Genomic DNA, 41,430 nt, shown 5'->3' on the forward strand with positions numbered 1-41,430 from the left:
CCGCGGCCGCCAGGCCGAGGACGACGGACAACGCCAGCAGCGCCACGGCGACCAGGCCCACCACCACGACGGTCACCGACCCCCGATCCCCGTCCCGCCCACACGGGAACTGACGAAGCATCACCGGACGGCCCCCTCCGCGTCCGGCTCGACCCGAGCCACCGCCGTGGCGCCGACGCCGACCGACAGGGCCCGGCCGAACCCGCCCGGACCCGCGCTGCGGGCCGTCACCGCGACCCGCACCAGGTCACCGGACCAGCTGACCACCACCCGCGCGCCGGGCGGCGCCGCCGCCCGAACGGCAGCCTGGACCGCCGGCTCGGGGTCGCCGCGGGCCGCCGCACGCGCGCCCTCGCGGGCGGCGTCGACACAGCGCAGCTGCGCCGCCCCGGCCACCGCGCCCCATAGCAGCACGCCCAGCAGGAGCACCAACGCGGGGAGGACGACGGCGAGTTCGGCGGTGGCGTACCCCGCGTCGCCGCCCAGGCGCCCGGACCTCCGGCCCCGGCGGCAGTGGAGTCCGGCAGGAGGCCGGGGCCAGGACCGCCGCCGGGGCAGGCACCTGCGCCGTTCACACCGCACTGAGGGCCTTCTTGATGATGCCGGTGAGCAGCGCGGACACCGCGCCGCCCGTGAGCAGCTTGTACAGCAGCGCTGCGAACCCGCAGGCGGCCACCGTTCCGACGGCGTACTCGGCCGTGGTCATCCCGGAGTCCGCGCGGCAGCGCCGGAGCCGGGCCCGGAGCAGGCTCGCCAGGTGCCAGGCCCAGGCCTGGACGACGACCATCACGAGCACCGAACTGTGGCGCAACCGGCGGACGCAGAGCGCAGCGACGGGCACCGACCTGGGCGGCGACACCGACGCGTACGACACCGACGCGCCCGACACCGACGGGTGCGACACCGAGGGGTGCGACTTCGACGCCGACCCCGGCGAGGACGACCTCGGGGCGGCGAGGACAGGCGCGGAGGCGAGTGCGGACATGCGGACCAACTCCTCTGAGAGCGAAGGCGGATCAGAACCGGGAGAGGAACCCCCCGGTCAGGCCGGTGACCACCGGCACGACTCCCACCAGCACGAAGGCCGGCAGGAAGCAGAGGCCCAGCGGGGCCGTGGCCAGGACGCCCGCACGGCGGACGCGGGCCTGGGCGGCGGAGGCCGCCGTGCGGCGGGCGGTCTCCGCGAGCCGGACGAGCGCGGACGCGGGCGGCGCTCCACTGGCGTCGGCGCGGAGCAGACAGCGGGCGAGCCCGGCGAGTTCCGGCTCCTCGCCCAGTCGCGCCCACGCCCCTTCGGGGGGCGTGCCGACGGCCAACTCGGCCGCCACCAGGCGGAGCCGTCCGGCCATCGGCTCTGGTAGCACCGACGCCACCGCGGCCGCCGCCTGGGCGGGGGCACCCCACGACGCCAGACAGGCAGCCAACAGGTCGGCAGCGAGCGGAAGTTGTCTCCGCAGGGCCGCCGACCGCTGTTCGGCCTCCCGCTCGCCGGGCGTGGCCGGACTGGGCAGCAGGCGCCAGCAGGCGCTGCCCACGACGGCGCCGACCAGCACTCCGGCAGGGCCGCCCAGCAGTACGGCGATCCCACCGCCGGCGAGGACGGCCGCCGCTCGCGGTACCGCCCTGCCCGAGGGCAGTCTGGGTCTTCGCCGCTCGGCCCGGGCCACGGTGAGTTCAAGACCGGCGGCGGACGCCCGGCGTAGTGCCCGCCGCCGAACCAGTGCCCAAGCCCCCACCGCCCCCAGCCCGCCGAGGACCACCGCGATCGCCAACCACAGCTCCACCGCTGCCTCCTCCCGCTCAGACCTGTCGCATGCCGCCCGCTCGGGCCCGAGGCCGAGCGGGCGTAACCCGGACGCACGCCCACCGAGGAGCCGCGCCCGGCGCCGCCTGGCGGCATCTGCCCCCCGGCCAGGCACCCGGGCCGCCGGCAATCCGCCGTCGCCGGGCGTCGTCGAACCGGCCGGCCAAGGGCAACGCAGGCAGTCCGGGCCGGGCCGGGCGTCAGCATGCAGCGCGGGCAGACCTGGCGAGGCGTTCGGTCCACCACAGCCCGGCCGTTTCGAGCAGGAGGCCGAAGGCCAAGCAGCCGAGGCCCGCGGGGGTGTGCAGCAGCACGTCGAGGGGGCGTGCGCCGAGCGCCCCGCCGAGCGTCAGGCCGAACAGCGGGAGCCCCGCCAGCAGCCAGGCCGTGGACCTCGCCCCGGCGAGCTCCGCCGCCACGGACGCGGCCAACTCCTGCTCACCGCGCAGCGCTTCCGCAACCCGGTCCACAGCACCGGCCAGGCCGGCGCCGCCCGCCGCCGCCAACTCCCAGCAGGCGGCCACCGCGTGGGCCCCTTCCGCGCCCGGCTCGCGGGCCAGGGCTCGGAACGCGTCCGGCACGCTGCCGCCGAAGCGGGCGGCGGCCAGCAGGCCGGAACGGTCGAGCACCGACGGCTCGACGACCGCCATCTCCACCGCCTGGTGCGGCGTCGCCCCGGCCCGCAACTCCGCCGAGAGCGCCACGCACAGCTCGGTGACCGCCGCCTGCCGCGCCTGCCTGGCCCGCTCGTCGGCCCGACGTCGCCGCAGGCGTATCAGCGGCACCACACTCCCCGCCCCCAGCAGCATCGGCACCACCGACCAGGTGGCCACCGCCGACGCCAAACCGACGGGAACCAGGGCGAGTTCGGGATGGCGCAGCAGCGGACCGGTGCGCACCCGCACCGCCCACGCCCGGGCCAGGCGCCCGAAGGGCACGTCCTCGTCCGGCCCCAGGCCCTCACCCTCTCTGCCGCCGCTGCCGCCCGGTCCCAGGGCGCGTCTGCGCCGCTGCACCGTCTCCCGGCGCGAGTAGCGCCAAGCACCCCAGCCGATCAGGCACAGCGCCAGCCCGGTCCCCGCCGCCTGCACCATCTGCCAGGTCATGCCGCCACCGTCCGTCCGCCTGCCGGGGCCGACCGCTCCTCCACGGCGGTGCCGCCCCGCTCCTCGACGGCGGTGCCGCCCCGCTCGTCCTCGTCCAGCCGCTCCAACTCGTCCCCGCACCAGTGCTCCAGCTGCGCCCAGCCGGGCCCCAACTCCGGCGCTCCGTCGGCCTCGGCGAAGCGAACGGCCGGGACGGCGACGACCAGGCCGTCCTGACCCCGCGTCAGCACTCGTACCTCGGTGACCCGGCGCCGCCCGTCCACCCGGGCCCGGCCCACGTGCACGACCACCTGGAGGGCAGCAGCCAGCTGACCGTGCAGGGCCTCCCGGCCCAGACCCGCTGAGGAGGCCAGCGCCTCCAGCCGGGCCGGGACATCCTCCGCCGCGTTGGCGTGGACAGTCCCGCAGCCGCCCTCATGACCGGTGTTCAGGGCGGCCAGCAGATCGACGACCTCGGCACCGCGGACCTCGCCGACGACCAGCCGGTCGGGGCGCATCCGCAGCGCCTGCCGGACGAGGTCGCGCAGTGCCACCTCGCCGACGCCCTCCTGGTTGGGTGGACGGCTCTCCAGCCGGACCACATGGGGATGGTCGGGGCGCAGCTCCGCCGAGTCCTCCACGATGAGCAGCCGTTCCCGCGGGCCGACCAGGCCCAGCAGGGCAGCGAGCAGGGTGGTCTTGCCGGAGCCGGTGCCGCCGGAGATGACGAAGGCGAGGCGTGAACGGACCACCGCCCGCAGCAGCCAGGCGCCCCAGGCCGTCAGGGCACCCGCCCGAACCAGCTCGGTCAGGGTGAACGGCCGGCTGCGGCTGACCCGGAGCGAGAGCGCCGTGCCGCCGACGGCGACCGGCGGTAGCACCGCGTGCAGCCGTACGCCGTCCGGCAGCCGGGCGTCGGCCCAGGGCCGGGCGTCGTCCAGGCGGCGCCCGGCCGTCTGCGCCAGCCGCTGGGCGAGCCGGCGGACCGCCCGCTCGTCGGCGAAGCGCACCCCGCGGGCGCGCTCCAGACCCTGCCCCCGGTCGACCCACACCTCGCGGGGCCCGTTGACCAGCACGTCGGTGACCGCGGGATCGGCGAGCAGCGCGTCGAGCGGCCCCGCGCCGACCATCTCGGAGCGCAACTCCCGGACGATGTCCAGCACTTCGGAGTCCCCGTAGGGGCGGCCCTCGGCCCGCAGGGCCGCCGCGACGCGCGCGGTGCTCGGCTCGGCGCCCGCCTCGGCGAGGCGCAGCCGCACCGAGTCCAGCAGGTCCTGGTGTCCGCCCCGCGCGGTGAAGCTGATGCTCCCGCCCATGCCGCCGCTCATGCCGCCATCCCCGATCCGTCGAGCGGGCCCGCGAATCCGCCCAGGCCGGGGCGTCCACTGCCGGCCAGAGCCTCCGTCAGAAAGGCTGCGCAGAACCGCCCGAGCGGGCCTCGCGGCCGGGAGCCGGGCGGCCGCCCGTGCTCCAGGTCGGCCGCCAGCCCCGGCTCGGCGGCCAGCTCACCCGCCAGCGGCAGCCGTACCCCTCGGGCCACCTCCGCTCCGGTGAGGCCGCTGGGCGCCGGGCCCCGGACCACCGCCCGCAGATCCGCGAGGCGCATCCGCACCAGCGAGGCGACCCGGCCGGAGGCCGTCATGGCCCGCAGCTCGGCGGGGACCACCAGCAGCCCCAGATCCGCCTGGGCCAGCGCCTCGGCCGCCGCCTCGTCCACCCGGCGCGGCAGATCGACCACGACGACGCCGCCACGGCGGCGGGCCGCACCCAGCACCGTCCGCATCGCCTCGCCCGGGATGCCGAGCACATCCCCACGGTCCCAACTCAGCGCCAGCAGCCGGTGGATGCGGGGCAGCGCCCGCTCCAGCTCCAGCGCGTTGACCCTTCCGCGCGAGGCCGCGAGATCGGGCCAGCGCAGCCCGGCCGCCTCCTCGCCGCCGAGCAGGACGTCCAGCCCGCCGCCGAGCGGATCCCCGTCGACCAGGACGCTGCGCTGTCCCTCGCGGGCGGCGGTGACGGCCAGGGCGCAGGCGAGCGTCGACGCCCCCGCGCCGCCGCGCCCGCCGACGACCGCGACCGTCAGCGCCTGGGCGCCGACGCCCTCGGCGGGGTCGGGCACCCGGTCCAGCAGCCAGTCCTCCGCGTCGGGAAGGAAGACGACGTGCTCGGCGCCGATGCCGACGGCTCGCTGCCAGACCCCGACGTCGTCGAGATCCCGGCCGACCAGCACCACGCCGCGCCGCCGGGACAGCCCGACCATCCGCTCCGCGACGTCGTCCCCGACGACCACGAGCGGGGCGGCGCCCCAGGCCTGGCGCGGCGGGGGCGCACCGCAGACCAGGTGCGGATCCGCCCCGGCCGCGGCGCAGATCCTCAGCAGCGACTCGATGAGCGCGTCGTCCTCGGTGACGACGAGCGGGCAGTGGTACGGCCCGGGCACTTCCCCGGGTGTTGCGGACGGCGCTCCTGGCGTCCCGGGCATGGCAGCCTCCCCCGTGTGAACGGTGGCTCGCACGGTGCTCCGTGCGATACGGGAATCACGGTGCCGCCAAATGCAGAAGATGCTCCGTCCGGGCCGAAATCCGTGGATAACTCACGTCCTGTGGAAAACCCGCTCACCCTTACGAATCACTTATGCGGCAGAAGGTTGACGCGGACTCGTACAGATGACGGATCCGGAGATAGCGTGACGCTCGGAAGAGCCGACGAGAACCCCTGCGGCCTGCGCAAACGGGCCCGGACATGCGACGACCCCCGCCGGGGGGGAGAGCGGGGGTCGTCCTCCGCAGCCCGACTCGGGGGGGGAGGAGCCGGACTGGGTTAGCACGGTCGCGAACGATCCGTGACTTCCATGGTGTACCCGAACGCCTTCTCAAGCAAACCCACGCGCCGGGTCTTGGGCCGAATGAGGGGCGCATATCCTCGTCCCCGTGGAAAACCACTCGTCGGCAAGCCCGGGCCGCACCGCGGCCTTCTTCGACCTCGACAAGACAGTGATCGCCAAGTCCAGCGCGCTCGCCTTCAGCGGCCCCCTGTACCGGGGCGGTCTGATCAACCGGCGGGCGGTGCTGAAGAGCGCCTACGCCCAGTTCGTCTTCCTGGCGGGCGGCGCCGACCACGACCAGATGGAGAAGATGCGCCAGTACCTCTCCTCCCTGGCCCGCGGCTGGAACGTCGCCCAGGTCCGCGAGATCGTCGCGGAGACCCTGCACGACCTGATCGACCCGCTCATCTACGACGAGGCCGCCGAGCTCATCGAGGCGCACCACCTGGCCGGCCGGGACGTCGTGATCGTCAGCAGCTCGGGCTCCGAACTCGTCGAGCCCATCGGGGAGATGCTCGGTGTCGACCACGTCATCGCGACCCGGATGGCCGAGGCCGAGGGCCGGTACACGGGCGAGATCGAGTACTACGCCTACGGCCCGACCAAGGCCGAGGCGATCCGGGAGCTGGCCCGGCAGCAGGGCTACGACCTCGCCGAGAGCTTCGCGTACAGCGATTCGGTGACCGACCTGCCGCTGCTGGAGTCCGTCGGCCATCCGCACGCCGTCAACCCGGACCGCGGGCTGCGCAGGGAGGCCGCCGCGCGCGGCTGGCCGGTGCTGGTGTTCACCCGTCCGGTCCAACTGCGCCAGCGGACCCGGGCCTTGGCCGTGCCGAGCCGCGGTGTGCTGCTCGCCGCGGCGCTCGCCGCCGGGCTGACCGCGGCCGGCCTGGTCTGGTACGCGGCCTCGCGCCGCCGGGGCGGACCGGCCTGACGCGGCGTCGGACCGGTCCGCCGGACGCGGCTCCGGATGCCGGGCCGGAAGCGGCAGGGTAAAGAAGCGAGCGCCTGGGTTCCGCTTTCCCGCGAACGGAGTTACAAAGGAGGTACGGCCCGCGAGACCAGGCGGCATCCCCAGTTCGCGAAGGAGCCCGCTGAAGCGTCAGGCCCCACGGACCGCGCACAACCCCCGGGCACCCACGCGCCGCCCAGCCCGCGGTAGGGCAGCGTCACCCGGCGAACGGGGCTGGATCCCCCGCCGGATGCGCAACTGGAGATGGCAGCACGCACTGGTCACCCGGCCGTTGTGCCAGCGGGGGGTCCCCCGCAGGGGAGCCGCNNCCGCCGCAACCCTGTCCGGAGCCCGACGGGCCGGAGGCACAGGGGCCACCGGGGCGCACAAAGGTCACCGGGGCGAACAAGCATCACCGGGGTACAGGCATCACCGGGGTACAGGCATCACCCGACACCCGTCGGCGGAGCGCCCGGGCTCAGACCATGCCCCGCTGCATCGCCTCGCAGACTGCCGTGGTCTCCCGCACACCCAGGCGCAGCGCCCGCGACAGGTGGCCGATCCAGGCCGCCATCCCCTCCGGCGTCCCGGAGGCGTAACCCGCGAGCGCGGCGCGGTAGTCGGCGGTGCCGAGCTCCACCAGGCCGACCTCGCTCGGACAGATCGCCTTCGGGTCCAGTCCCTCCGCGAGCAGCACCAGTCGCTGCGCCGCGCGGGCCACCAGTCCGTTGTGGGAGGGGAACGGACGGAGCGTCAGCAGCTCCCCGTGGACGACGGCGGCGACGACCAGGGCCGGGGCCGTGTCGGTGTTGGGCCGCTTGGGCGCATCGGCGCGGGCGGCGAGCAGCTGGGCCAGGCCGTCGAGGCGGGCCGCGACCTCGTCCGCCGCGGGGGTGGCGACGGCGGGGAACTCCGGCAGCGGGGCCGCGTCCGCGAACTTCTCCGTCGCGGCCAGCTCGGCGGGCAGCGCCTCGGGGGCCGGCTCACCGGCGACCCGCGGGCGGCCGCCCTCGCCGGCGGCGAGCAGGTGCAGCCGGGCCAGCACCTGCAGCGGGGAGTGGCGCCAGACCCCGACCAGCTGGCCGATCTCGACATTGAGCCGCAACGCGCCGCCGACCGTGCGGGCCTCATCGTCCTGGCCGTAGTCGGTACGGCGGCGGACCTCCTCGAGCGGCCAGTCGGCGCCCTCCAGGGCGGCCGACGCGCGGGCGCCGCGCAGGGCGGACTCGGAGGTGACCTCCTCGGCACGACGGCGCATCACCCGGTGGCCGTAGACGCGGTCCACGGCCCGGCGGGCCTCGGCGACGGCCTCCGGAACCCCCGGGAGGTGTCCGAGCGGGGCCAGCGGGTCGGTGTAGGGAGTGCTCACGGAGCGAGCCTACGGAACCGCCGGGCCGGGCTCCGCCCCGGACGGAGTGGGGTGTGTCACCCGGATCACACGAACGAGTCAAGGATCTGTGAAAGCGCGGCTCCCGGTGGCTACGCATCGCTACGATGAACACAGTCGGTGACGATAACGATTCCCAATAAGCCGGGACGCCCACCCCGGCCCCAGTACCGGAGTTCACCTCAATGAAGATCGCGTTCGTCGGCAAGGGCGGCAGCGGCAAGACCACGCTCTCCTCCCTCTTCGTCCGCCGCCTCGCCACCGCGGGCCACCCGGTCCTCGCGGTGGACGCCGACATCAACCAACATCTGGGCGCCGCCCTCGGGTTGACGGACGATCAGGCCGCTGCCGTGCCGGCCATGGGCGCGCATCTGGACGAGATCAAGGACTACCTGCGCGGCAGCAACCCGCGGATCGCGGACGCCGCTTCGATGATCAAGACGACCCCGCCGGGGCGCGGCTCCCGGCTGCTGCGGATCGTCGAGGACAACCCGGTGTGGCGGCGCTGCGCCCGGCCGGTGACGGTGGACGGGGCCTCGCTGCGCCTGCTGGCCACCGGCGCGTTCACCGAGGAGGACCTCGGCGTCGCCTGCTTCCACTCCAAGGTCGGCGCGGTGGAGCTGTGCCTGAACCACCTGGTGGACGGTCAGGGCGAGTACGTGGTCGTCGACATGACGGCGGGTTCGGACTCCTTCGCCTCCGGGCTGTTCACCCGCTTCGATCTGACCGTGCTGGTGGTGGAGCCGACGCGGAAGGGCGTCTCGGTATACCGGCAGTACCGGGACTACGCGGCCGACTTCGACGTCCACCTGAAGGTCGTGGGCAACAAGGTGCAGCACGAGGACGACGCGGCGTTCCTGCGGGAGGAGGTCGGGCCGGACCTGCTGGCCGTGTTCGGCCAGTCGGCCTGGGTGCGGCGCACCGAGCAGGGGCGGACGCCGGCGTTCGAGGAGCTGGAGCCCGCGAATGCGTCGGTGCTCCAGACCCTGCACGCCGCCGCCGACGCGTCGTACGAACTCCGGGACCCGGAGCGGTACATGAGGCAGATGGTCGACTTCCACCTGCGCAACGCGGCGAGCTGGGGCAACGCCAAGACGGGCGTCGACCTGGCCGCCCAGGTGGATCCGGGCTTCGTCCTCGGCGGGGATCCGTTGCACGTGTGAGCGGCGGCCGCGAAAGGGCCCGCTCCCCCAACGGGTGAATCCACTTCCCAGATCACCAAGACTCGGCAAAGCTCTCATTACTGTTCATTTACCGAATGGTGCCGCACCAAGCCGCCGCCGAGCCCTGGCCTCGCCCCTGGCCTGATGGAGACACCCCATGAAGAGCATCACCGCCGCCGTCGAGCTCACCGGGATCCGGGACTTCCAGACGTTCACCGCCCCGTCCCTGCGCCCCGAACTCGCCCGCCTGGCCCGCGAGGGCCAGGCGCCCAGCCAGCTGTTCATCACCTGCGCCGACTCGCGCATGGTCCCCAACGTGATCACCAGCAGCGGGCCGGGTGAGCTGTTCACCGTCCGCAACATCGGCAACCTCGTGCCCCCGCCCGACGCCGCCGAGGACTCCGTCTCCGCCGCCATCGAGTACGCCGTCGACGTGCTGGGGGTACGGGTGATCACGGTCTGCGGGCACTCGGGCTGCGGTGCCATGCAGAGCCTGCTGCACGGCGCGCACCGCCGGGACGGCGGCGCCCGGACGCCGCTGACTCGCTGGCTCCGGCTGGGCCAGGACTCGCTGCAGCGGGTCCGCCACATGCCGCCCCGGCTGCTCGGGCAGGCGCCCTCGCACGACCCCCTGGAGCGGCTCTGCCTCACCAACGTCGTCCAGCAGGTGGAGAACCTGCGCGCCCACCCCAGCGTCCACCGGCGGGTGAAATCGGGGGAGTTGAGGTTGACCGGGCTGTACTTCGACATCGCGGCGGCGCAGACCTTCGTGCTCTCCCGCAGCGGACGCGCCTTCGTCCCGGTGCGCCCGGACGTCGGGACCGCGGCCTGACCCGGCGACGGGACCCGCTCGTGCCCGCCTCCCAGCAGAGGTCTACACCAATTTTTCCGGATGCTCTTGTCAGGCCCCCCTGCAGCCTGGTGAGCTAGGTCACGCACTGAACCTGGACACTCTGAGGAGCGCGCGTTGAGCAGCAACGAGAGCCTGGCGAACCTGCTGAAGGAGGAGCGGCGCTTCGCCCCGCCCGGGGAGCTCGCCGCCGCCGCGAACGTCACCGCCGAGGCCTACGGGCGGGCCAAGGCGGACCGCCTGGCCTTCTGGGCGGAGCAGGCACGGCGTCTGACGTGGGCTCAGGAGCCCACCCAGACCCTCGACTGGAGCAACCCGCCCTTCGCGAAGTGGTTCGCGGACGGCAAGCTCAACGTCGCCTACAACTGCGTGGACCGCCACGTGGAGGCCGGCCTCGGCGACCGGGTCGCGATCCACTTCGAGGGCGAGCCGGGCGACTCCCGCGCCATCACCTACGCCGAGCTCAAGGACGAGGTCGCCAAGGCCGCCAACGCCCTGCTGGAGCTGGGCATCCGCAAGGGCGACCGGGTCGCGGTCTACCTGCCGATGATCCCCGAGGCCGTCGTGGCGATGCTGGCCTGCGCCCGGATCGGCGCGCCGCACTCCGTCGTCTTCGGCGGCTTCTCCGCCGACGCCGTGGCTTCCCGGATCCAGGACGCCGACGCCAAGCTGGTGATCACCGCGGACGGCGGGTACCGCCGCGGCAAGCCGTCCGCGCTCAAGCCGGCCATCGACACCGCCCTGGAGTCCTGCCCGCAGGTCGAGCACGTCCTGGTGGTCCGCCGGACCGGACAGGAGACCGCCTGGACCGAGGGCCGCGACGTCTGGTGGGACGAGATCACGGCCCGTCAGTCCACCGCGCACACCCCCGAGGCGCACGACGCCGAGCACCCGCTGTTCATCCTCTACACCTCGGGCACCACCGGTAAGCCGAAGGGCATCCTGCACACCACCGGCGGCTACCTGACCCAGACCGCCTTCACCCACCACGCCGTCTTCGACCTCAAGCCGGAGACCGACGTCTACTGGTGCACCGCCGACATCGGCTGGGTCACCGGCCACTCGTACATCGTCTACGGGCCGCTGGCCAACGGCGCGACGCAGGTGATGTACGAGGGCACCCCGGACACCCCGCACCAGGGCCGGATCTTCGAGATCGTGCAGAAGTACGGCGTCACCATCCTCTACACCGCGCCGACGCTGATCCGCACGTGGATGAAGTGGGGCGACGCCATCCCCGCCAAGTTCGACCTGTCCTCGCTGCGCCTCCTCGGCAGCGTCGGCGAGCCGATCAACCCCGAGGCGTGGATCTGGTACCGCGAGCACATCGGCGGCGGCCGCTGCCCGATCGTGGACACGTGGTGGCAGACCGAGACCGGCTCCATCATGATCTCCCCGCTGCCCGGCGTCACCGAGGCCAAGCCCGGCTCCGCCCAGGTCCCGCTGCCCGGCATCTCGGCGACCGTGGTGGACGACGAGGCCCACGAGGTCCCCGACGGCAGCGGCGGCTACCTGGTGCTGACCGAGCCCTGGCCGTCGATGCTGCGCACGATCTGGGGCGACGACCAGCGCTACGTCGACACCTACTGGTCCCGTTTCGAGGGCCGCTACTTCGCCGGCGACGGCGCGAAGAAGGACGAGGACGGCGACATCTGGCTGCTCGGCCGGGTGGACGACGTGATGCTGGTCTCCGGCCACAACATCTCCACCACGGAGGTCGAGTCCGCCCTGGTCAGCCACCCGCAGGTGGCCGAGGCGGCGGTGGTCGGCGCGACCGACGCGACCACCGGCCAGGCCATCGTGGCCTTCGTCATCCTGCGCGGCACCGCGACCGACAGCGAGGAGCTCGTGGCCGAACTCCGCGACCACGTCGGCAAGGTGCTGGGCCCGATCGCCAAGCCCAAGCGGATCCTGACGGTCAGTGAGCTCCCGAAGACCCGCTCCGGCAAGATCATGCGCCGCCTGCTGCGGGATGTCGCGGAGAACCGCGCCGTCGGCGACGTGACCACGCTGGCGGACTCGACGGTCATGGACCTCATCCAGAGCAAGATGCCCACCGCCCCCTCCGAGGACTGACACCGCGCCAGGCGGCGCAGCCGCCTTCAGGGGCGCGAGGAACTGCGCGACCAGCCCACCCTGGGAGGTTCGTCCCCATGGAACGGGTCGGACCTCCGCGAGTGCTGGGTTGCTCGCGGAGTTCCTCGCGCCCCTGGGGGTGAGCGGCTGACCGATGAGTTCCAGGGTGCGGCTTCGTCCAACCTGCTGAGCGGCTCCGACGGAGGGGCCGATGGGCGCAGGAGGACAGCATGAGCAGCACGCACGCCGTGACGGACGGTCAGGTCGTCTCGCGGGACGGGACGGTGATCGCCTACAGCCGACGGGGTCAGGGCCGGCCCGTCGTGCTCGTGGACGGCGCCCTGTGCCACCGGGGCTTCGGGCCGGCCACCGAGCTCGCGGAGGCGCTCGCCGCGCGGTTCACCGTCTTCACCTACGACCGCCGCGGACGCGGCGCCAGCGGGGACAACCGGGCCCCGGACACACCCTTCACCCTGGACCTGGAGGTGGACGACCTCGCCGCGCTGCTCGACGCGGCCGGGGGCAGTGCCATGGTCTACGGCATCTCCTCGGGCGCGGCGCTCGCGCTCGCCGCCGCCGACCGGCTGCCGGGGATCACTCGACTGGCCCTCTACGAGGCCCCGTTCGTCGTCGACGACGGGTGGCAGCCGCTGACCGACGACTTCCGGTCCCGCGTTTCCGCCGCCGTCGAGGCGGGACGCCCCGGGGACGCGGTGAAGCTCTTCATGAGGTACGTGGGCACCCCCGCCCCCGCCGTCGTGGCGATGCGGCTGATGCCGGTGTGGAAGAAGCTCTCCGCCGTCGGTCGCACGCTGCCGCACGACCTCGCGATCGTCGCGCAGCATCCGAGCGGCAAGCCCTTCGGCGCCGCGCCCTGGCCCGGGATCTCCGCGCCGGCGCTGGTCATGGACGGGGGCAGGAGCCCCGCCTGGATGCGCACCGGGACGCGCGCGCTGGCCGAGGCGGTCCCCGGCTCGGCGTACCGGACGCTGCCGGGGCAGACGCACATGCTCAAGACGGAGGCGATCGCGCCGGTGCTCACCGAGTTCTTCGGCGGATGAGGGCGACGCCTCACGGGACGGCATATGTTTGTGGGGATTTGTCCCCGCCGACCCTGCGCCCCGGGAGGATCCGTGCCGCCGACGCCTCGTCAGTTCCTGGGCAGGCTGCCCCTTCCGGAACGGAGGTTCCTGGCGGACGCCCTGCGCGCCGAGACGGTGGGCGGCATCCTGCTGCTCGCCGCCGCGGTCGTCGCACTCGTCTGGGCCAACGTCTGGCCCGGGTCGTACACGCAGGTGAGCGGGTTCCACATCGGCTTCGACACGCCGCTGCACCTGGACCTCACCGTCGAAAGCTGGGCTCAGGACGGGCTGTTGGCGGTCTTCTTCTTCGTGGCGGGCATCGAGCTCAAGCGCGAGCTGGTCTCCGGTGAACTGCGCGACCCGCGGGCGGCCGCGCTGCCGGTCATCGCCGCGGTGTGTGGCGTCGCCCTGCCCGCCGTCGTCTACACCGTCGTCAACTCCGGCCCGGGCGGACACCCGGCCGGATGGGCGGTGCCCACCGCCACCGACATCGCCTTCGCCCTTGGGGTGCTGGCCGTCGTCGGCACCCATCTCCCGTCCTCGCTACGGGCGTTCCTGCTCACCCTGGCCGTCGTGGACGACCTGATCGCCATCCTGATCATCGCGGTGTTCTACAGCTCCGGGATCAAGGGCTGGGCCCTCGGCGCGGCCGCCGCCGGGCTCGTCCTCTTCCACCTGCTGCAGCGGTTCCGGGTACGCGGCTGGTACCTGTACGTGCCGCTGGGGCTGGTGGTCTGGGCGCTGACGCACGAGGCCGGCGTGCACGCCACGGTGGCCGGCGTCGCCATGGGGCTGCTGCTGCGCTGCGACCGCGAGCCGGGGGCCGAGCACTCGCTCGCGGAACAGGTGGAGCACCAGGTCCGCCCGTTCTCGGCAGGCTTCTGCGTCCCGGTCTTCGCCCTCTTCGCCGCCGGGGTGCCGGTCAACGCGCACGCGCTGGCGCAGGTGTTCACCCACGCCACCCCGATCGGCGTGATGCTGGGCCTGCTGCTGGGCAAGAGCCTCGGCGTCTTCGGCGGCTCCTGGCTGACGGCGCGGTTCACCCGGGCCGAGCTCAATCCGGAGCTGACCTGGTCGGACCTGTTCTCGGTCTCGGTGCTGTCGGGCATCGGCTTCACGGTCTCGCTGCTGATCAGCGAACTCGCCTTCGCGCCCGATCACGCGCTGGTCGAGCAGAGCAAGGAAGCGGTGCTGGTGGGTTCACTCGTCTGCGCCGTGCTGGCGACCCTGCTGCTGCGGCGGCGGAACCGCGTCTACCGGGCCCTGAGTGACCAAGAAGACGCATCGACCGCGTAGTGTCCGGTGGTAGGGGTACCGGTACTGACGGCATCATCTGAGTAGTCGTCAACTGCGAGAAGGAGAGCGCGATGCCCGAGCCGACGAGCGAGCGGACCGTCGGACAGCTGTTCGCCGCTGCCACCGCGGACCTGTCCGCGCTGGTGCACGACGAGATCGCGCTGGCCAAGCAGGAGATCCGCAAGGACGTCATCAAGGGCGCCACGGGCGGCGGCGCGTTCGGTGTCGCCGCGGTGATCGGGCTCGCCTCCATCCCCATGTTCAGCTTCGCGGCGGCCTACGGCATCCACTCGTCCGGACTCGGGCTCGTGTGGTGCTTCCTGATCGTCGGCGGCGCGTTCGTCGTGCTGGCGGCGATCGCGGCGCTGCTGGCGGTGCGGGCCTTCAAGAAGATCACGCCGCCGGACCGGACGATCGCCTCGACCAAGGCCACCGTGGACGTCCTGAAGAACGCCAAGCCCCATCCGGCCGTGCCGTCCGCCGACGGCAGCGCCCCCGCGCTGACCCGCTGACCGCACCGCACGGCTCTCGCGCAGCACGCCCGGCGGGGCGGAGCGGCTCGGCTAGGTGGTCGGCGTCGGATGTGACACGCTCTGAGACATGACGACCGAGTTGGGCACGACCGCCGCTTCCTTCGATCCGCGGATCGAGGGGCCGTGGACGCATCGCGAGGTCGCGGCGAACGGGGCGAGGTTCCACATCGCGGAAGCGGGCGAGGGCCCGCTGGTCCTGCTGGTGCACGGCTGGCCGCAGTTCTGGTGGACCTGGCGGCACCAGCTGACCGCGCTCGCGGCGGCCGGGTACCGGGCCGTCGCCGTGGACCTGCGCGGCGTGGGCGGCAGCGACCGCACCCCGCGCGGTTACGACCCCTCCAACATGGCGCTGGACCTGACCGGCGTGATCCGCTCCCTCGGCGTCTCGCAGGCCGCCGTCGTCGGGCACGACTGGGGCGGCTTCCTGGGCTGGACCGCCGCCGCCATGCGACCGCGGCTGGTCGGCCGACTCGCCGTCCTCTCCAGCGCCCACCCGCGTCGGCTGCGCCGGGCGCTGCTGACCGACCGGCGCCAGATCGGCGCCGCCGAGCACCTGCTGGGCCTCCAGCGCCCCTGGCTGCCGGAGCGTCAACTCGCCGCCGACAACGCCGCGATGGTCGGCGAGTACCTGACCGCCTGGTCCGCCCCGGCCCACCGGCCGGAGGAGAAGGAGCTGCTGACGTACCGTCAGGCGATGCTCCTCTCCAACTCCCGGCACTGCTCGATCGAGCCCTTCCGCTGGCTGATGCGGTCGATGGGCCGCCCCGACGGCTTCCAGTTCTCCCGCCGGATGAACCGCCAGCTGCACCTGCCGGTGCTGCACCTGCACGGCGAGCTGGATCCGGTGCTGCTGGAACGGACCGCCCTCGGCTCGGCCGAGTACGTGGACGCGCCCTATCGGTGGCAGCTGCTGCCGGGCGTCGGCCACTACCCGCAGGAGGAGGCCCCCGAGGAGGTCACCTCACTGCTGCTGGAGTGGCTGCAGGCGACGGAGTGACCCACGTCGGCCCGAGGACAGGGGAGCCGAGCAAGTCGGGTAATAGGACAAGCGCATAGGCCAAAGGGAACGGGGCATTCTGGATTCACCTCCGTGCCCTTCGGGAACACTTCGGGCATGAGCTGGATGCAGAGCCGCGCCCGTGCGCGTCTGAACCGTCGCCGCTCGACGCAGCCGCACGCCGGTCTGCCCTACCTGCTGGGGCGCCGCGCCCGGTGGGTCACCACACGGCTCCGGGCGCGGGCCTGAACCCGGGCGTTCCTACAGGGTGTTGGGCGCCAGCGCGGTGAACCACAGCAGCACCACCGTGGCCACACCCATGATCGGGACCAGGATGTCCGTCTCCACGTTGTTGCCGCTGCTCTTGATGATCTCGATCTCGTAGCGGGTGCGCCGGGGCCACAGCCACGGCACGCCCATCTTCGTCAGCGAGTCGCCGAGCAGGTGCGCCAGGCAGCCGACGCCCACCAGGTAGGGCAGCCAACCTGGCGCCGAGGGGATGAACTTGGCGATGACCCCGGTCCCGATCGCCGCCATCACGATGACCGTGCCGTAGGCGTTGAAGCCGTGCCCGGGCGGGCACAGGTTCAGCGCGCGGACCGCCATGGCCAGCAGGAAGAAGCACAGGCCCAGGGTGAACCAGCGTCCGCCGTAGGTGATCCCGGCCCAGGTGCCCGCGGTGGCCAGCACGATGAACAGCAGTGAGTGCGTGGCGTGCCGGTGCCCGCCGGAGATCCAGGCGATGAACCGGCACAGCAGCCGGGAGAGCGGTCCGAGGAAGTTGGCGATGGTGCCGTCGTGGTGGTCCAGGTCGGGCAGCAGCGCAGCGCCCGCGCAGAGCACCGTGCCCATGAGGATCTCCTGCGGCCGGAGATGCGTGTGCATCAGCAGCGGCGGGAGGTAGGGCGAGGTGGCCGCGAAGAGCAGCGCCCCGCTCACCGCGTGCGAATGGCCCATCATGACGGTCGTTCCTCCCGGTACCAGTAAGCCTTCTGACTGTGGGTCAACTCGGCCGAAGGTACCAGCAACGATCACTCGGACGGATCACAGCGCACAGGATTGGTCCCCCACCCGCTGGGACGCGGTCGCGCCCTGCTCCGCGTCGGAGCGCACCTCGTCGACGGTGAGGGCGTAGCCGGTCTGCGCGTCGTCCAGGGACTTGGCGAAGACGACGCCGTAGACCTCCCCGTCGGGCGTCAGCAGCGGCCCGCCGGAGTTGCCCTGACGCACCGTCGAGCGGATCGAGTAGACGTCACGGGTGACCGTGCTGCGGTGGTAGATGTCCGGGCCCGAGGCCCGGATCCGGCCCCGGATGCGGGCCGCCTGCACGTTGAACGGCCCGTTCTCGGGGAAGCCGGCCACGATGGCGTCCGACCCGGTGGGCGCGTCGCCGGCGAAGGCCAGCGCCGGCGCCCGCAGCGAGGGGACGGCGAGCACGGCGATGTCGCGCTTCCAGTCGTAGAGGACGACCTTGCCCTGGTAGATCCGGTCGCCCAGGCGGACCGTCGGATCGGCGACGCCGCCGACGACGTGCGCGTTGGTCATCACCCGCTGCCGCGCGTAGACGAAGCCCGTCCCTTCGATCACCTTGCCGCAGGAGGGGGCGGTGCCGACCACCTTGACGATGCTGCGTCGTGCCTGCCGCACCCCGGCGCTGTTCACCAGCGCCGGATCGGGCGCCGGGACGCTGGTGATCGGCTCGTTCTGGAAGGGGTCGAAGACCTGCGGGAAGCCGTTTCGGGAGAGCGCGGAGCTGAAGTCCGAGAACCAGTTGGGGGCATCGGCGGGCAGCGCCTGCTGCACCCGGCCGAGGACGGCCGAGCTGCGCACCTGGTGCGCGATGGTGGGCAGAGACGTTCCGGCAAGGGCGGAGCCGATCAGCCAGGCCACCAGCAGCATGGCGACGACGTTGACGAGAGCTCCGCCGATGCTGTCGACGACCCGGGCCCGGCTGCGCTTGATCGGGCCGCGCAGCTTCCAGCCCCAGTGCGTGGTGAACGCCTGCCCCACGGAGGCGAAGACGATGACCACGACGACGGCGACGACGGAGGCCACGGTGCCGGAGGGGAGGTGCTGGAGGAGATAGGGGAGAAGCTGGACGGCGATGACGCCGCCCCCGAGGAACCCGATCACGGACAGCACGCCGACCACGAAGCCCTGCCGGTAGCCGGACACGGCGAACCACACAGCGGCCAGCAGGAGCAGGACGTCGAGCACATTCACCGCCCCACCCTCCCACGGCCGGGTGAGAACGCGTAACCATGCACGTTGCCCCCGCAGGGGCGGTGCCCGCTAGCGGAAAATGCTCGGGTCTCCCAGGTCGACGGTGCGGGAGCGGGGCCAGGGTCGTTCCCAGCCGCAGAGGTGGAGCAGGCGGTCGATGACGCCCGCCGTGAAGCCCCACACCAGGTGGCCGTCCACGGCGAACGCCGGGCCCAGGTGGCCGCTGGGGTGCCGGAGGCGCACGCGGTGGGCCGGGTCGGCGAGCGCGGAGACGGGGACCCGGAAGACCTCCGCCACCTCCGCCGGGTCACCGGGGGCGACCCGGCTGGGCTCGCGCCACCACCCCAGGACCGGGGTCACCACGAAGTCGCTCACCGGGATGTACAAGTCCGGGAGCACCCCGAAGACCTGAACGCCCGTCGGCTCCAGGCCGGTCTCCTCCTCGGCCTCGCGCAACGCCGCCGTGATCGGGCCGTCGTCCTCCGGGTCGATCGCGCCGCCCGGGAAGGAGGGCTGGCCGGCATGCGAGCGCAGCGAGCGGGCGCGTTCGATCAGGAGCAGGTCGGGGCCGTCCGGGCCGTGTCCGAAGAGGACCAGCACCGCCGAGCGGCGGCCGCCGGTCGGCGGGGGCAGGAAGCGGCTGAGGTCCTCCGGCCGGACGGTCTCGGCCGTCGTGCGGACGGGCGCGAGCCAGTCGGGCAGGCCGTCCGTCTCCGTGGCCTCCCTGTTCCCCATCCGGGTCATGCCTCCCCCGCGTCCGTCGCCATGTCCTGCGGGCCCGTCTGCCGGGCGGCGGCCTCGCCCGGGAAGTCCGCCGGGGGCTTGAGCCGCTGGCCGGGCTTGCCGCCCTTCTCGTACTTCAGCAGCTTCTCGGCCTTCACCGGGTCGGTCTCCCCGGCGCCGTAGGAAGGGCACAGCCCGGCGATCGGGCAGGCGCCGCACGCGGGCTTCTGCGCGTGGCAGATCCGGCGGCCGTGGAAGACGACGCGGTGCGAGAGCATCGTCCACTCGGACTTGGGGATCAGCGCCATCACGTCCTGCTCCACCACGACCGGGTCCTCCGACTGCGACCAGCCGAAGCGGCGGGCGAGCCGCCCGAAGTGGGTGTCCACCGTGATCCCGGGGACGCCGAAGACGTTGCCCAGCACGACGTTCGCCGTCTTCCGGCCGACCCCCGGGAGGGTGACCAACTCCGCGAGCGTTCCCGGGACTTCGCCGCCGAAGTCGTCCCGTAGCGCCTTCGAGAGCCCGAGCAGCGACTTCGCCTTGTTCCGGAAGAAGCCGGTCGGCCGGATCAGCTCCTCCAGTTCCTCGGGGTTCGCGTCCGCAAGGGCGGCCGGCGTCGGGTACTTCGCGAACAGGGCCGGGGTGGTCTGGTTCACCCGCAGGTCCGTGGTCTGCGCCGACAGCACCGTGGCCACCAGCAGCTGGAACGCGTTCTCGAAGTCCAGCTCCGGATGCGCGTACGGGTACACCTCGGCCAGCGCCCGGTTGATCTTCCGCGCCTGACGCACCAGCGCGGTGTGCGTCGCCGGGAACTTCGCCTTCTTGAACGCCGGCTTCACCGGTGCGGCGCTCACGCCACTCTTCGCCATACCGAGAGCCTACGGGTCGCGCTCCGCCGCCATGCGCAACAGCGCCCTTCTCAGACGTCGCGACGGTCGATGACCACCAGCGACAGCACCACGGCGACCAGCGGCCAGAGCGCGAGGACCCACCAGGAACCGGCCGCGTCCGCCGGGAAGGGGCGGCCGGAACGGAAGCCGGGGACGTCCAGAGGGGCGAGGAACTGCCAGGCCCGGAAAGGGGTCGCGTTGTAGAGGAGGGCGGTCCAGTAGTGGTTGTCCGAGAGGAAGTTCGGCACCAGCAGCAGCACCGTGACCACCGCGACGACGGTGGCCGCCGCATGGCGGATCAGCACCGCGAGGCCCAGGCCGACGAGGGCGCTGACCGGAGCGAGCAGGGTGTCGGCGAGCAGGCCGCGCGTCGTCCCGGAGTAGCCCCAGGGGAGGCCCGCGTGACGCCCCGAGAGGATCGCCTGAGTCAGCCAGAAGGAGGCCGGCGTCACCAGCGCCCCGAAGACCAGCATCGTCCCGGCGACCACCGCGGTCTTCGCGGCGATGACCGAGCGGCGGGCCGGAACGGCGGCGAAACTGCTGCGGATGGAACCGCTCGCGTACTCGCCGACCACGGCGAGCGCGCCGAGGACGCCGCAGACCAGCAGCAGGGCGATACCGGTGTTGTTGGTGAAGGCGTCCCGCCAGGACCCCTCCGGGCGGAAGACCTGGCGCATGCCGAGGTCGTAGTGCGGCCAGTTGCGGTAGTCGGCGAAGGCCGCGTCGGCGTTCAGCGCGACCAGGGCCAGGCCGCCGAGCGGGACACCCCAGCGCATGGAGCGCAGCGAACGCAGCTTGAGCCACTCCGCGGCCAGCAGATCGCCGAACCCCGAACGGACCTCCCCGGCCTGGGCGGTGGCGGCCGCGGTCCTCGCGGCGGAGGTGCCCGCCGCCCCGCTGTCCGTGGTCCCGGTGCTCATGCGTGGCCTCCCTGGCTGCTGTTGGCGGTGGTGTACTCGACGCTGTCCGCGGTCAGTTCCATGAACGCGTCCTCCAACGAGGCGCCGCGCGGCGCCAGTTCACGCAACAGGACCCGGTGCTCGAAGGCGAGTTCGCCGATCCGGTCCGCGCTGATGCCGACGGCCTCCAGCCCCTCGGGGACGGAGCGCACCGTCGCGCCGGCCGCCGTCAGCAGGCCCGTCAGCCGCTCCGGCTCCGGGGTCCGCACGAGCACCCGGAAGCCCGGGCCGCGGGCCGCGAAGTCGGCCAGCGGCTGGTCCGCGATCAGTCGGCCGCGGCCGATGACGACGAGGTGGTCCGCGGTGTTCTCCATCTCGCTCATCAGGTGCGAGGAGACGAACACGGTCCGGCCCTCCGCCGCCAGCCTGCGGAACAGGCCGCGCACCCACAGGACGCCCTCCGGGTCGAGGCCGTTGAGCGGTTCGTCGAAGAGCAGCACCGGCGGGTCGCCGAGCAGCGCGGCGGCGATGCCGAGGCGCTGCCTCATCCCGAGGGAGTAGCCGCCGATCCGCCGCCGGGCGGCGGCGGCCAGACCGACCTCCTCCAGCACGGCGTCCACCCGGGCGGCCGGGATCCGGTTGCTGCGGGCCAGGACCCGCAGGTGGTCGCGGCCGTTGCGGCCGCCGTGCACGTCCCCGGCCTCCAGCAGCGCGCCCACGTGCCGCAGGCCGCGGGCGTGGTCGCGGAACCGGCGTCCGCCCACCAGTGCGGTGCCGGAGGTGGGTTCGTCCAGGCCGAGGAGCATGCGCAGGGTGGTGCTCTTGCCGGCCCCGTTGGGTCCGAGGAAGCCGGTGACCCGGCCCGGCCGGGCGGTGAAGCCGAGGCCGTCGACGGCGGTGGCGCGGCCGTAACGCTTCGTCAGTTCGTTGACTTCGATCACGGTCACAGCGTTGCCGCCGGCCGCTGTCGCTGTCGTCGGCCCGGAGGGGACAGTCCGCGGCCGCCGGATGTCACCCACGGGTGTAAGCCCGCGGTCCGATGCCGGGCGGACGGCCCGCGGTTACGATCGCGCCATGCACGCCACCACGCCGCTGCCGCTGCTCAAGCGCGTTCCGCCGGGCGCCTGGACCGCGGCCGCGTGGTGCGCGGGCACCGCCTACGCCTTCCTGGTGCAACTGCCGCTGCTGGGAGAGCCGGTGCCCGACGGGCGCCCTCACCTCTTCCTCTCGCATCTCTTCCTGGCGCCCGGCAACGGGCTGAACCTGCTGGGGTCCGCCGTGGCCGCACTGACGGGCAGCCTGCTGGCGCGGCGCCGCCCCTTGGGCGGACTGCTGCTGCAGCTTCTCGGCTCGGTGCTGGGCGCGATGGCGCTCAACTCCACAGAGATCGATTTCACCCAGTTCCTACCGGTGGGCGTCGCCGTCGCCCTCGTCGCGTCCTCGCGCCCGCGCCGCGCCTCGCTGCTCGCCGCGCTCCTGGCGCTCGGCACCGTCCTCGGCTATCCGCTGGTCCGGCTGCTGTGCGGCTTCCCCACCGGCACGTCCACCGAGCTCGGGGTGGCGCTGACCACGGCCGTCGCCTGGCTGGTCGGCGACGGCACGCTCGGCGAGCGGGAGGACGCGGCCGAGGCCGCGGCGCGGACCGCGCAACAGGCCGTGGCGGACGAACGGCTGCGCATCGCAAGGGAGTTGCACGACATGGTGGCCCACAGCCTGGGGATCGTCGCGCTGCAGGCCGGCGCCGCGCGCCGCGTCCTGGTCCGCCGTCCCGACCAGGCCGAGGCGGCGCTCGGCGCGATCGAGCAGTCGGGCCGGGAGACCCTGGCCGGACTGCGCCGGATGCTCGGCGCCCTGCGCGGCGCGGAGGCGGAGGGCGCGTCCCGCACTCCGGCCCCGGGCCTGGCCGACCTGGACCGCCTGGCCGCCGCGACCACCGCGGCCGGGGTCCGGGTGGACGTGCGCTGGCACGGACAACCGCGCCCGCTGCCACCGGAGGTGGACCTCTCCGCCTACCGGATCGTGCAGGAGTCGATCACCAACGTCGTCCGCCACGCCGCCGCCCGCAGCTGCCGGGTCTCGTTGGACTGTGGGGAGGAGGCGCTGCGGGTGGAGGTCGTCGACGACGGCCGCGGCGGCAGTGCCGTCCCCGGCTACGGGCTGCGCGGTATGCGCGAGCGAGTCACCCTGCTGCGCGGCGAGTTCAGCGCGGACGGCCTCCCCGGCGGCGGCTTCCGGGTCGCCGCGACCCTCCCCCTGGCCTCCGCGTCCGCCGTGGCCGCGCGGTGATCCGCGTCCTGCTGGCCGACGACCAGCCGCTGGTGCGCACCGCCCTGCAGATGGTGATCGGCGACGCGCCGGACATCGAAGTGGTGGGGGAGGCCGGTACCGGCGCGGAGGCCGTCCGCCTGGCGGCCGAACTGCGCCCGGACGTCGTGGTGATGGACATCCGCATGCCCGGTATGGACGGCATCGAGGCGACGCGCCAGATCACCTCCTCGGACCGGGGCCGGGCGGCGAGCGGAGGGACCCGCGTGCTGGTGCTGACCACCTTCGACGACGACGAGTACGTGCACGGCGCGCTGCGGGCGGGGGCGTCGGGCTTCGTGGTCAAGGACATGGCCCTGGACGACATCCTCACCGCGATCCGCGTCGTCGCCTCCGGCGACGCACTGCTGGCGCCCGGGGTGACCCGCCGCCTGCTGGCGGCCTTCACCGAGCCCGGACGCCCCGAAGCGGCTTCATCCGCCCGGGAGTTGACGGGCGTCACGGAGCGGGAGCGGGAGGTGCTGGCCCTGGTGGGGCAGGGGCTGTCCAACCAGGAGATCGCGGAACGGCTGTTCCTCAGCGTCACCACGGTCAAGACCTACGTGACCCGCCTCCTCGCCAAACTCCCCGCCCGCGACCGCGTCCACCTCGTCATCCTCGCCTACGACACCGGCCTGGTGACGCCCCGTTAACTTGCAGACCCCTCAGGGGCGCGAGGCGCTGCGCGAGCAGCCATCCACCCGGGGAGGTCCGGCCCCGACTGCGAGTCGAACCTCCGTGAGTGGTGGCTTGCCCGCGCTGGGGGCACCTCCCGCCGTGGGGGCACCCCCGGCCGAAGGCTGGGGGAGGGTGGGGGATTCCTCGCGCCCCTGAGGGGCCTTCGGCCCAGGGGGCTACCGCGGCGGAGCGTCCAGGCGGCGGCCGTCCTTGAAGCCGAACGCCGGGCACGGCAGCGGTCCCGTCTGGGTGACCGTGCCGTCGTCCGGCGCCAGCGCCGGCATCGTCCGGCAGGTCCCGCCCACGGCGTACCGGGGACAGTGGCCGGTGTCCTGGTCGCGCAGCTGATGCGCGTCCCACGTCGCCGTCCCCGACTGCCGCAGCGACGGTGCCGTGGGCAGGATGCCCTGCGCCGCCGCCGAGCCGCCCACACCGGCCACGACGAACAGCGCCAGCAGCACCGCCACCGCGCCCTGCCGGGCGAAGGCCGTGCCCGACACCGCCAGCGCGCGGGCCAACGTGCCTGCCCCGAGCGCGAGTCCGAGCACCAGCAGCACGATGAACAGGTACCGCAGCTCGATCGCCGTGTGCGGGAACAGGCGCACGTTCTGGTCCGCGGCCATCCGCGACGCCAGGTAGAAGCGCATCAGCCAGACGCCGGCCGTGCAGAACAGCACGGCCAGCACCGTCGACCTGCGCAGCCCCAGCCACACCGCGAGGCCCGCGCCGAGCAGCAGCACCGGCCACGGGTCGGCCACCAGGGTCAGCGAGACCGTCGTCGAGGCCGGGTCCGCCAGCGTGTACGAGTTGCAGAGCAGGTCCCGGGTGCCCGTCGCCCCCAGCATCTGCCACAGGTAGCCGGCCGCGAGGGCCAGGAAGCCCGCGCCGAAGGACGCCGCCAGCGCCAGCCCGCGCAGCCGTCCCGCCCAGCCGGACCGCCACGGGAACAGGGCGAGCAGCAGCGCGGCGATCGCCGGGAAGGTGAAGACGTGCCAGCCCGAGTAGACGAGGAAGAGCCCGCCGCACAGCAGCCCCAGCCACAGTCCCCGCAGCGCGGCACGGGCCGGCGTGACGCCGGGGGAACTGCGCAGCCACTGCGCCAGCTTGGCCACCACCGGCACCAGCAGCATGGCGACCAGCGGCGAGTACGGTTTGGTGGCCATGGGCGAGGTCAGCGCGCCGAGGACGGCGATCGCGGCCGCGGGCAGCGGCGCCACCAGCATCCGCCAGAACAGGAACACCAGGACCGGGGTGAACGCCAGGCAGAAGATGTAGATGGGCTTGAACGCCTCCGGCACGTTCCCGTGCGTGAAGTGCTCGGCGACGAACGCGCCGATGTGCGGCATGCCGGGCGGGTAGATGTTGTCGAACGTGCCGTGCGCCTGGACCTGTTGGGCCCAGCGGATCATCCGGCCGTTGTCCCCGGTCTCGCCGTTGATCGGCCACGGGGTGCCGTGCAGCGCCCAGGCCTCGGCTCCGCCGAGGAATCCGCCGGTCACGCCGACGACCGCCGCGGCCCCCAGCCGCAGCAGCAGGTCCCAGCGGCGGCCCGAGCCGCGGACCGCGTACCGGCCGAGCACCCCGACCACCACCACCGCCGTGCCACTGACCAGCAGTTGCATCCTGCTGAGGGCGCTGACTTGCGCGGCCTTGTGCAGGGGATTGCCGTGGATGCGGGCCGCCAGCGCGGTGAGGACCACCGTGAGGGCGAGGGCCAGGACGCCCTCGCCCGCGCTCGGCGCCCAGCGCCGGACCAGCCGGGTCGTGGTGCGGGCGACCCGGCCGGACGACGGCTCGGCCGCCGGTCCGGCGGGTCGGGAGGTGGGGAGGACTGCGGTGCTCACAGCCGCCCAAGCTAACCGCGGCGACCGCGGCCCCCTGCCCCGAGTGCCCTGTTCCGCACAGGAATTCACCGCGTCGACCGGTCCGGTCCAGCCCCTCCCCCGCGCGGGTTCACCCCGTTCGCGCGGCGTTCATCCGACGGCCGCCGGTCCTCCTGCCCGCCGCTCACCGCACCGGGGTCAGCACGACGACGGGGATGTCCCGTTCGGTCTTCTGCTGGTAGCTGTCGTAGGCGGGCCAGGTCGCCGTCATGATCGGCCAGAGTTCGGCCTTCTCGGCGGGTTCGGCCGTGCGGGCGCGGGCGGTGAAGCGCTCGCCGAGGACCTGCACCTGGACCTCCGGGTGCGCCTGCAGGTTGAGGTACCACTGCGGCGGGGCGTCCGCGCCGCCCTTGGAGGCGACGACGAGCAGGTCGTCCCCGTGGCGCTGGTAGATGAGCGGGGTGCTGCGCGGCTCGCCGCTCTTCCGCCCGGTGGTGGTCAGGATGAGGACCGTCGTCCCCTGCCAGGCGTGGCCCTCGGCCCCGTCGGTCTCGACATAGCGGCGCACGTGCTCCTCGCCGAACAGCATCTTCGCTCCTTCCTCGGGTGCCCCCTGCACGCACTATCATCACCCCGGTGATCGCCGACCTCTGGGATGCCGCCGCCCGTGCCGAGTTGACGAAGCGTTACCCGCTGCTGCACGCCCCGCAGCGCTGGGCCTGGGGCGGGATGGACGCCCAGTTCTCGGGGGAGCTGCCGCCGGAGGAGCTGGTCACCAACATCCACCTGGTCGGCTTCGACGCCGAGGGCGCGATCGTGCTCTGCCGCGACGCCCGCGACCACTGGTTCCTGCCGGGCGGGACCCGCGAGCGCGACGAGAGCGTGCTCGACTGCGTGGCACGCGAACTGCGCGAGGAGGCCGGCGCCCGGATACTCGGCGCGCCGGTCTGGATCGGCGCGCACCGCTGCGTCACGGACCACCCCAAGCCGTACCGCCCGTGGCAGCCGCATCCGGAGAAGGCCTGGCTGTGGGGCTGGGCGGACGTCGCGATCGACTCCGCGCCGACCAACCCGGACGACGGCGAGGCGGTCGTCGAGGTCCGCGCCGTCCGTCCCACCGAGGCGCAGCGCCTGCTGACGCAGGGCCGCGAACCGTGGTGGGGCGAACTCGTCGCCCTCGCCGTCCAGGCCCGCGCTGCCGGCGGACGGGCCGTCAGGTCAAGCATCAGGTAAATGATCTGCCGTCAGGACCTGTGCGGCTGCTAGGTTCCCGCTGTCCCGGGCGGGTCGACGGGCCGTCGGGGGGCCGGGAGCTGCGCCGATACGGCCGCATCCGCCCCATTCCTGACCTAGGACCCACCTGATGAAGCTCATGCAGCGACTGGCTGCCGTCGGCACGGCCGCCGCTCTCGGACTCGTCGCCCTCGGGGGTGCCGCGCACGCGGACGTCCCGTACCAGGACTACGGCAAGTACGTCTCGCTCAACGGTCCCCACGGCCTCAGCGTGGGCGGCGCGTGGGGCGTATGGACGCTCCAGGCGAAGAACCCGAACGCAGCCACCGATGCCACCGACCACCTGCTGTTCAACATGTTCGGCGTGGACGACCCGGCGCAGTTCCAGTTCCAGGTGCGCGCCGGCACCACCGGGGCGTGGCACGCCGCACCGGTGCACTGGTACCAGATGAGCAGCAACCCGCGCCGCTTCCCCTTCTACCTCGCCTCCTGGGACTTCACCGGGAAGGCCCTGCGTCTGGCCCCGCACAGCGTGCGCACCTTCCAGGTCCGCGCCCGCCGCCTGCCCAGCCGTCGGGAGACCTCGCCCTTCCCGGCGAACTTCACCGCCTACCTGACCCCGAAGCAGGGCTCGTCCGGCCAGGGCGGCAACTTCACCGCCCGCGCGGACGAGAGCGTCGCGCCGTGGGGGCTGCACACCGCGATCAAGGGACTGGCCGCCAAGGTCCCCGCGGACGGACGCCACCACCAGTTCCAGATCCGGATCTCGTCCGACAACCACGCGAACTGGCACCTGGACAAGGCGAGCTTCTTCCTGTGGCAGGGACAGAAGTACGGCAGCATGAGCGGCCCGCGCGCCTGTGACGCCGAGCTCGAGGTCTACGACCCGCACGGGCACAAGTGGCACCGGGTCGGCCTCGGCGCCGCCGGGGTCAACCAGCTCACCGTGGACGTCGCGCACTGGGCGACCGGTCCGGCCTGGAACCGGACGCTGACCGCCCGGCTCACGCTCGGAGCCGGCTTCCGGACGGGCAGCGACGCTTTCCTGGGCTTCGGCTACTACCCGGGCTCCGGTGACCCGGACTACTTCTGGACCACGCAGAAGATCGCGGCGGTCCACTCCGCCCGCGCCCCGCGCTGCGTCTGACGCACCGCCAGACCGCGGCCCCTGAGCGGAACGGCCGCTCGGGGGCCGCGGGCCGCCCGACCGTGCCGCCGCCTGCGGGTCATTCCGCCGAGGCCAGCACCTCCGCCAGCGCCTGCAGCGCCGCCTCCGCGCCGTCGCCCTCGGCGGAGAGTTCGAGCGCCTCGCCGTGGCCCGCGCCCAACGCGAGCACCGAGAGCAGACTGCGCGCGTCCACCGCCGGCTGGCCGGCGCGCCCGACGGTCACCTTCACACCCTGCTGCGCCGCCGCCTGGACGAACTGGGACGCGGGACGCGCGTGCAGGCCGCTCGCCGCGCCCACCACCGCTGTCAGCTGAGCCATCTCGGCATCCTTTCCGTTTGCTTCCGCAGAATCTGTGTTTCGTTGGTTTTACGTCCATCCCCTCTACCAAGTCAACAGAAACGGGGGTACGCTCCCGATTAACCGGACGGGAACACAGACGAAACGGACACGATCACAGATGTACGCCCCCGAGCGCCAGCAGCAGATCCTGCTCCTCGCGCAGCAGCGCGGCCGGGTCGACGTGCCCTCCCTCGCGGAGGACTTCGGCGTCACCCAGGAGACGATCCGCCGCGACCTGAGCGCACTGGACAAGGCGGGCCTGCTGCACCGGGTGCACGGGGGAGCGCTGCCCGCGGGGTCGCTGCAGCTCGAGCCCGGGCTGGCCGAACGGGACTCCACGGCCGCGGACGAGAAGGAGCGCATCGCCCGCGCCGCCCTGCCCCTGCTCCCCCGGCAGGGCAGCGTGCTCCTGGACGCCGGGACGACCACCTCGCGCCTGGCCGCCCTGCTGCCCGCCGACTCCGAGCTCACCGTGGTCACCCACGCCCTGCCCATCGCCGCCCGGCTGGTGGACCACCCGCACCTCCAGCTGCACCTGGTCGGCGGCCGGCTTCGGCACCGCACCCACGCCGCCGTGGACGCCTGGGCGCTGCGCGCCCTCGGCGAGGTCCACGCGGACGTGGCCGTGATCGCCACCAACGGCTTCTCCCCGGAGAGCGGCCTGACCACCCCCGACCTCGCCGAGGCCGCGGTCAAGCGCGCGATGCTGGAGAACGCGGAGCGGGTCGTGCTGGTCGCCGACTCGGCGAAGTTCGGGGCCCGTCACTTCGCCCGCTTCGGCGAGCTGCGGCAGATCGACGTCCTGGTCACCGACACCGGGCTGGACGACGAGGCGGCCGCCGAGATCGAGCGCCAGGGAACGGACGTGATCCGCGCATGATCGTCACCATCACCCCCAATCCCAGCCTGGACCGCACCTACCAGCTGGACGCCCTGGAGCTGGGCGGCGTCAACCGGGCCACCAGCGACCGGGTGGACCCAGGCGGCAAGGGCGTCAACGTCTCCCGCGCGCTGACCGCCGCGGGCGTGCGCACCACGGCGGTCCTGCCGCTGGGTGGCTTTTCCGGGCTGCTGCTCTCGGACCTGCTGCTGCGTCAGGGCATCGAGGTGGCCACCGTCCCGGTGCGGGGCGAGACCCGGATCAACGTGTCCGTCGTCAGCCCCGAAGGGCTGACCAAGGTCAACGCGGCCGGACCGGAGCTGAGCGAGGCCGAGTCGGCCGCGCTGCTGGCCGTCGTCCGCCGTGACTTCACCGGCCCGGACGTCCAGTGGCTGGCCTGCTGCGGCAGCCTGCCGCGCGGCCTGGCGCCCGAGTGGTACGCCGAGCTGGTGGGCCAGGTGCACTCCGGCGGCGCCCGCATCGCCCTGGACACCTCCGGACCGGCGCTGCTGGCCGCGCTCGCCGCCCGGCCCGACGTCGTCAAGCCCAACCGGGACGAGCTCGCCGAGGCGGTCGGCCGTCGACTCGCCACCGTGGGCGACGTGTTCGACGCCGCCGGCGAGCTCCGCAAGCGCGGCGCGGGCCAGGTGCTGGCCAGCCTCGGCGGCGACGGGATGCTGCTGGTCGCCGAGGAGGGCGCCTGGTTCGGGACCGCCCCCGTCGCCGAGGTCCGCAGCGACGTCGGGGCGGGCGACGCCTCCCTGGCCGGCTTCCTGGCCGCGGGCGGCAGCGGGCCCGAGGCGCTCGCCTCGGCCCTCGCGCACGGAGCGGCCGCGGTCCAGCTGCCCGGCAGCGCCATGCCCACCCCGGCCGACCTCGACCCGGCGGCCGTCACCGTCACCGCCGACCTCCCCCTCGACCGCGTCCTCACGGACTGACCTCCGCCCCCCACTTCAATGCCGAAGGACGGACGACACCATGACTGACCGTCAGAGCCCCAGACTCACCACCCCGGCACTGGTCGACCTCTACCTGGCTCCCGCCGCCAAGGACGAAGCCATCCGTGCCCTGGCCCAGCGCCTCGTGGCCGAGGGCCGGGTCACCGACCTGGACGGCTTCGTCGCCGACATCGCCGCCCGCGAGGCCCAGGCCCCGACCGGCCTGGGCGACGGCATCGGCATCCCCCACTGCCGCTCGTCCCACGTCACCGCCCCCTCCGTCGCCTTCGGCCGCAGCAGGCAGGGCCTCGACTTCGACGCCCCCGACGGCCGTCCGGCCGATCTGGTCTTCATGATCGCCGCCCCGGACGGAGCGGACGACACCCACCTGCAGATCCTCGCCTCCCTCGCCCGGCGGCTGATGGACCCGGACTTCACCGCCGCGCTCCGCGGCGCCACCGACCCGACGGCGGTCGCCGACCTGATCGCCCCCGAGGAGCCCGCGGCCGAGTCCCCGGCGCAGGCCGCGACGACCTCCGCTGACGTGGCGTCAACCGCCGCCTCCCCCACCGGGAGCCGCGCGGACGCGTCGGGCACGGCCGGGGCGAAGCTCCGCCTCGTCGCGGTGACGTCCTGTCCGACCGGGATCGCGCACACCTACATGGCCGCCAAGGCGCTCGAGAACGCCGCGGCCCGCGCGGGCGCGGAGATCCATGTGGAGACCCAGGGCTCCGCCGGATCCACGCCGCTGCCGCAGGAGCTCATCGACGCCGCCGACGCCGTGATCCTCGCCCACGACGTGGAGGTCAGGGACAAGGCCCGGTTCGCCGGGAAGCCGACCGTCGACGTCGGCGTGAAGGCGGGCGTGAACCGGGCGGACGAACTGGTCGCCCAGGCCGCCGCACTCGCCGCCGAGGCCGGCCCGTCGTCCCCCGCCGCCCCCGCCCGGGCCGCTACCGTCCCCGCCGGCGAGGAGCACTGGGCCAAGCGGCTGCGCGCCTACCTGATGACCGGCGTCAGCTACATGATCCCGTTCGTCGCCGCCGGCGGCCTGCTGATCGCGCTCGGCTTCGCCCTCGGCGGATACAAGATCTCTTCCGCCCCCTCCGTCGTCGGCCACTTCGACTGGACCTCCCACCTCAGCTGGGCCGCGCTGCTGTTCCAGACCGGCGCCGCCGCCTTCGGCTTCCTCGTCCCGATCCTCTCCGGCTACATCGCCTGGGCCATCGCCGACCGGGCCGCCCTCGCGGCCGGCATCGTCGGCGGCGCCATCAGCGTCACCGTCGGCGCCGGATTCCTCGGCGGCATCGTCACCGGTCTGCTGGCCGGCTTCCTGGTGAAGTGGATGACGAGCTGGAAGGTCCCGCAGGCGGTGGCCGGGATCATGCCGGTGGTGGTGATCCCGCTGATCTCCTCGGCGATCGTCGGCTTCGCGATGTTCGTCGTCCTGGGCTCCCCCATCGCCAGCGCGATGCGCGGGCTGACCGACTGGCTCAACAGCCTGTCCGGGACCAACGCGATCCTGCTCGGCGCCCTGCTCGGGGCCATGATGGCCTTCGACATGGGCGGTCCGCTGAACAAGGTCGCCTACACCTTCGCCGCCGGCGCGCTCACCACCGCCGGCTCCACCCCGGACGCGGGCAGCCTCAAGGTGATGGCCGCGGTGATGGCCGCGGGCATGGTCCCGCCGCTGGCGATGGCCCTGGCCACGACCGTCCGCGGAAGGCTGTTCACCAAGGAGGAGCGGGAGAACGGCAAGGCCGCCTGGGTGCTCGGCGCCTCCTTCATCACCGAGGGCGCCATCCCCTTCGCCGCCGCCGACCCCCTGCGCGTGATCCCGTCCGCGATGCTCGGCTCCGCGGTGACCGGTGGGCTCTCGATGGCCTTCGGCTCCACGCTGCGCGCCCCGCACGGCGGCATCTGGGTGCTGCCGCTGATCGGCAGGCCGTTCCTGTACCTGCTCGCCATCGCGGGCGGCACGGTGCTGACCGCCGCGCTGGTGATCGTGCTCAAGTCCCGCCGCCGCACCGCCGCCGACCGGACCCGGGCCCTGGTCGGGACGGAGGCGGGGACGGAGCCGCAGCCCCAGGCGCTGGCCGCCTCGGTCTCGGCCTGAGGGTCCGTCAGCTGACGCGGCCGGGTGGCTGTTGCACCCCTGCTACACACCCGGCTGCGTCTTCCGGAGCGTCATAAGACACACTTGGTGTGATTGATCGCACTGTTTCCCGGTCAGGCATGATGGGGGTCACACCCCGAGCGTGCACGGCCGACTAGGAGGACCGAGTGGACGACGTTCTGCGGCGCGCCCCGCTCTTCACCGCGCTGGACGACGAGCAGGCGGCGGAGCTCCGCGCCTCCATGACCGAGGTGACCCTCGCCCGCGGCGAGTCCCTGTTCCACGAGGGCGACCCGGGCGACCGGCTGTACGTCGTCGTCGAGGGCAAGGTGAAGCTCCACCGCACCTCGGCGGACGGGCGCGAGAACATGCTCGCCGTGGTCGGCCCCGGCGAGATGATCGGCGAGCTCTCCCTCTTCGACCCGGGCCCGCGCACGGCCACCGCCTCCGCGCTCACCGAGGTCAAGCTGCTCGGCCTGGGCCACGGCGACCTCCAGCCGTGGCTGACCACCCGCCCCGAGGTGGCCATGGCCCTGCTCCGGGCCATCGCCCGCCGCCTGCGCCGCACCAACGACGTCATGTCGGACCTGGTCTTCTCCGACGTCCCTGGCCGCGTGGCCAAGGCGCTGCTGGACCTGTCCCGCCGCTTCGGCGTGCCCTCGGACGAGGGCATCCACGTGGTGCACGACCTCACCCAGGAGGAGCTGGCCCAGCTGGTCGGCGCGTCCCGCGAGACCGTCAACAAGGCCCTGGCCGACTTCGCCCAGCGCGGGTGGCTCCGCTTGGAGGCTCGCGCCGTCATCCTCCTCGACGTCGAACGCCTCGCCCGCCGCTCCCGCTGACGCGGGCCCCCGGGGCCCCGTCAGGAGCCGTTAGGGGCGCGAGAAACTGCGCGACCGGCCCACCACCCACGCAGGTTGGTCCCGCAGATGCGGTCGGCCCTCCCCGGGTGGTGGGCCGGTCGCGGGCTGGGGGCACCTCCCGTCCGAAGGGTGGGGGAGGTTCGTCCCGCAGATGCGGTCGGCCCTCCCCGGGTGGTGGGCCGGTCGCGGGCTGGGGGCACCTCCCGTCCGAAGGGTGGGGGAGGTTCGTCCCGCAGATGCGGTCGGCCCTCCCCGGGTGGTGGGCCGGTCTGGGGGATTCCGCGCGCCCCTGAAGGGCGACTAGATCAGCCCGTGCTCGGCCAGGTAGTCCAACTGGGCCCGCACGGACAGCTCCGCCGCAGGCCACAGGGCGCGGTCCACGTCCGCGTACACATGGGCCACCACCTCCGCCGGGGTGCGGTGGCCTGCCTCCACCGCCGTCTCCACCTGGGCCAGGCGGCTCGCCCGATGGGCGAGGTAGAACTCCACCACGTGCAGCGCGTCGTTCAGCACCGGCCCGTGCCCGGGCAGCACCGTGCCGACGCCGTGCTCCGAGGCGAGCGCGCGCAGCTCCCGCAGCGAGTCCAGGTAGTCCCCCAGGCGGCCGTCCGGGTAGGCGACCATCGTCGTGCCACGGCCCAGCACCGTGTCCCCGGTCAGCACCGCGCCGTCCGCGGGGATCCAGAAGGAGAGCGAGTCGCTGGTGTGGCCAGGCGTGGCGAGCACGCGGAGCTCCAGGCCGTCCGCCTCGACGACTTCGCCGCCGCTCAGCCCCTCCGCGCCGAGCCGGAACGCCGGGTCCAGCGCCCGCACCTCACTGCCCGTCAACTCCGCGAAGCGGCGCGCCCCCTCCGAGTGGTCCGCATGACCGTGCGTCAGCAGCGTGGCGGCGACGCGGCGTTCGCCCACCTCCGCCCGCACCGCCCGCAGATGGGACTCGTCCAGCGGCCCGGGGTCCACGACGACCACCGCGTCCGCGCCCGGCTCCGCCAGGACCCAGGTGTTGGTGCCGTCCAGGGTCATCGGCGAGGGGTTCGGGGCGAGCACGCAGACCGCCCGTTCGGTGTGCCGTCCGGCGATCACGCGCTGCCCCCGTCCCGGCCCGCTCCCCGACTGCCCTCCATGGTGAACTCCGGGTACCCGGGCCACGTCAGCCGGTACCCGCCCGCGCCGGGCAGCGCCTCGGCCACCCCCTGCACCGGCCGCACGGCGCGCTTCCCGGCCAGCGTCACGGCCTCGGCCACCGAGCCGCAGGGGGTGAGCTCGCGCAGCGTCGCCGCCGTCGGCGGCAGCATGCTGAACTCACCGCTCTCGTACGCCGCCACCGCCGCCTGCGGCGGCAGCCACTCCACGCGATCGGCCTCGCCGACCGTCTCCGCGGCCCGTTGGCCCTCGGGCAGGGCCGCGACGAAGAACCAGGTGTCGAAGCGGCGGTCCTGCCACTCCGGGGTGATCCACCGGGACCAGGCCCCCAGCAGGTCGCTGCGCAGCACCAGTCCCTCCCGGGCCAGGAACTCGCCGAAGCTCAGCTCCCGGGCCTCCAGCGCGGCCCGCGCCGCCGCCCAGTCCGGCCCGCTGACGTCCGCGACGACCGACGCGGCGTCAGGTCCGGCCAGCAGCACGCCGCACTCCTCGAAGGTCTCCCGGACCGCCGCGCAGACCACCGCGCGAGCGTCCTCCGCCGGGACGCCCAGCCGCTCGCCCCACTCCTCCGGGGACGGCCCGGCCCAGCGGGGCGCGGCCTCGGCGTCCCTGGGGTCCACCGAGCCGCCGGGGAAGGCGTAGGCGCCGGCCGCGAACGCCATCGAGGCGGCCCGGCGCAGCAGGTACGCCTCCACCCCGCCGGGCGCGGCGGCGTCGCGCAGCAGCACGACGGTCGCGGCGCGGCGCACCGGAGGGGGCGTCAGTTCGCCGCGGGCCAGGGCGTCCAGGCGCCGCACCCACGCGGACGGGACGGGCCGTACCGGATCATCAGCCATAGCCGGATCGTACGGCCCGTCACCTCGCTTGCGGCAGACCCGCCCGGCAGCCCCGCGGGCCCGGGAAGCTCCGCCGGACGGAGTTCAGTCCTGGCGGACCCGCACCACGAGCTCGACCTCGACCGGGGCGTCCAGCGGCAGCACCGCCACACCGACCGCGCTGCGGGCGTGCACGCCGGCGTCGCCCAGCGCCTCGCCGAGCAGCTCGCTGGCGCCGTTGACGACGCCGGGCTGCCCGGTGAAGTCGGGGGCCGAGGCGACGAAGCCGACGACCTTGACCACCTGCTCGATCCGGTCCAGGTCCCCGATCACGGACTTGACCGCGGCGAGCGCGTTGACGGCGCAGATCCGCGCCTGCTGCTTCGCCTCGTCGGCGGTGACCTCGCCGCCGACCTTGCCGGTCACGCCCAAGGTGCCCTGCACCATCGGGAGTTGACCCGAGGTGTAGACGTACTCGCCGGTGCGCACCGCCGGGACGTAGGCGGCCAGCGGCGGCACCACCTCCGGCAGCGACACGCCCAGCTCGGCCAGTCGGCTCTCGACCTTGCCCATGGCTACTGCTTCTCCCGCTTCAGGTACGCGACGAGCTGCTCGGGGTTGTTCGGCCCCGGGACGACCTGGACGAGCTCCCAGCCGTCCTCGCCCCAGGTGTCCAGGATCTGCTTGGTCGCGTGCACCAGCAGCGGCACGGTGACGTATTCCCACTTGGTCATGGGGGGACTCTAGCCGCCGCCCCCGCTGTGACGTGCGACACAAAGGGGTGCTTTCGCGCCCCCCGTGCGGAACACCTCCCCTTGCGTCCGTGGCCGTCTGGTTACGCTCGCAGGGAGGACACAGGCAGGAGGCAGCGAATGGCGGCGGACGGACCGGAGCCCCTGGGACCGGACTGGGAGGGCGTCAGGCTCCACGTCGTCAGCGGCAAGGGCGGCACCGGCAAGACCACCGTGGCCGCGGCGCTCGCCCTGGCGCTCGCCGCCGAGGGCCGGCGCACGCTGCTGATCGAGGTCGAGGAGCGGCAGGGCATCGCCGAGCTGTTCCGGGTGGCGCCGCTGCCCTACGAGGAGCGCAAGATCGCGTCCGGCCGCGGCCACGGCGAGGTCTACGCGCTCGCCATCGACATCGAGCAGGCGCTGCTCGAGTACCTGGAGATGTTCTACAAGCTCGGCCGCGCCGGAAAGGCGCTGAACAAGCTGGGCTTCATCGACTTCGCCACCACCATCGCGCCCGGCCTGCGGGACGTGCTGCTGACCGGCAAGGCCTGCGAGGCGGTCCGCCGCCGGGGCAAGGACGGCAAGCGCGTCTACGACGCGGTGGTGATGGACGCCCCGCCGACGGGCCGGGTGACCCGCTTCCTCAACATCAACACCGAGGTCGCCGGACTGGCCCGGTTCGGCCCGATCTTCACCCAGTCGCAGGCGGTCATGCGGGTGATCCGCTCTCCCGAGACCGCGGTCCACCTGGTCACCCTGCTGGAGGAGATGCCGGTGCAGGAGACCGTGGACGGCGTCGCCGAGCTGCGCGAGGCCGGACTGCCCGTGGGCGGCGTCTTCGTCAACATGGTGCGGCCGCCGGTACTTGACGAGGCGGCAGTTCTCGCGGCCGACGGCGGCCACGACGGCGAACTGGCCGCCGCGCTCGTCGCGGCCGGTCTCGGCACCCGCCGCAGCGACGCCGCCGCCCGGAAGCTGGTCGCCCCGCTGCTCGCGCAGGGCCGCGAGCACGCGGAGCGGGTGGTGCTCGAACGCGAGCAGCGCGTGGACCTGCAGGGCCTGCGGCTGCCGACCTACGAACTCCCGCTGCTCACCGGCGGAGTGGACATCAGCGGCCTGTACCGCCTGGCGGCCGCACTGCGCACCCAGGGGGCCGCGTGAGCAACAGGACCGGCGCGCACCACGGCGAGCTGGAGGCGAAGCCGCTCGACCTGGACCGGCTCCTCGACGACCGGAAGACCCGCATCATCGTCTGCTGCGGCTCCGGCGGTGTCGGCAAGACCACCACCGCGGCGGCGCTCGGGCTGCGGGCGGCGGAACGCGGCCGCAAGGTCGTCGTGCTGACCATCGACCCGGCGCGCCGGCTGGCCCAGTCCATGGGCCTGACCGAGCTGGACAACACCCCGCGCGTGGTCAAGGGCACCCGCGGCGAGGGCGAACTCCAGGCGATGATGCTGGACATGAAGCGGACCTTCGACGAGGTCGTGCTCAACCACGCGGACCCGGAGCGGGCCCGGCAGATCATGGAGAACCCCTTCTACCAGTCGCTCTCCACCGGCTTCGCCGGCACACAGGAGTACATGGCGATGGAGAAGCTGGGCCAGCTGCAGTCCTCGGGCCGCTGGGACCTGATCGTCGTGGACACCCCGCCCAGCCGGTCGGCGCTGGACTTCCTGGACGCGCCGAACCGGCTCGGCTCCTTCCTCGACGGCCGCCTGATCAAGGTGCTGATGGCTCCGGCCAAGGTCGGCGGGCGCAGCGCGATGAAGGTCTTCAACGTCGGGATGAGCATGTTCACCGGTGTGCTGAGCAAGGTCCTCGGTGCCAACGTGCTGCAGGACGTCTCCACCTTCGTGGCCGCCATGGACTCCATGTTCGGCGGCTTCCGCGAGCGCGCGGACCGCACCTACCGACTGCTCCAGGCGCCGGGCACGGCGTTCCTGGTGGTGGCCGCCCCGGAGCGGGACGCGCTGCGCGAGGCCGCCTACTTCGTGGACCGGCTGGAGGCCGACCGCATGCCGCTGGCCGGACTGGTGCTCAACCGGGTGCACCGCACCGGCGCGCCCGAGCTCTCCGCGGCCCGCGCGCTGGCCGCCGCCGAGCAGCTGGACGCCGCGGTCGACACGACCCTGGATCTCGCCCCGGATTCCGACGGCGCGGCGGCAGGCGGCGCAGGGGCGGTCAGGGCAGCGACGAACCAGCCGGCTGACGGCACGTCAGCATCGGCCGTCGGCGCCGCCGCCTCCACGGAGGCTGAACTGCTGGCCGCGGGGCTGCTGCGGCTGCATGCCGAACGGATGGAGGTCATCGCCCGCGAACGGCGGATGCGGGACCGATTCGTGTCGGTCTACCGCGACGTGCCGGTCACCGAGGTCGCGGCGCTCCCCGGCGACGTCCACGACCTCGACGGCCTGCGCGAGATCGGCGAGCGGCTCACCGCCCAGGACGGCTGATCCGCCGACCCCGCTGACCGCTGCGCTCGGCTGGGGGCCCGCAGCCCCGCCGACCGTCGCGCCTGGCCGACGTGGCGTCAGGCTTGCGGCACCCGCTGGCAGTTGGCCGATCCGCTCCGCCCGGCCGGCCTGACCCGGTCAGCCGGCCTGCGCGAAGTCCGCCTCGGTGAGGTCGCCCAGCGAGTACGACTGCTCGTACTCCGCGCGCGCGGTCTCCAGCAGCCGACGCCAGCTCACCACGGTGGGCCGACGGCGCAGCAGCGCCCGGCGCTCGCGCTCGGTCATCCCTCCCCACACGCCGAACTCGACGCGGTTGTCCAGGGCGTCGGCCAGGCACTCGGTGCGCACCGGGCATCCGGTGCAGACCGCCTTGGCGCGGTTCTGTGCCGCCCCCTGAACGAACAGTTCGTCCGGATCGGTCGTGCGGCAGGCAGCCTGCGCACTCCAGTCCTCAACCCAGCTCATGCTGGCGCCGTCCTCTCCCGAATCGAGGCTCCCCCACGGCGGCAACGGCATATTCGCCGCTGCCAGTTGAGGACGTTACGGAAGTTCTGGCGGTTGCAACAGCCCCCTGGGGCCCAATCCTTATGGCCCATTTGGACTATGCGTGGCAGACACGTCACTCGTTGGAGTGATCGCAGGTGAGAGATCTGTACAGGCTTCGGGGACCTGTGGTTCTCTTACCCGTGGTGTGCCCACCTGGCATATGCCCTCAGCTGACGGGGAGTCAGCAGCTGTGGGGGCGCTGCCAGGGGTGACGCCAGGTGGTTCGGGGGAGTTCGCACAGCAAGTTGTCGCAAGCTTGTGACAAGGGTAGGCGAACACCTGGCCGCTTGTCCGGGGAACCGCGACGTAAGGTTCTGCCATGGCACCGAAGCGGACTGGTTCCCCCCTCCAGCAGATCGGCCTCGGCGTGCGCCTGATCGGCGCAAGCGTACTGGCCGGCGGCCTCGTGGCCGGCATCGCCCTGCCCGCGGTCGGCGTGGTCGGCCTCAGCGCCAAGTCCGCCTCGGACGACTTCAGCAAGAACATCCCGAGCGACTTCACCCAGCCCCCGCTGAGCCAGGCGTCCACCGTCTACGACGCCAACGGCGGCGTCATCGCCAAGGTCTACTCGCGCGACCGCACCGTCGTCCCGCTGAGCCAGATCGCGCCGATCATGCGCCAGGCCCTGGTCGACATCGAGGACAACCGCTTCTACCAGCACGGCGCCATCGACCTGAAGGGCACCCTGCGCGCGCTGCTGCACAACTCCAACGGCGGCTCCACCCAGGGCGCCTCCACGCTCACCCAGCAGTACGTCAAGAACGTCTTCGTCGAGGAGGCGGGCGACGACCAGGCGAAGGTCCTGGAGGCGCAGCGGCAGACCATGGGCCGCAAGATCCAGGAGCTGAAGTACGCCATCTACGTCGAGGAGCACCTGAGCAAGGACCAGATCCTCGCCAACTACCTCAACATCACCTTCTTCGGCGAGAAGGCCTACGGCATCGAGGCCGCCGCGGAGCGCTACTTCAGCGTCCACGCCAACCAGCTGACGCTGCCTCAGGCCGCCATGCTGGCCGGCCTGGTCCAGTCGCCCACCACCTACGACCCGGTGATCGCCCCGGACAAGGCGAAGACCCGCCGGGACGAGGTGCTCGACAAGATGGCCGAGTACGGCACGATCACCGCGGCCCAGGCCGCGGCCGCCAAGGCCCAGCCCCTCGGCCTGAAGGTGAAGCCGGCCCGCGAGGGCTGCATCACCGCCGACAAGTACGGCGAGCAGTTCTTCTGCGACTACGTCGAGCACGTGATCGAGCGAGACCCGGTCTTCGGCAAGACCGCCGAGGAGCGCGCCGCCCTCTGGGCCCGCGGCGGCCTGCAGATCCACACCACCCTGGACCCGAAGGTCCAGAAGGCGGTCTACAAGTCCACGCACAAGCACGTCTACCCGGGCGACAAGGCCGCCACAGCCATGACCATCGTGCAGCCGGGCACCGGCAAGATCCTCGGCATGGGCGAGAGCCGCATCTACGGCACCAGCCCGGCGGCCCAGTACACGACGCTCAACTACAACGTCGACCGCCTGATGGGCGGCGCCTCCGGCTTCCAGACGGGTTCGACCTTCAAGCCGATCACCGCGGCCGCCGCGCTCGAGGCCGGCTACGGCATGGACACCGTGCTGCCGTCTCCGTACAAGGAGACCTACCCCGCGATGACGGACTGCTCGGGCAGCCGGCTGGACACCGGCGACACGGTGCAGAACGACTCGACCAGCCTCAAGGGCCCGTACGCCATGCCCAAGGCACTGGCGCAGTCCGTCAACACCTACTTCGTCGAGCTCTCCGCCAAGGCCGGGCTCTGCAACGTCGTCCACATGATGAACAAGCTGGGCATCACCACCCAGGCGTCGCAGTACACGGTCGGCAAGGGCAAGCTGGACCCGATCCAGGCGGTGCAGTCGCTCACCCTGGGCACGAACAACCTGACGCCGCTGGAGATGGCCAACGTCTACGCCACCTTCGCGGCCCGCGGCACGTACTGCACCCCGATCGCGCTCACCTCGGTGACCACGGCGGACCGGAAGAAGCTCGACATCCCACAGGCCAACTGCCAGCAGGTGATGAGCACGAACACCGCCGACTCGATCACCTCGATGCTCAAGGGCGTGGTCGAGGACGGCACCGGCGCCCCCGCCGGCTTCACCGACGGCCGCCCGAGCGCGGGCAAGACGGGTACCACCGAGGGCCACGCCCAGGTGTGGTTCGTCGGCTACACCCCCGAGCTCTCCGGAGCGACCGTGGTCAGCCACACCGTGAAGACGGACTCCCTCAACGACGAGTACATCGGCGGCCAGTGGGTCGGCCAGGCCTTCGGTGGCACCGTGGCCGGTCCGATCTGGCGGGACGCGATGAGCGGAGCGCTGAGCGGCGTGCCCTTCGGCACCCTGAGCACGGTCGCGCTGCCGAAGGACCCGACGAGCGACCCGAACAAGGGCAAGAACAAGGGTCAGACGCAGGGGCAGACCCAGGGCCAGAACCAGGGCCAGACGGCCGGCGCGTTCGGCGGCCTCACCGGGCTCATCGGCATCGCCGGCGGCAACAACGGCAACGGGAACGGCAACGGCGGCCACCGCTGAGCCGTGACCGCGGGAACGCGCGGAGGGCGCCGGGATTCCT

General features: G+C 73.2%; 41 protein-coding genes. 20 read left to right on the forward strand and 21 right to left on the reverse strand.

Annotated elements, in window-relative coordinates:
• Positions 1-120: 120 nt before the first annotated feature.
• From ACFP3V_RS13430 to ssd, 6 genes are all read right to left on the reverse strand, one after another.
• Entirely contained in the window at positions 121-486 is a 366-nt protein-coding gene (locus ACFP3V_RS13430) for a TadE family type IV pilus minor pilin (protein WP_380583252.1), read from the reverse strand.
• Positions 487-571: 85 nt separating this feature from the next.
• Positions 572-985: a DUF4244 domain-containing protein gene (locus tag ACFP3V_RS13435; RefSeq protein WP_380583212.1), complete on the reverse strand. Its 414-nt coding sequence runs from the start codon at positions 983-985 to the stop codon at positions 572-574.
• A 31-nt stretch (positions 986-1,016) separates the two neighbouring features.
• Positions 1,017-1,784, reverse strand: a complete 768-nt coding sequence (locus tag ACFP3V_RS13440) for a type II secretion system F family protein (RefSeq protein ID WP_380583213.1) — start codon at positions 1,782-1,784, stop codon at positions 1,017-1,019.
• Between the two features lie 220 nt (positions 1,785-2,004).
• Entirely contained in the window at positions 2,005-2,910 is a 906-nt protein-coding gene (locus ACFP3V_RS13445) for a type II secretion system F family protein (protein ID WP_380583214.1), read from the reverse strand.
• Entirely contained in the window at positions 2,907-4,217 is a 1,311-nt protein-coding gene (locus ACFP3V_RS13450) for a TadA family conjugal transfer-associated ATPase (protein WP_380583215.1), read from the reverse strand. The genes ACFP3V_RS13445 and ACFP3V_RS13450 overlap by 4 nt, the downstream gene beginning before the upstream one ends.
• Positions 4,214-5,371 carry a septum site-determining protein Ssd gene (ssd, locus tag ACFP3V_RS13455; RefSeq protein ID WP_380583216.1) on the reverse strand — a complete coding sequence of 386 codons (1,158 nt, stop codon included), beginning with the start codon at positions 5,369-5,371 and terminating at the stop codon, positions 4,214-4,216. The genes ACFP3V_RS13450 and ssd overlap by 4 nt, the downstream gene beginning before the upstream one ends.
• 436 nt (positions 5,372-5,807) lie before the next feature.
• Between ssd and ACFP3V_RS13460 the strand changes: the two genes are divergently transcribed.
• Entirely contained in the window at positions 5,808-6,647 is an 840-nt protein-coding gene (locus ACFP3V_RS13460) for an HAD family hydrolase (RefSeq protein WP_380583253.1), read from the forward strand.
• A 496-nt stretch (positions 6,648-7,143) separates the two neighbouring features.
• Here the strand turns inward: ACFP3V_RS13460 and ACFP3V_RS13465 are convergent, their stop codons facing one another.
• Positions 7,144-8,034, reverse strand: coding sequence for a Fic family protein (locus ACFP3V_RS13465; RefSeq protein WP_380583217.1), 891 nt, complete (start codon positions 8,032-8,034; stop codon positions 7,144-7,146).
• Positions 8,035-8,237: 203 nt separating this feature from the next.
• Here ACFP3V_RS13465 and ACFP3V_RS13470 point away from each other — a divergent pair, with 203 nt between their 5' ends.
• From ACFP3V_RS13470 to ACFP3V_RS13505, 8 genes are all read left to right on the forward strand, one after another.
• Positions 8,238-9,215 (forward strand): ATP-binding protein, encoded by a 978-nt coding sequence (locus ACFP3V_RS13470; RefSeq protein ID WP_380583218.1) that lies wholly within the window; start codon positions 8,238-8,240, stop codon positions 9,213-9,215.
• 157 nt (positions 9,216-9,372) lie between these two features.
• Positions 9,373-10,047, forward strand: coding sequence for a carbonic anhydrase (locus ACFP3V_RS13475; RefSeq protein WP_380583219.1), 675 nt, complete (start codon positions 9,373-9,375; stop codon positions 10,045-10,047).
• A 135-nt stretch (positions 10,048-10,182) separates the two neighbouring features.
• Positions 10,183-12,141: an acetate--CoA ligase gene (gene acs, locus ACFP3V_RS13480; RefSeq protein WP_380583220.1), complete on the forward strand. Its 1,959-nt coding sequence runs from the start codon at positions 10,183-10,185 to the stop codon at positions 12,139-12,141.
• Between the two features lie 230 nt (positions 12,142-12,371).
• The gene (locus ACFP3V_RS13485) at positions 12,372-13,202 is read left to right on the forward strand and encodes an alpha/beta fold hydrolase (RefSeq protein ID WP_380583221.1); all 831 of its coding nucleotides are present in this window, start codon (positions 12,372-12,374) and stop codon (positions 13,200-13,202) included.
• A gap of 24 nt (positions 13,203-13,226) precedes the next feature.
• Positions 13,227-14,519: a Na+/H+ antiporter NhaA gene (gene nhaA / locus ACFP3V_RS13490; RefSeq protein WP_380583222.1), complete on the forward strand. Its 1,293-nt coding sequence runs from the start codon at positions 13,227-13,229 to the stop codon at positions 14,517-14,519.
• A 71-nt stretch (positions 14,520-14,590) separates the two neighbouring features.
• Entirely contained in the window at positions 14,591-15,031 is a 441-nt protein-coding gene (locus ACFP3V_RS13495) for a phage holin family protein (RefSeq protein WP_380583223.1), read from the forward strand.
• Positions 15,032-15,119: 88 nt separating this feature from the next.
• Positions 15,120-16,049, forward strand: a complete 930-nt coding sequence (locus ACFP3V_RS13500; RefSeq protein ID WP_380583224.1) for an alpha/beta fold hydrolase — start codon at positions 15,120-15,122, stop codon at positions 16,047-16,049.
• A gap of 117 nt (positions 16,050-16,166) precedes the next feature.
• Positions 16,167-16,298: a hypothetical protein gene (locus ACFP3V_RS13505; protein WP_380583225.1), complete on the forward strand. Its 132-nt coding sequence runs from the start codon at positions 16,167-16,169 to the stop codon at positions 16,296-16,298.
• Positions 16,299-16,310: 12 nt separating this feature from the next.
• Here ACFP3V_RS13505 and ACFP3V_RS13510 read toward each other — a convergent pair whose 3' ends face one another.
• The 6 genes from ACFP3V_RS13510 to ACFP3V_RS13535 form a co-directional block, all read right to left on the reverse strand.
• Positions 16,311-17,009 (reverse strand): metal-dependent hydrolase, encoded by a 699-nt coding sequence (locus ACFP3V_RS13510; RefSeq protein WP_380583226.1) that lies wholly within the window; start codon positions 17,007-17,009, stop codon positions 16,311-16,313.
• Between the two features lie 84 nt (positions 17,010-17,093).
• Positions 17,094-18,272 (reverse strand): MarP family serine protease, encoded by a 1,179-nt coding sequence (locus ACFP3V_RS13515; RefSeq protein ID WP_380583227.1) that lies wholly within the window; start codon positions 18,270-18,272, stop codon positions 17,094-17,096.
• A 69-nt stretch (positions 18,273-18,341) separates the two neighbouring features.
• Complete coding sequence (locus ACFP3V_RS13520) at positions 18,342-19,016, reverse strand: NUDIX hydrolase (protein WP_380583228.1); 675 nt, start codon at positions 19,014-19,016, stop codon at positions 18,342-18,344.
• Positions 19,013-19,867 (reverse strand): endonuclease III, encoded by an 855-nt coding sequence (gene nth, locus ACFP3V_RS13525; RefSeq protein WP_380583229.1) that lies wholly within the window; start codon positions 19,865-19,867, stop codon positions 19,013-19,015. Before nth ends, ACFP3V_RS13520 begins: the two co-directional genes overlap by 4 nt.
• 50 nt (positions 19,868-19,917) lie before the next feature.
• On the reverse strand, positions 19,918-20,808 hold the full coding sequence (locus ACFP3V_RS13530) for an ABC transporter permease subunit (protein ID WP_380583230.1): 891 nt from the start codon (positions 20,806-20,808) through the stop codon (positions 19,918-19,920).
• Entirely contained in the window at positions 20,805-21,728 is a 924-nt protein-coding gene (locus tag ACFP3V_RS13535) for an ABC transporter ATP-binding protein (RefSeq protein ID WP_380583231.1), read from the reverse strand. The genes ACFP3V_RS13530 and ACFP3V_RS13535 overlap by 4 nt, the downstream gene beginning before the upstream one ends.
• Positions 21,729-21,861: 133 nt before the next feature.
• Between ACFP3V_RS13535 and ACFP3V_RS13540 the strand changes: the two genes are divergently transcribed.
• Both ACFP3V_RS13540 and ACFP3V_RS13545 read left to right on the forward strand, forming a co-directional pair.
• A complete protein-coding gene (locus ACFP3V_RS13540; RefSeq protein ID WP_380583232.1) occupies positions 21,862-23,073 on the forward strand; it encodes a sensor histidine kinase in 1,212 nt (403 codons plus the stop codon).
• Between the two features lie 50 nt (positions 23,074-23,123).
• A complete protein-coding gene (locus ACFP3V_RS13545; protein ID WP_380583254.1) occupies positions 23,124-23,744 on the forward strand; it encodes a response regulator in 621 nt (206 codons plus the stop codon).
• Positions 23,745-23,945: 201 nt separating this feature from the next.
• On the opposite strand, the gene ACFP3V_RS13550 is transcribed toward ACFP3V_RS13545, so the two are convergent.
• Positions 23,946-25,613: a hypothetical protein gene (locus ACFP3V_RS13550; protein ID WP_380583233.1), complete on the reverse strand. Its 1,668-nt coding sequence runs from the start codon at positions 25,611-25,613 to the stop codon at positions 23,946-23,948.
• A 163-nt stretch (positions 25,614-25,776) separates the two neighbouring features.
• A complete protein-coding gene (locus tag ACFP3V_RS13555) occupies positions 25,777-26,181 on the reverse strand; it encodes a nitroreductase family deazaflavin-dependent oxidoreductase (protein ID WP_380583234.1) in 405 nt (134 codons plus the stop codon).
• A 47-nt stretch (positions 26,182-26,228) separates the two neighbouring features.
• On the opposite strand from ACFP3V_RS13555, the gene ACFP3V_RS13560 reads away from it, so the two are divergent.
• Positions 26,229-26,825: an NUDIX hydrolase gene (locus tag ACFP3V_RS13560; RefSeq protein WP_380583235.1), complete on the forward strand. Its 597-nt coding sequence runs from the start codon at positions 26,229-26,231 to the stop codon at positions 26,823-26,825.
• Positions 26,826-26,955: 130 nt separating this feature from the next.
• Positions 26,956-27,972 (forward strand): hypothetical protein, encoded by a 1,017-nt coding sequence (locus tag ACFP3V_RS13565; protein ID WP_380583236.1) that lies wholly within the window; start codon positions 26,956-26,958, stop codon positions 27,970-27,972.
• 79 nt (positions 27,973-28,051) lie between these two features.
• On the opposite strand, the gene ACFP3V_RS13570 is transcribed toward ACFP3V_RS13565, so the two are convergent.
• The gene (locus tag ACFP3V_RS13570; RefSeq protein ID WP_380583237.1) at positions 28,052-28,312 is read right to left on the reverse strand and encodes an HPr family phosphocarrier protein; all 261 of its coding nucleotides are present in this window, start codon (positions 28,310-28,312) and stop codon (positions 28,052-28,054) included.
• Positions 28,313-28,451: 139 nt separating this feature from the next.
• On the opposite strand from ACFP3V_RS13570, the gene ACFP3V_RS13575 reads away from it, so the two are divergent.
• The 4 genes from ACFP3V_RS13575 (at position 28,452) to ACFP3V_RS13590 (ending at position 33,109) form a co-directional block, all read left to right on the forward strand.
• A complete protein-coding gene (locus tag ACFP3V_RS13575; RefSeq protein WP_380583238.1) occupies positions 28,452-29,213 on the forward strand; it encodes a DeoR/GlpR family DNA-binding transcription regulator in 762 nt (253 codons plus the stop codon).
• Complete coding sequence (gene pfkB / locus ACFP3V_RS13580; protein ID WP_380583239.1) at positions 29,210-30,151, forward strand: 1-phosphofructokinase; 942 nt, start codon at positions 29,210-29,212, stop codon at positions 30,149-30,151. The genes ACFP3V_RS13575 and pfkB overlap by 4 nt, the downstream gene beginning before the upstream one ends.
• Positions 30,152-30,191: 40 nt before the next feature.
• Entirely contained in the window at positions 30,192-32,267 is a 2,076-nt protein-coding gene (locus ACFP3V_RS13585) for a PTS fructose transporter subunit IIABC (protein WP_380583240.1), read from the forward strand.
• A 167-nt stretch (positions 32,268-32,434) separates the two neighbouring features.
• Positions 32,435-33,109: a Crp/Fnr family transcriptional regulator gene (locus ACFP3V_RS13590; RefSeq protein ID WP_380583241.1), complete on the forward strand. Its 675-nt coding sequence runs from the start codon at positions 32,435-32,437 to the stop codon at positions 33,107-33,109.
• 321 nt (positions 33,110-33,430) lie between these two features.
• On the opposite strand, the gene ACFP3V_RS13595 is transcribed toward ACFP3V_RS13590, so the two are convergent.
• From ACFP3V_RS13595 to ACFP3V_RS13610, 4 genes are all read right to left on the reverse strand, one after another.
• Positions 33,431-34,153: an MBL fold metallo-hydrolase gene (locus ACFP3V_RS13595; protein ID WP_380583255.1), complete on the reverse strand. Its 723-nt coding sequence runs from the start codon at positions 34,151-34,153 to the stop codon at positions 33,431-33,433.
• A gap of 56 nt (positions 34,154-34,209) precedes the next feature.
• The gene (locus ACFP3V_RS13600) at positions 34,210-35,109 is read right to left on the reverse strand and encodes an NUDIX hydrolase (protein ID WP_380583242.1); all 900 of its coding nucleotides are present in this window, start codon (positions 35,107-35,109) and stop codon (positions 34,210-34,212) included.
• An 84-nt stretch (positions 35,110-35,193) separates the two neighbouring features.
• Positions 35,194-35,661 (reverse strand): RidA family protein, encoded by a 468-nt coding sequence (locus tag ACFP3V_RS13605; RefSeq protein ID WP_380583243.1) that lies wholly within the window; start codon positions 35,659-35,661, stop codon positions 35,194-35,196.
• Positions 35,662-35,663: 2 nt separating this feature from the next.
• Positions 35,664-35,822 (reverse strand): DUF4177 domain-containing protein, encoded by a 159-nt coding sequence (locus tag ACFP3V_RS13610; RefSeq protein WP_143094391.1) that lies wholly within the window; start codon positions 35,820-35,822, stop codon positions 35,664-35,666.
• 138 nt (positions 35,823-35,960) lie between these two features.
• Between ACFP3V_RS13610 and bagA the strand changes: the two genes are divergently transcribed.
• Together bagA and bagB are read left to right on the forward strand one after the other, a co-directional pair.
• Positions 35,961-36,980 (forward strand): ATPase BagA, encoded by a 1,020-nt coding sequence (bagA, locus tag ACFP3V_RS13615; RefSeq protein ID WP_380583244.1) that lies wholly within the window; start codon positions 35,961-35,963, stop codon positions 36,978-36,980.
• Positions 36,977-38,272, forward strand: coding sequence for an ATPase BagB (bagB, locus tag ACFP3V_RS13620; RefSeq protein ID WP_380583245.1), 1,296 nt, complete (start codon positions 36,977-36,979; stop codon positions 38,270-38,272). The genes bagA and bagB overlap by 4 nt, the downstream gene beginning before the upstream one ends.
• 138 nt (positions 38,273-38,410) lie before the next feature.
• Here the strand turns inward: bagB and ACFP3V_RS13625 are convergent, their stop codons facing one another.
• Positions 38,411-38,737 (reverse strand): WhiB family transcriptional regulator, encoded by a 327-nt coding sequence (locus ACFP3V_RS13625; protein ID WP_380583246.1) that lies wholly within the window; start codon positions 38,735-38,737, stop codon positions 38,411-38,413.
• 400 nt (positions 38,738-39,137) lie between these two features.
• On the opposite strand from ACFP3V_RS13625, the gene ACFP3V_RS13630 reads away from it, so the two are divergent.
• Complete coding sequence (locus tag ACFP3V_RS13630; protein WP_380583247.1) at positions 39,138-41,390, forward strand: transglycosylase domain-containing protein; 2,253 nt, start codon at positions 39,138-39,140, stop codon at positions 41,388-41,390.
• The last annotated feature ends 40 nt before the right edge of the window (positions 41,391-41,430 follow it).

It is taken from the genome of Streptacidiphilus monticola (assembly GCF_042658505.1).
Taxonomy (GTDB): Bacteria; Actinomycetota; Actinomycetes; order Streptomycetales; family Streptomycetaceae; genus Streptacidiphilus; species Streptacidiphilus monticola.

Excerpts from the sequence above, each read along its gene's own strand:
- ACFP3V_RS13530 (WP_380583230.1), bottom strand. The coding sequence starts at position 20,808 with ATGAGCACCGGGACCACGGACAGCGGGGCGGCGGGCACCTCCGCCGCG.
- nth (WP_380583229.1), bottom strand. The coding sequence starts at position 19,867 with ATGGCGAAGAGTGGCGTGAGCGCCGCACCGGTGAAGCCGGCGTTCAAG.
- ACFP3V_RS13510 (WP_380583226.1), bottom strand. The coding sequence starts at position 17,009 with ATGATGGGCCATTCGCACGCGGTGAGCGGGGCGCTGCTCTTCGCGGCC.
- ACFP3V_RS13445 (WP_380583214.1), bottom strand. The coding sequence starts at position 2,910 with ATGACCTGGCAGATGGTGCAGGCGGCGGGGACCGGGCTGGCGCTGTGC.
- nhaA (WP_380583222.1), top strand. The coding sequence starts at position 13,227 with ATGTTTGTGGGGATTTGTCCCCGCCGACCCTGCGCCCCGGGAGGATCC.
- ACFP3V_RS13605 (WP_380583243.1), bottom strand. The coding sequence starts at position 35,661 with ATGGGCAAGGTCGAGAGCCGACTGGCCGAGCTGGGCGTGTCGCTGCCG.
- ACFP3V_RS13505 (WP_380583225.1), top strand. The coding sequence starts at position 16,167 with ATGAGCTGGATGCAGAGCCGCGCCCGTGCGCGTCTGAACCGTCGCCGC.
- ACFP3V_RS13610 (WP_143094391.1), bottom strand. The coding sequence starts at position 35,822 with ATGACCAAGTGGGAATACGTCACCGTGCCGCTGCTGGTGCACGCGACC.
- ACFP3V_RS13435 (WP_380583212.1), bottom strand. The coding sequence starts at position 985 with ATGTCCGCACTCGCCTCCGCGCCTGTCCTCGCCGCCCCGAGGTCGTCC.
- ACFP3V_RS13555 (WP_380583234.1), bottom strand. The coding sequence starts at position 26,181 with ATGCTGTTCGGCGAGGAGCACGTGCGCCGCTATGTCGAGACCGACGGG.
- ACFP3V_RS13630 (WP_380583247.1), top strand. The coding sequence starts at position 39,138 with ATGGCACCGAAGCGGACTGGTTCCCCCCTCCAGCAGATCGGCCTCGGC.
- ACFP3V_RS13470 (WP_380583218.1), top strand. The coding sequence starts at position 8,238 with ATGAAGATCGCGTTCGTCGGCAAGGGCGGCAGCGGCAAGACCACGCTC.
- ACFP3V_RS13495 (WP_380583223.1), top strand. The coding sequence starts at position 14,591 with ATGCCCGAGCCGACGAGCGAGCGGACCGTCGGACAGCTGTTCGCCGCT.
- ACFP3V_RS13500 (WP_380583224.1), top strand. The coding sequence starts at position 15,120 with ATGACGACCGAGTTGGGCACGACCGCCGCTTCCTTCGATCCGCGGATC.
- ACFP3V_RS13625 (WP_380583246.1), bottom strand. The coding sequence starts at position 38,737 with ATGAGCTGGGTTGAGGACTGGAGTGCGCAGGCTGCCTGCCGCACGACC.
- bagA (WP_380583244.1), top strand. The coding sequence starts at position 35,961 with ATGGCGGCGGACGGACCGGAGCCCCTGGGACCGGACTGGGAGGGCGTC.
- ACFP3V_RS13565 (WP_380583236.1), top strand. The coding sequence starts at position 26,956 with ATGAAGCTCATGCAGCGACTGGCTGCCGTCGGCACGGCCGCCGCTCTC.
- ACFP3V_RS13570 (WP_380583237.1), bottom strand. The coding sequence starts at position 28,312 with ATGGCTCAGCTGACAGCGGTGGTGGGCGCGGCGAGCGGCCTGCACGCG.
- ACFP3V_RS13520 (WP_380583228.1), bottom strand. The coding sequence starts at position 19,016 with ATGACCCGGATGGGGAACAGGGAGGCCACGGAGACGGACGGCCTGCCC.
- ACFP3V_RS13545 (WP_380583254.1), top strand. The coding sequence starts at position 23,124 with ATGGTGATCGGCGACGCGCCGGACATCGAAGTGGTGGGGGAGGCCGGT.
- ACFP3V_RS13485 (WP_380583221.1), top strand. The coding sequence starts at position 12,372 with ATGAGCAGCACGCACGCCGTGACGGACGGTCAGGTCGTCTCGCGGGAC.
- ACFP3V_RS13575 (WP_380583238.1), top strand. The coding sequence starts at position 28,452 with ATGTACGCCCCCGAGCGCCAGCAGCAGATCCTGCTCCTCGCGCAGCAG.
- ssd (WP_380583216.1), bottom strand. The coding sequence starts at position 5,371 with ATGCCCGGGACGCCAGGAGCGCCGTCCGCAACACCCGGGGAAGTGCCC.
- ACFP3V_RS13540 (WP_380583232.1), top strand. The coding sequence starts at position 21,862 with ATGCACGCCACCACGCCGCTGCCGCTGCTCAAGCGCGTTCCGCCGGGC.
- ACFP3V_RS13600 (WP_380583242.1), bottom strand. The coding sequence starts at position 35,109 with ATGGCTGATGATCCGGTACGGCCCGTCCCGTCCGCGTGGGTGCGGCGC.
- pfkB (WP_380583239.1), top strand. The coding sequence starts at position 29,210 with ATGATCGTCACCATCACCCCCAATCCCAGCCTGGACCGCACCTACCAG.
- ACFP3V_RS13475 (WP_380583219.1), top strand. The coding sequence starts at position 9,373 with ATGAAGAGCATCACCGCCGCCGTCGAGCTCACCGGGATCCGGGACTTC.
- ACFP3V_RS13595 (WP_380583255.1), bottom strand. The coding sequence starts at position 34,153 with ATGACCCTGGACGGCACCAACACCTGGGTCCTGGCGGAGCCGGGCGCG.
- ACFP3V_RS13450 (WP_380583215.1), bottom strand. The coding sequence starts at position 4,217 with ATGAGCGGCGGCATGGGCGGGAGCATCAGCTTCACCGCGCGGGGCGGA.
- ACFP3V_RS13585 (WP_380583240.1), top strand. The coding sequence starts at position 30,192 with ATGACTGACCGTCAGAGCCCCAGACTCACCACCCCGGCACTGGTCGAC.